General features: G+C 70.2%; 46 protein-coding genes and 1 riboswitch. Of the genes, 13 read left to right on the top strand and 33 right to left on the bottom strand.

The window, feature by feature from the left end; genetic code table 11:
- From ACXJLU_RS20430 to ACXJLU_RS20365, 14 genes are all read right to left on the bottom strand, one after another.
- Positions 1-1,276: serine/threonine-protein kinase (locus tag ACXJLU_RS20430; protein ID WP_457334103.1), on the bottom strand; the 1,276-nt coding region annotated here is incomplete at its 3' end.
- Between the two features lie 197 nt (positions 1,277-1,473).
- On the bottom strand, positions 1,474-2,658 hold the full coding sequence (locus tag ACXJLU_RS20425; protein ID WP_457334101.1) for a pyridoxal phosphate-dependent aminotransferase: 1,185 nt from the start codon (positions 2,656-2,658) through the stop codon (positions 1,474-1,476).
- A gap of 15 nt (positions 2,659-2,673) precedes the next feature.
- Positions 2,674-3,207 (bottom strand): transcription antitermination factor NusB, encoded by a 534-nt coding sequence (nusB, locus tag ACXJLU_RS20420; RefSeq protein ID WP_457334099.1) that lies wholly within the window; start codon positions 3,205-3,207, stop codon positions 2,674-2,676.
- Positions 3,204-3,668, bottom strand: a complete 465-nt coding sequence (gene ribH, locus ACXJLU_RS20415; protein WP_073465499.1) for a 6,7-dimethyl-8-ribityllumazine synthase — start codon at positions 3,666-3,668, stop codon at positions 3,204-3,206. The genes nusB and ribH overlap by 4 nt, the downstream gene beginning before the upstream one ends.
- Before the next feature lie 19 nt (positions 3,669-3,687).
- Complete coding sequence (ribBA, locus tag ACXJLU_RS20410; RefSeq protein ID WP_457334096.1) at positions 3,688-4,785, bottom strand: bifunctional 3,4-dihydroxy-2-butanone-4-phosphate synthase/GTP cyclohydrolase II; 1,098 nt, start codon at positions 4,783-4,785, stop codon at positions 3,688-3,690.
- A gap of 28 nt (positions 4,786-4,813) precedes the next feature.
- Positions 4,814-5,443, bottom strand: a complete 630-nt coding sequence (locus ACXJLU_RS20405) for a riboflavin synthase (RefSeq protein WP_457334095.1) — start codon at positions 5,441-5,443, stop codon at positions 4,814-4,816.
- Between the two features lie 17 nt (positions 5,444-5,460).
- On the bottom strand, positions 5,461-6,603 hold the full coding sequence (ribD, locus tag ACXJLU_RS20400) for a bifunctional diaminohydroxyphosphoribosylaminopyrimidine deaminase/5-amino-6-(5-phosphoribosylamino)uracil reductase RibD (protein ID WP_457334093.1): 1,143 nt from the start codon (positions 6,601-6,603) through the stop codon (positions 5,461-5,463).
- An 8-nt stretch (positions 6,604-6,611) separates the two neighbouring features.
- A complete protein-coding gene (locus ACXJLU_RS20395) occupies positions 6,612-7,694 on the bottom strand; it encodes a hypothetical protein (protein ID WP_457334091.1) in 1,083 nt (360 codons plus the stop codon).
- A complete protein-coding gene (locus ACXJLU_RS20390; protein ID WP_457334089.1) occupies positions 7,694-8,890 on the bottom strand; it encodes a hypothetical protein in 1,197 nt (398 codons plus the stop codon). The genes ACXJLU_RS20395 and ACXJLU_RS20390 overlap by 1 nt, the downstream gene beginning before the upstream one ends.
- On the bottom strand, positions 8,887-9,555 hold the full coding sequence (locus tag ACXJLU_RS20385; protein ID WP_457334087.1) for a PulJ/GspJ family protein: 669 nt from the start codon (positions 9,553-9,555) through the stop codon (positions 8,887-8,889). The genes ACXJLU_RS20390 and ACXJLU_RS20385 overlap by 4 nt, the downstream gene beginning before the upstream one ends.
- Positions 9,556-9,564: 9 nt before the next feature.
- Positions 9,565-10,110, bottom strand: coding sequence for a GspH/FimT family pseudopilin (locus ACXJLU_RS20380; RefSeq protein WP_457334085.1), 546 nt, complete (start codon positions 10,108-10,110; stop codon positions 9,565-9,567).
- A gap of 158 nt (positions 10,111-10,268) precedes the next feature.
- Complete coding sequence (gene nrdR, locus ACXJLU_RS20375) at positions 10,269-10,712, bottom strand: transcriptional regulator NrdR (protein ID WP_047504593.1); 444 nt, start codon at positions 10,710-10,712, stop codon at positions 10,269-10,271.
- Between the two features lie 3 nt (positions 10,713-10,715).
- Entirely contained in the window at positions 10,716-11,966 is a 1,251-nt protein-coding gene (gene glyA, locus ACXJLU_RS20370) for a serine hydroxymethyltransferase (RefSeq protein WP_457334082.1), read from the bottom strand.
- Between the two features lie 64 nt (positions 11,967-12,030).
- A riboswitch (ZMP/ZTP riboswitch) is annotated at positions 12,031-12,182 on the bottom strand.
- Positions 12,183-12,206: 24 nt separating this feature from the next.
- Positions 12,207-13,121, bottom strand: a complete 915-nt coding sequence (locus ACXJLU_RS20365) for a lytic transglycosylase domain-containing protein (protein WP_083614100.1) — start codon at positions 13,119-13,121, stop codon at positions 12,207-12,209.
- Positions 13,122-13,386: 265 nt separating this feature from the next.
- On the opposite strand from ACXJLU_RS20365, the gene ACXJLU_RS20360 reads away from it, so the two are divergent.
- On the top strand, positions 13,387-14,943 hold the full coding sequence (locus tag ACXJLU_RS20360) for a UbiD family decarboxylase (RefSeq protein WP_457334080.1): 1,557 nt from the start codon (positions 13,387-13,389) through the stop codon (positions 14,941-14,943).
- A gap of 228 nt (positions 14,944-15,171) precedes the next feature.
- Here the strand turns inward: ACXJLU_RS20360 and ACXJLU_RS20355 are convergent, their stop codons facing one another.
- Positions 15,172-15,981 (bottom strand): YdcF family protein, encoded by an 810-nt coding sequence (locus tag ACXJLU_RS20355; RefSeq protein ID WP_457334078.1) that lies wholly within the window; start codon positions 15,979-15,981, stop codon positions 15,172-15,174.
- A gap of 215 nt (positions 15,982-16,196) precedes the next feature.
- Here ACXJLU_RS20355 and msrA point away from each other — a divergent pair, with 215 nt between their 5' ends.
- Together msrA and ACXJLU_RS20345 are read left to right on the top strand one after the other, a co-directional pair.
- Complete coding sequence (msrA, locus tag ACXJLU_RS20350; RefSeq protein ID WP_073465510.1) at positions 16,197-16,745, top strand: peptide-methionine (S)-S-oxide reductase MsrA; 549 nt, start codon at positions 16,197-16,199, stop codon at positions 16,743-16,745.
- A 37-nt stretch (positions 16,746-16,782) separates the two neighbouring features.
- Positions 16,783-19,806: a hybrid sensor histidine kinase/response regulator gene (locus tag ACXJLU_RS20345; protein WP_457334076.1), complete on the top strand. Its 3,024-nt coding sequence runs from the start codon at positions 16,783-16,785 to the stop codon at positions 19,804-19,806.
- Here the strand turns inward: ACXJLU_RS20345 and pdxH are convergent, their stop codons facing one another.
- Positions 19,807-20,442: a pyridoxamine 5'-phosphate oxidase gene (pdxH, locus tag ACXJLU_RS20340; RefSeq protein WP_457334074.1), complete on the bottom strand. Its 636-nt coding sequence runs from the start codon at positions 20,440-20,442 to the stop codon at positions 19,807-19,809. It abuts the gene before it with no gap.
- Between the two features lie 146 nt (positions 20,443-20,588).
- Here pdxH and ACXJLU_RS20335 point away from each other — a divergent pair, with 146 nt between their 5' ends.
- Entirely contained in the window at positions 20,589-21,251 is a 663-nt protein-coding gene (locus ACXJLU_RS20335; RefSeq protein WP_235002307.1) for a nucleotidyltransferase family protein, read from the top strand.
- Here the strand turns inward: ACXJLU_RS20335 and ACXJLU_RS20330 are convergent.
- On the bottom strand, positions 21,248-21,859 hold the full coding sequence (locus ACXJLU_RS20330; RefSeq protein WP_073465514.1) for a gamma-glutamylcyclotransferase: 612 nt from the start codon (positions 21,857-21,859) through the stop codon (positions 21,248-21,250). The genes ACXJLU_RS20335 and ACXJLU_RS20330 overlap by 4 nt on opposite strands.
- Positions 21,860-21,902: 43 nt before the next feature.
- Between ACXJLU_RS20330 and ACXJLU_RS20325 the strand changes: the two genes are divergently transcribed.
- The 5 genes from ACXJLU_RS20325 (at position 21,903) to eda (ending at position 27,649) form a co-directional block, all read left to right on the top strand.
- Positions 21,903-22,367: an OmpA family protein gene (locus ACXJLU_RS20325; RefSeq protein WP_457334072.1), complete on the top strand. Its 465-nt coding sequence runs from the start codon at positions 21,903-21,905 to the stop codon at positions 22,365-22,367.
- 129 nt (positions 22,368-22,496) lie between these two features.
- A complete protein-coding gene (locus ACXJLU_RS20320; protein ID WP_457334070.1) occupies positions 22,497-23,033 on the top strand; it encodes a pyridoxamine 5'-phosphate oxidase family protein in 537 nt (178 codons plus the stop codon).
- 4 nt (positions 23,034-23,037) lie between these two features.
- Positions 23,038-25,068: an AsmA family protein gene (locus tag ACXJLU_RS20315; protein ID WP_457334068.1), complete on the top strand. Its 2,031-nt coding sequence runs from the start codon at positions 23,038-23,040 to the stop codon at positions 25,066-25,068.
- 108 nt (positions 25,069-25,176) lie between these two features.
- Positions 25,177-26,994, top strand: coding sequence for a phosphogluconate dehydratase (gene edd / locus ACXJLU_RS20310; RefSeq protein ID WP_457334066.1), 1,818 nt, complete (start codon positions 25,177-25,179; stop codon positions 26,992-26,994).
- Between the two features lie 31 nt (positions 26,995-27,025).
- Entirely contained in the window at positions 27,026-27,649 is a 624-nt protein-coding gene (gene eda, locus ACXJLU_RS20305) for a bifunctional 4-hydroxy-2-oxoglutarate aldolase/2-dehydro-3-deoxy-phosphogluconate aldolase (RefSeq protein WP_457334064.1), read from the top strand.
- On the opposite strand, the gene ACXJLU_RS20300 is transcribed toward eda, so the two are convergent.
- The 4 genes from ACXJLU_RS20300 to ACXJLU_RS20285 all read right to left on the bottom strand — a co-directional run bounded on the left by ACXJLU_RS20300 (position 27,650) and on the right by ACXJLU_RS20285 (position 31,698).
- On the bottom strand, positions 27,650-29,362 hold the full coding sequence (locus ACXJLU_RS20300; protein WP_457334062.1) for an alkaline phosphatase D family protein: 1,713 nt from the start codon (positions 29,360-29,362) through the stop codon (positions 27,650-27,652).
- Positions 29,363-29,432: 70 nt separating this feature from the next.
- Positions 29,433-30,728: an MFS transporter gene (locus ACXJLU_RS20295; protein ID WP_457334060.1), complete on the bottom strand. Its 1,296-nt coding sequence runs from the start codon at positions 30,726-30,728 to the stop codon at positions 29,433-29,435.
- 23 nt (positions 30,729-30,751) lie between these two features.
- On the bottom strand, positions 30,752-31,141 hold the full coding sequence (gloA, locus tag ACXJLU_RS20290; RefSeq protein WP_457334058.1) for a lactoylglutathione lyase: 390 nt from the start codon (positions 31,139-31,141) through the stop codon (positions 30,752-30,754).
- Positions 31,142-31,155: 14 nt separating this feature from the next.
- Positions 31,156-31,698: a PaaI family thioesterase gene (locus ACXJLU_RS20285; RefSeq protein ID WP_457334056.1), complete on the bottom strand. Its 543-nt coding sequence runs from the start codon at positions 31,696-31,698 to the stop codon at positions 31,156-31,158.
- Between the two features lie 78 nt (positions 31,699-31,776).
- Here ACXJLU_RS20285 and ACXJLU_RS20280 point away from each other — a divergent pair, with 78 nt between their 5' ends.
- Positions 31,777-32,250, top strand: coding sequence for a MarR family winged helix-turn-helix transcriptional regulator (locus ACXJLU_RS20280; RefSeq protein ID WP_457334054.1), 474 nt, complete (start codon positions 31,777-31,779; stop codon positions 32,248-32,250).
- Between the two features lie 21 nt (positions 32,251-32,271).
- On the opposite strand, the gene ACXJLU_RS20275 is transcribed toward ACXJLU_RS20280, so the two are convergent.
- From ACXJLU_RS20275 to ACXJLU_RS20255, 5 genes are read right to left on the bottom strand one after another with little or no spacing between them, the layout of a single operon-like run.
- Positions 32,272-32,772 (bottom strand): GFA family protein, encoded by a 501-nt coding sequence (locus ACXJLU_RS20275; RefSeq protein WP_457334052.1) that lies wholly within the window; start codon positions 32,770-32,772, stop codon positions 32,272-32,274.
- A complete protein-coding gene (locus ACXJLU_RS20270) occupies positions 32,769-33,554 on the bottom strand; it encodes an SDR family NAD(P)-dependent oxidoreductase (RefSeq protein WP_457334050.1) in 786 nt (261 codons plus the stop codon). Before ACXJLU_RS20270 ends, ACXJLU_RS20275 begins: the two co-directional genes overlap by 4 nt.
- Positions 33,555-33,579: 25 nt before the next feature.
- A complete protein-coding gene (locus ACXJLU_RS20265; RefSeq protein ID WP_457334048.1) occupies positions 33,580-35,094 on the bottom strand; it encodes a hypothetical protein in 1,515 nt (504 codons plus the stop codon).
- A 6-nt stretch (positions 35,095-35,100) separates the two neighbouring features.
- On the bottom strand, positions 35,101-36,801 hold the full coding sequence (locus ACXJLU_RS20260; protein WP_457334046.1) for an Hsp70 family protein: 1,701 nt from the start codon (positions 36,799-36,801) through the stop codon (positions 35,101-35,103).
- A 46-nt stretch (positions 36,802-36,847) separates the two neighbouring features.
- Complete coding sequence (locus ACXJLU_RS20255) at positions 36,848-37,807, bottom strand: MBL fold metallo-hydrolase (RefSeq protein WP_457334044.1); 960 nt, start codon at positions 37,805-37,807, stop codon at positions 36,848-36,850.
- A gap of 100 nt (positions 37,808-37,907) precedes the next feature.
- Here ACXJLU_RS20255 and ACXJLU_RS20250 point away from each other — a divergent pair, with 100 nt between their 5' ends.
- A complete protein-coding gene (locus ACXJLU_RS20250) occupies positions 37,908-38,417 on the top strand; it encodes a DUF4142 domain-containing protein (protein WP_457334042.1) in 510 nt (169 codons plus the stop codon).
- A gap of 1 nt (position 38,418) precedes the next feature.
- Here the strand turns inward: ACXJLU_RS20250 and ACXJLU_RS20245 are convergent, their stop codons facing one another.
- Positions 38,419-38,988, bottom strand: a complete 570-nt coding sequence (locus ACXJLU_RS20245; RefSeq protein ID WP_457334040.1) for a YceI family protein — start codon at positions 38,986-38,988, stop codon at positions 38,419-38,421.
- Positions 38,989-39,207: 219 nt separating this feature from the next.
- Between ACXJLU_RS20245 and ACXJLU_RS20240 the strand changes: the two genes are divergently transcribed.
- Positions 39,208-39,552 (top strand): 1-deoxy-D-xylulose-5-phosphate synthase, encoded by a 345-nt coding sequence (locus ACXJLU_RS20240; RefSeq protein ID WP_457334038.1) that lies wholly within the window; start codon positions 39,208-39,210, stop codon positions 39,550-39,552.
- Between the two features lie 39 nt (positions 39,553-39,591).
- Here the strand turns inward: ACXJLU_RS20240 and ACXJLU_RS20235 are convergent, their stop codons facing one another.
- Positions 39,592-39,852 (bottom strand): phage integrase N-terminal SAM-like domain-containing protein, encoded by a 261-nt coding sequence (locus tag ACXJLU_RS20235; protein ID WP_457334036.1) that lies wholly within the window; start codon positions 39,850-39,852, stop codon positions 39,592-39,594.
- A gap of 110 nt (positions 39,853-39,962) precedes the next feature.
- Between ACXJLU_RS20235 and ACXJLU_RS20230 the strand changes: the two genes are divergently transcribed.
- Positions 39,963-40,388: a DUF4124 domain-containing protein gene (locus ACXJLU_RS20230; RefSeq protein ID WP_457334034.1), complete on the top strand. Its 426-nt coding sequence runs from the start codon at positions 39,963-39,965 to the stop codon at positions 40,386-40,388.
- 177 nt (positions 40,389-40,565) lie between these two features.
- Here ACXJLU_RS20230 and ACXJLU_RS20225 read toward each other — a convergent pair whose 3' ends face one another.
- From ACXJLU_RS20225 to ACXJLU_RS20205, 5 genes are all read right to left on the bottom strand, one after another.
- Complete coding sequence (locus ACXJLU_RS20225) at positions 40,566-41,531, bottom strand: Bug family tripartite tricarboxylate transporter substrate binding protein (protein ID WP_457334032.1); 966 nt, start codon at positions 41,529-41,531, stop codon at positions 40,566-40,568.
- Between the two features lie 28 nt (positions 41,532-41,559).
- Complete coding sequence (locus ACXJLU_RS20220) at positions 41,560-42,537, bottom strand: hydroxymethylglutaryl-CoA lyase (RefSeq protein WP_457334030.1); 978 nt, start codon at positions 42,535-42,537, stop codon at positions 41,560-41,562.
- Positions 42,534-43,742, bottom strand: a complete 1,209-nt coding sequence (locus tag ACXJLU_RS20215; RefSeq protein ID WP_457334028.1) for a CaiB/BaiF CoA transferase family protein — start codon at positions 43,740-43,742, stop codon at positions 42,534-42,536. The genes ACXJLU_RS20220 and ACXJLU_RS20215 overlap by 4 nt, the downstream gene beginning before the upstream one ends.
- Before the next feature lie 84 nt (positions 43,743-43,826).
- Positions 43,827-44,720 (bottom strand): LysR substrate-binding domain-containing protein, encoded by an 894-nt coding sequence (locus ACXJLU_RS20210; RefSeq protein WP_457334026.1) that lies wholly within the window; start codon positions 44,718-44,720, stop codon positions 43,827-43,829.
- On the bottom strand, positions 44,717-45,092 hold a 376-nt coding region (locus ACXJLU_RS20205), incomplete at its 5' end, for a response regulator (RefSeq protein WP_457334024.1). The genes ACXJLU_RS20210 and ACXJLU_RS20205, both read right to left, overlap by 4 nt.

Below are 45,092 nucleotides of genomic sequence, written 5' to 3'. Positions count from 1 at the left end.
ATGCGCCGGCCGACGGGGTCGCCATCACGTTGGAGGCGGCAGGATCGGCGGCGCTCGCGGCGCCAGCGGCGGGCTGCGAGGCGGCCACCGGTTCGGGGGCAGGGGCCGGCACCGGCGCGGCAGCGACGACCACCGCCGAGGCGGGCGCGGATGACGAGGCGGTGAGCTCGCTCGAGCGTGGCGACATCAGCGTCCACCACGCGGCGGCCGCGATGCCGACGCCGGCCGCGGCCACCAGGCCCCAGGCCAACCGGTGGCGTCCGGCGGGGTGCTCGGCGGACTCGTCGGCACCATCGCCGTCCTGCGGATGCTCTTCGAGCCAATGGCGCAGCTCGCGCGACAGCGCGCGGGCCGAGCGGTAGCGGTCGTCGGGGTTCTTCTCCATCGCCCGCGCGGCGATCTCGGACAAGGCCTTCGGGATGCTGCTGTTCACCTGGTGCACGGTCGGCGGGTTGTACTCGGCGACGGCGCGGGTGATCTCGGCCAGCGAGCTGCCGCGGAACGGCCGCACGTCGGCCAGCAGTTCGTAGAGCACGACGCCGAGCGAGAACACGTCGCAGCGCCGGTCGACCGGCTGCTGGCGCACCTGCTCGGGCGACATGTAGTAGGGCGAGCCGCCGACGATGTCTTCGCCGTTCGAATCGTGCTGGTGCGCGATGCGGGCGATGCCGAAGTCGAGCACGCGCGGTTGCGTGCGCCCGACCATGAAGATGTTGGCCGGCTTGATGTCGCGGTGCACGACGCCCTTCGAGTGGGCATAGGCCAGCGCGTCGGCGACGCGGCGCACGATCAGCGCGGCCTGGTGCGGCGTCGGCCGCCAGCCTTCGAGGCGCAGCTGGCGCAGGTCGCGGCCCTTCAGCAGCTCCATCGCGATGTAGGCGCCTTGCTCGCTCGCGCCGGCATCGAACACCGTGACGATGTGCGGGTGGCTCAGGCCGCCGGCAGCGCGCGCTTCGTTCAGGAACAGCGCATTGAACGAATCGCGCTGCTCGGCCGAGATCTCGAGGTTCAGGGTCTTGATCGCGATCAGCCGCGACAGCAGCGGGTCGTGCGCGGCATAGACCACGCCGAGGCCGCCTTCGCCGATGCGGTACTTGAGCGCGTACCGGCCGATGTGGCCGATGGTCGGCATCTGGTCGGCCCCGCCCATCGGCGGGTTGGTGGAGAAGGTCGCCGCCGGTTGCGCCGGCAGTCCGAGGTCGGTGTCGCCCCATTTCGGCGCACCCGGCGTCGAGCTGGCAAGGTCGGAGGAAGGATCAGGAACAGGGCCGGGCATGAGGCGGGTTGGGTTCGTGGGACGGTTGTCCACCACGGACGCAGCTTAGTGCAAGCGCATCGGGCCCTGGCAGTAAAAAACCCCGCGTTCTGTGCATTCGTAACATGCGCTTGCGAAAGTCGACGAGTTGGTGCATGGGGGTTCGTCACGAAAGTCACAAGAACGGTGACAAGAACGGAGACAGTAAAAACCGCCGGCTACGCCGGCAGCAATTGCTGCAACCGCCGCACCGCTTCCTGCAGATGCGCCATCGAACTCGCATATGACAGCCGGATGTAGCGCGCCGCCGCGTGCGGTCCGAAATCGCGGCCCGGCGTGATGGCCACCTGCGCCTCGCGCATCAGCCGGAAGCAGAAGTCCCAGCTGCTGTCGGCATGCGCCGAGCAATCGGCCCAGGCGTAGAACGCACCATCGGGCATCACCGGCACGCGCAGGCCCAGCGCTTCGAGCGCCGGCACCAGGAAGTCGCGGCGCGCGCGGAACTCGCCGCGGCGGCGTTCGAATTCGGCGATCGAGGCCGGCTCGAAGCAGGCCAGCGCCGCCTGCTGCGCGAGCGACGACGGGCAGATGTAGAGGTTCTGCGCGAGCCGCTCGACCGGCGCGACCAGCTCGGGCGGCAGCACCAGCCAGCCGAGCCGCCAGCCGGTCATGCTGAAGTATTTCGAGAAGCTGTTGATCGAGATCACGTCGTCGCCATGCGCGAGCGCGGTGCGGCCGAATGCGTCGTCGAAGCTCAGGCCGAGGTAGATCTCGTCGACCATCGTGAAGCCGCCGCGCTCGCGCACCGCCTGCACGATGCGGCCCATCTCGTCGAACGCGATCGAGGTGCCGGTCGGGTTCGACGGCGACGCGAGCAGCACGCCGCGCGTCGCCGCCGTCCAGGCCGCTTGCACGGTGGCCGCATCGGGCTGGAAGCGGTGCTCGGGCGACGCCGGCAGCAAGCGCGCGACACCATCGGCCGCCGCGACGAAATGGCGGTTGCACGGGTAGCTGGGGTCGGGCATCAGCACCTCGTCGCCACGCTCGACGAGCGCGAGGCAGGCGAGCTGCAGCGCGGCCGACGCACCGGCGGTGATCACGATGCGCTCGGGCGCGATGTCGACCTGGAAGCGCTCGGCATACCAGCGGCTCAGCCGCTCGCGCAAGGCCGGCAGGCCGGTCGCCTGCGTGTACTGCGTGCTGCCGCGTTCGAGGCAGTCGCGCGCGGCCTGCTGCACCAGCGGCGGCGCGGTGAAATCGGGCTCGCCGATGTTCAGGAAGATCATCGGCCGGCCGCCCTGCGCCGGATCGCAGGCTGCCGTGTGCGACAGCTCGACCGCCGCCTTCGCACACTCCATCACGTAGAAGGGTTCGATGTGGTCGAGGCGGCTGGCGAGCTTCATCGCGCGATCAATGCGTCAGCGCCGCTGGGCCCGGAACGCCGCCACCTCGACCGGGCGCAGATCGAGCGCCGCCTTGTCGAGCACGCCGTTCACGTACTTGTGGCCGTCGGTGCCGCCGAAGCTCTTGGCCAGCTCGACCGCTTCGTTGATCGCGACCTTGTACGGGATGTCGATGCAGTGCTTCAGCTCGTAGGCGCCGATCATCAGCACGCCGTGCTCGATCGGCGACAGCTCGGTGGTCTTGCGGTCGACGTGGCGCGAGAGCACCGCGTCGAGGTCGGCGGCCTCGGTGATGCAGCCGTGCAGCAGCGCATCGAAGTGCGCCGCGTCGGCCTTGTCGAAGCCTTCCTGCTCGCGCATGTGGGCATCGACCACGCCGGCGTCGGCGCCGGACAGCAGCCACTCGTACAGGCCTTGCAGCGCGGCCTCGCGCGAACGGCGGCGCGACGACTTGGGCTGCGGCTTGCCGCTCTTCGGGCCGCCCTTGCCCGCGGGCTTGGGGGCGGACGATGCGGCCGGGGCGGGGTTCTTGGGATCGGTATCGCTCACGAGAGGTCTTCCAGCAGGTTGGCCATCTCGACGGCGACGCGCGCGGCGTCACGGCCTTTCTCTTCGACGCGGGCCCAGGCCTGGGCCTCGTCCTCGACGGTCAGGATGGCATTGGCGATCGGGATCTCGTGGTCGAGCGCGACGCGCGTGACGCCGGCGCCGCTCTCGTTGGACACGAGTTCGAAGTGGTAGGTCTCGCCGCGCACGATGCAGCCGAGCGCGACCAGCGCGTCGTAGCGGTCGCTCGCGGCCATCGCGTTGAGGGCCAACGGCACCTCCAGCGCGCCCGGCACCGTCACGTGCTTGATGTGCTTGGCGGCGACGCCCAGCGCCGCCAGTTCGCCGATGCAGGCGTCGGCCAGCGCCTGCGTCAGCTTGTCGTTGAAGCGGGCCTGCACGATGCCGATGCGCAGGTCGGTGCCGTCCAGGTCGGCCGCCTGGCCCTTGTCTGCTGCTTGCATGTCAATCCAGTCGGTGCGTTCAGTGTTCGGGGGCGACGAAGCCGGTGACCTCGAGGCCGTAGCCGGTCATGCTCGGCATGCGGCGCGGGCTGCCCAGCAGCTTCATCTTCGTGACGCCCAGCTCGCGCAGGATCTGGGCGCCGATGCCGTAGGTGCGCAGGTCCATCTGGGCGCGGGCGCGCGCCGGGGCCGCGGGGGTTTCTTGCCAGTGCGACAGCAGCGACTGCACGTCTTCGCCGCAGTTCAGCAGCACCGCGACGCCGCGCTGGCTGGCCTGCAGCGTCGCGAGCGCCTTGTGCAGCGGCCACGAGTGGCTGCAGGCGCCGGTGTCGAGCAGGTCCATCACCGACAGCGGCTCGTGCACGCGCACCAGCACTTCATCGGCGGCGTCGACCGTGCCGTGGCTCAGCGCCAGGTGCACGCCGCCGGTGCGGTCGCGGAACGCGGTGCAGTCGAACTCGCCCTGCGCGGTGGTCAGCGTGCGCCGGCCGATGCGCTCGATCAGGCTTTCATTGCGGCTGCGGTAGCCGATCAGGTCGGCGATGGTGCCGATCTTCAGGCCGTGTTCCTTCGCGAAGACCTCCAGGTCCGGCAGCCGGGCCATCGTGCCGTCGTCCTTCATGATCTCGCAGATCACCGAGGTGGGGCTCAGGCCGGCCATCGCCGCGAGGTCGCAACCGGCTTCGGTGTGGCCGGCGCGCATCAGCACGCCGCCGTCTTGCGCCTGCAACGGGAAGATGTGTCCGGGCTGCACCAGGTCGGTGGCCTGCGCGTCGCGTGCGACGGCCGCTTGCACGGTGCGGGCGCGGTCGGCGGCCGAGATGCCGGTGGAGACGCCGGTGGCGGCTTCGATCGAGACGGTGAACGCGGTGCCGTGGCGGGTGCCGTTGCGGGTGGCCATCGGTGGCAGCTGCAGGCGCTCGCAGCGCTCGCGGGGGAGGGTCAGGCAGATCAGGCCGCGGCCGAAGCGGGCCATGAAGTTGATCGCCTCGGGCGTCACATGGTCGGCGGCGAGCACCAGGTCGCCCTCGTTTTCGCGGTCTTCCTCGTCGACGAGGATGACCATGCGGCCGGCGGCGAGCTCGGCGATCAGTTCGGGTACGGGGGAGATCGGCATAGCCCGCCATTGTAGGCGGGCGACCCGGTCAAGTCCGGGCGGGAGCCGTGGCCAGCATCCGCTCGACGTAGCGGGCGATCAGGTCGATTTCCAGGTTGACGGCCGACCCGGCGGCCAGCATGCCCAGCGTCGTGTTCTCGATCGTGTGCGGGATCAGGTTGATGCTGAACTCGCAGCCGTCGGCGCGGTCATCGACGCGATTCACCGTCAGGCTGACGCCGTTGACCGCGACCGAGCCCTTGTAGGCCAGGAAGCGGCCGATATGGGCCGAGGCCAGCACCCGCAGCTCCCACGATTCGCCGACCGGTGCGAAATGCGTCACGCGGCCGATGCCGTCGACGTGGCCGCTGACCAGGTGGCCCCCGAGCCGGTCGTGCGCCCGCAGCGCTTTCTCGAGGTTGACCGGGCCGGGCTGCGACAGGCCGGCGGTCTTGTCCAGGCTCTCGGCCGAGATGTCGATCATGAAGCGGCTGGCGGCGGCGTCGAAGGCGGTGACCGTCATGCAGGCGCCGTTCAGCGAGATGCTGTCGCCGAGCTGCACGTCGTCGAGGTAGTGGTCGGGGGCCTGCAGCGTCAGTTGCAGTCCGTGGGAGGCGTCGGCGCCCAGCGGGCGGACGGAGTCGATGCGGCCGAGGCCGCTGATGATGCCGGTGAACATGGGTGCGATTCTCGCAGTCAGAAGATTTCCCGTGCCGGCGGCCGGGCGATCACCCGCAGGTCGTCGCCGACGCGGTCGACCGCATGGAAGCGCAACGCGGCGGCGTCTTCCAGCCGCTGCAGCGGGCCGAAGGCCGCCAGGCCGCGGCCGGTGCCGAGCAGCTTCGGCGCGAGGTACACCAGGTACTCGTCGACCAGGCCCTCGCGCACGAACGAGCCGTTCAGCTTGTGGCCGGCCTCGACATGCAGCTCGTTGATGCCGCGTTGCGCCAGGTCGGCCAGAACCGCCAGCAGGTCGACTTTGCCGGTCGGGCCGGGCCGCAGGATCACCTCGGCCCCGGTGGCCGCGAGCGCATCGATGCGTCCGGCCTCGGGCGCCGCGGCATACACCAGCACCTGGCCGGGGGCGTCGAGGATGCGGGCGCCGGGCGGCATGTCGAGCCGCGAATCGATCACCACGCGCAGCGGTTGCTTCGCGGTGTCGACCAGCCGCACGTCGAGCCGCGGGTTGTCGTCGAGCACGGTGCCGACACCGGTCAGCACCGCGCCGGCCCGCTTGCGCCAAGCGTGGCCGTCGGTGCGCGCGGCCTCGCCGGTGATCCACTGGCTGACGCCGTTGTCCAGCGCGGTATGGCCGTCGAGCGAGGTCGCGGCCTTCAGGCGCACCCACGGCCGCCCGCGCACCATGCGCGAGAAGAAGCCGATGTTGAGTTCGCGCGCCGCATCGCCCAGCAGGCCGGCATCGACCTGCACGCCCTGCGCCCGCAGCCGCGCCAGGCCCTGGCCGGCCACCAGCGGGTTCGGGTCGGCGACGGCCGAGACGACACGCGCGATGCCGGCGGCCAGCAGCGCGTCGCAGCACGGCGGCGTGCGGCCGTGGTGCGAGCACGGTTCCAGCGTGACGTAGGCGGTCGCGCCGCGGGTCGCGTGGCCGCGGGCGGCCGCATCGCGCAGCGCCATCACCTCGGCATGCGGGCCGCCGGCCTGCTGCGTGTGCCCGCGGCCGATCACCTGGCCGTGCGCGTCGAGGATCACGCAGCCGACGCGCGGGTTCGGCTCGGTCAGCCCGACGGCTTGCCCGGCCAGGGCCAGCGCTTCGCGCATCGCGGCGTGGTCGGCGGGCGTGAACGCCGGGGTGTTCGGAAACTCGGAAGACGACATCGGGCGGGTCAGGGCTGGTGCTGCACGGTGTTCTGCAGGGCGTCATTGTGCGTCCCCGTGGCGCCGCCGGCCGGGCAGGGCTGCTCGCCGCGGATCACCAGGTAGTTCTGCTGGGCCAGCGCGCCCTGTACTGCGGTGTAGCGCGCCGGATGCTCGTCGTTGCGGTCGATCGCCCCGCTGCCGTCGAGGTCGGCGCTGTAGCGGCACACGCGCTGGCTGCCGGCCTGCGTGCCGACGCGCCAGCCGAGCGGCTCGATCTCGACCCGGCCGGACCACCCTGCCGCCGGTGGATCGGGCACGACACAGCCGTAGCGCACGAAGCGCGCATCGGCCGCGACGACGGACTGCGTCGCGCAGCCGATGAGGCGTGGCGGCGTGCCGTCGAGCGCGAGCACGAGTTCCAGCGGCAGCAAGGCATCGCCCGCCGTCGACGGGTCGGGCGGGGCGCTCGCCGAGAAGCGCAGGTGGCCGCTCAGCACGCTGCCGTCGGCGGCGTCGCAAGCGCCCGCCGTGCCAATGCAGCGCGCGACGATCGTGCCGTCGGCGTCATCGAACACCCATGCCGGCGAGCCCGGCGCGCCGGGTTGCCAGAGGCTTTGCCCCGGGGCGATGGCGACCGACTCGAACGGAATGCCGGTCGCGCGGGCCAGCGGCCTGGCGATCGCGATGTCTTGCGGGGCGAGGCTGAGCACGGCGTCGTAGACCGGCGAGGCGCCCGGCTCGCGCGTGCCGAGCTGCAGGCGATGCGGCTCGCCGGCAGGGCCGCGCCAGTTCACCGCGACGCTGACATCGCGCACGGCCACCGCGTCGCCCGCGTCGCTCGCCTCGTCGTGCGTGAGCTTGAACGGCGGCGGAGCCGTGCTGTCCGGTGACGAGGCGGCCGGGCTGCGCAGGCGATCGAACGCCAGCCGCGCCAGCTGCAGCGCATCGAGCCGCTGTCGTGCCGCGGTGCGGGCCTGCTGCAGCGCCTGCTGCTGGTTCAGCATCGCGGCCGACAACAGCGACACGATCAGCAGCGCGACCAGCGCTTCGAGCAGGGCCGCCCCGGCGGGCGCCCGGGCGGCGCGCCGCGATCTGCGGACACGGCGCATCAGAAGTCCCGCCAACTGCCGGGCACGCGGGCGTAGGTGCCGCAGCACGCCTGCAGGCGCTCGACGACGTCGCTGTCGTGGTCGATGCGGGTCGGGCCGCTGAGCAGCAGGTCGCTTTCGGCCAGCAGCACGCCGTGGATGTCGGCACCGGCGTCGTCGCGCCACCCGGCCGCGCGCAGGTACAGCACCCCGTGGATGCGCACGACCCCGCGCAGGTGCACCGGGCCGTCGACGACCAGCAGCACCGGGCGCTCGCGTGAGCCGAGTTCGGTGGGCCCGTCCAGGTGCAGGCCGCCGTCGAGCCAGACCAGCGAAGGAGCGCCCGGGGCCGCGAGCGCTTGCGCGAGTGCCCGGTCGCAAGGCGATGCACAGGCGAGCTGCCGGGCGGCGGGTTGCGCCCGCCATGCCGCCACGTTCATCCGGAAGGCACTCGCGAAGAACTGCGCCGCGTCGAGCGAGGCGAGTGTCGCGTCGCCGGCGACGACGGTCGACAGCGGCGGCGCGCCGGGCGGGCCGACCAGCCTGGCATCGCCCGGGTCGACGTGGGCGCCGACGTGCAGCGTGAGCCCGCCGCTCGCGATGCCCCGGTGGATCACGATCGGCCCGTCGCGCAGCTGCAGCGTGCCGCGCACCGTGATCGCCGCTGCGGGCCGGACGTCGATCGCGGGAATGCGGGCCACGTCGGTCCAGGCCCGCGTGACACGCAGGCCCGTGGGCGCATCCGCACCCGGCGGCACCGTGCAGGCGGTGAGGGTGGTGAGGGCGCCACTGCAACCGATCGACTCGATCGTGGCGACGCCCGACGCCGCTGCGCTCAGCTGCAGCGCGAAGGCCGCGTCGGCTGCGGTGCCGGGCTCGACGCTTGCGCCGGGTGCCGGGCATCGGCACGACCAGGCGCCATCGCCGAGCACGCAGGACGGCATGGCGGAAGTGCCCTGGTAGCGCTCGCGGAAGGTCGAGCCGTTGGCCACCGGTTGGCAGGCGTTGTCGACGGGGTGGTCGTCGTTGAGCCGGGCCAGCCCCCACGCGAGGCCCGATTGCGCAGCTTCGGCGGCCTGCGCGGCGCGCACGCGGTTGCCGGACGCCTGCAGCTCGAGCCAGGCCACGCGCGATGCATAGGCCGCCGTCAGCGCGAGGGCGACGCCGACCACCAGCACGACGGCCAGCGCCGTGATGCCACGTTGGAGGTGTCTCATGCCGGGCACCCGCCCACCACGGCGTCATTGCGTATGCGCGCATCGATCTCGGCCTCGCGCGGCGCGCCGCTGTCGGCGGCGGTGCCGGTGATCGCCTGGGCCTGCAGCCGGATGCGCACGCGGCGCTGCAGTTGGTACGGGCAAGCACTGGCACCGGACGCGGTATCGCAGCGCCGGCTGCAGAACTCCTGCAGGTCGACGCGTCGGCTGTCGGGCACGAATTCCAGCCGCGTGACCCGCATCGACGCGGCATCGCTGAGGGCCTGCCAGTTGCCGTCGCCAAAGGCCATCTCGATGACGCCGCGGCGCAGCCGGTAGCCGAAGCGGCTGGCTGTGGCCTCCGGCCCGGCCGTCGCGGCGTAGTCGAAGCTCACGCTGTTGCCGTCCGGCGGCAGCGCGATGACCGGGTCGGGCGAGCTGGCCGCCGCTGCGGCGGCCGGCATGCCGTGGCCGGCGCGGGCGAGGTCGCGCGCGATCAGCTCGGCGATCGTCTGCAGGTCATGCGTCAGGCGCAGGTCGACCAGTTGCCGGCGGGTGTCGTGCAGCTGGACACCCAGCAGCCCGAGCGCGAGCACGACGACCGCGAGGCCGATCGCCATGCCCACCATCAGTTCGACGAGCGTGAAGCCGCGGCCGCGCTGCGGCACGCCGTGATTCGGGGTCATGGTCGGTCCTCAGCAGGCGCGGTAGCCGGGCACCGCGCCCAGCGGCGAGCAACTGCGCACGCGCCCCAGCAGGTTCACCACATGCTGGATCGCGAGGCCCGAGCCATTCGCCAGCCGCAGCGTGGCGGCCGGCGTGCTGGTGCCGTGTTGCGCGTCGAAGCTCATCGTCGCGACATTGGCCTGCAGGCTCAGCCGGTCCTGCGCCGGCAGCGCGACGTTGCGGATCGCGTGGCCATCTGCTTCGCAGGCGGCCTGGCCTTGCGGCGTGCAGCGGCACGCATCGATCGCTCCGACATAGACGACGTAACAGTTCGACGGGGTTGTCACGCCGCGAAAACCGATGCGCACGTTCTGGTTGCGGCCGATGGCTTCGCTGCGCGCGAGCCGCAGGTCGGTCGCGAGTTCGTTCGCGACCCCTTCGAGCCGCCGCGCCTCGGTCCAGCGCTGCAGGCTGGGCACCGCGATCAGCGCGAGCACGGCGCACAGCGCCACGCACACCATCAACTCGACGAGCGTGAAACCGCCGGTCGATCCCGGCCTGGCTTGCTGGAACATGGATGATCCCCCTGATGAATGGACGCGGACTTTAGGAAGTGCCGCGCCATCGGCCACTCCCCCGATGGGGGGAGAAGGGGTTGAAACCACCCTCGGACGTACCGGTACGTGAGGGGGTTTCGGGGGGATTTGCGAGGTTCGGGGTGCTGTGTACCGGTTCAGATATCCCGGATCAGCTGCCTGAATTCGTCGACATCTTCGAAGCTGCGGTAGACCGATGCGAAGCGCACGTAGGCGACCTTGTCGATGCGCTTGAGCTCGCGCATCACCAGTTCGCCGAGGCGCGTCGACGGCACTTCCTTGGAGCCGCTGTTGAGCAGCTTGTCCTGGATGCGCTCCATCGCCGCGTCGATCTGCTCGACGCTGACCGGCCGCTTGCGCAGCGCCAGCGTCATCGACGCGCGGATCTTCGAGGCGTCGAAATCGGCGCGCGTGCCGTCCTTCTTGACGACGGACGGCAGCGCGATCTCGGCACGCTCGTAGGTGGTGAAGCGCTTGTCGCAGCTCTGGCAGCGGCGGCGCCTGCGCACCACGTCGCCCTCATCGGACTCGCGCGTCTCGACGACCTGGGTTTCCTCGTGACTGCAGAAGGGGCAGCGCACGGTTCAGCGGTAGACCGGGAAGTCGCGCGTCAGCGCGGCGACCTTGGCCTTCACCGCCTCGATGACCGATTCGTCGTTCGGCTTGTCCAGCACGTCGGCGATCAGGTGGGCGGTGGCCCGGGCCTGTTCTTCCTTGAAACCGCGCGTCGTGAAGGCTGGGCTGCCGAGGCGGATGCCGCTGGTCACCATCGGCTTCTGCGGGTCGTTCGGGATGCCGTTCTTGTTGCAGGTCATGTGGGCGCGACCCAGCAGCGCCTCGGCTTCCTTGCCGGTCAGGTTCTTCGGGCGCAGGTCGACCAGCATCACGTGGCTCTCGGTGCGGCCGCTGACGATGCGCAGGCCGCGCTCGATCAGCGTCTCGGCCAGCACGACCGCGTTCTTCGCGACCTGCTGCTGGTAGACCTTGAACTCCGGCGCCAGCGCTTCCTTGAAGGCCACTGCCTTGGCGGCGATCACGTGCATCAGCGGGCCGCCCTGGATGCCGGGGAAGATCGCGCTGTTGATCTTCTTCGCGATGGCTTCGTCGTTCATCACGATGATGCCGCCGCGCGGGCCGCGCAGGCTCTTGTGGGTGGTCGAGGTGACGACGTCGGCATGCGGCACCGGGTTCGGGTAGACGCCGGCGGCGATCAGGCCGGCGTAGTGCGCCATGTCGACCATGAAGATCGCGCCGATGGCCTTGGCCACCTTCGCGAAGCGCTCGAAGTCGATGCGCAGGCTGTAGGCCGACGCGCCGGCGATGATCAGCTTCGGCTTGTGCTCGTGCGCGAGGCGCTCCATCGCGTCGTAGTCGATCTCTTCCTTGGCGTTCAGGCCGTAGCTGACGACCTTGAACCACTTGCCGCTCATGTTCAGCGACATGCCGTGCGTCAGGTGGCCGCCTTCGGCCAGGCTCATGCCCATGATGGTGTCGCCGGGCTGCAGCAGGCCGAAGAACACCGCCTGGTTGGCCTGCGAGCCGGAATTGGCTTGCACGTTGGCGTGCTGGGCGCCGAACAGCTGCTTCACGCGGTCGATCGCGAGCTGCTCGACGATGTCGACGTATTCGCAGCCACCGTAGTAGCGCTTGCCGGGATAGCCCTCGGCGTACTTGTTGGTCAGCTGGCTGCCCTGCGCGGCCATCACGGCCGGCGAGGCGTAGTTCTCCGAGGCGATCAGCTCGATGTGATCTTCCTGGCGCTGGTTCTCGCTCTGGATCGCGGCGAAGAGTTCGGGGTCCACCTGGGCAACGGTGGAGTGGGTGCGGTCGAACATGGCTGGCAGTCCTCTTCAACAGAAGACCCCGGGGCGGATCACGCGAGGCGGACTCACGTGGCCACAGGGCTGCCCAGGCGAACGGCTGAACCGGTGCCGGAAACCCGGAACCGGCTGCGCTTCCCGGTGGTTCACCACCTCAGGCCCGCGGGCTTCACGTCGACCTTCATGTCGACCGTGACGCCCGGTGCCCCATCGCCAGTTGCGCAGCCCGCGGAGTGTACCGCGGCCCTTGAAGCCTCAGCGCAGCGAGGCCACCTGCCGAGCCGCCTGGGGGGCCATCGACACCGGTGTCGGCTCGATGACGGCCGGCTCGGCCTGCAGCGGCGTGCCCGGCAGCGCGACCGGTGTCGGCACCACCAGCGGCGCGAACACCGGCACCGACTTGCCATCGGCCACCATGCGCAGGTGCTCGCGCTCGGCCAGCACCTTGCCGGCATAGCCGCCGTCGTCGTTCAGGTTGGCGGCGCCCACGTAGAAGCGCAACCCGGCCTCGACACCGCCGGCACGCGCGATGCATTCCTTCAGCACCTGGGCGCCGACCCGCAGGTTCGTCACCGGATCGAACGCCGCATGGTTGCCGCCGAAGGCTTCGTACTTGTCGTCGTGCACGCGGGTCATCACCTGCATCAGGCCCTGCGCGCCGACCGAGCTCTGGGCGAACGGGTTGAAGCTGGATTCGATCGCCATGATCGCGAGGATCAGCGTCGGGTCGAGCCCCGACTTGGCGCCGACCGACCAGGCCTCCTTGACGAGCCGGCTGACCGGCTCGGGGGCCACGCGGTAGCGGCGCGAGATCCACAGCGCGACGGCCGCCTGCTGCTTGGTCAGGTCGCGCGGGTCGGCCGCGGTGGCGCGGCTGACGGCATCGGGCTCGACCAGGTCGTTCAGCGCCAGTGCGGTGCCTTCGACGCGGGCGTCGTGGCGTGCCCGCAGCCAATCGAGCGCGCGGCCCTCGGCGGCATGGCGCAGGTCGGCGCGGCCGCCGACGAACAGCACGATCGCGACGATCACCAGCCCCAGCAGGGCCAGGCCGTTGTGGCTCACCTCGAGCAGACCGTGGCCCACGTCACGCAGAAAGACCGCGCTCGATCGAGCGGCGGTGTCGCGGGCGTCCTGAAATCCCGCGATCCATTGTTGAAGCGCTGTCGTCATGTCACTCCTTTTCAGTCCGTCTTGCGCCTCCACCGCCGCGGCACGGGGCCCGGCGGTGCGAGAGGTGACGGTGATAATCGACCGCAGATCGACTCCGGGAGACTCCGGAACCGCTCCGCGGCTTGCTCGTCGGCAGCGTGATCCCCGCAGCCACCTCCTGTGGTATGCGGGTTTACCCTGGTCAGTTCTCAGGGTGTCGCGAATTCTAGGAACTTGATTCATAACCAGTCAAGGATAAGAATGCCACTCTTCATAACTAAAAGACATGAAATACCGTGACCTGAGGGACTTCATGGCGGGCCTGGAACGCGCCGGCGAGCTCAAACGCATCGCCGAACCAGTCTCCGCGCGGCTCGAAATGACAGCGATCAGCGACTCCGTGCTGCGCGCCGGCGGCCCGGCGCTGTGGTTCGAACGCCCCGCTGGTTACAAAATTTCGGCCTTGACGAACCTGTTCGGAACGCCTCGTCGGGTGGCCCAGGGCATGGGCGCCACCGAGGTGAGCGAGCTGCGCGACGTGGGTCGGGTGCTGGCCAGCCTGAAGGAGCCGGAGCCGCCGAAGGGGCTGAAAGACACCGGCCGTTTGTTACAAATGATCAAGGCGCTGTGGGACATGAAGCCGTCCGCGGTGCGCTCGGCGCCGTGCCAGCAGGAGATCCTGCAAGGCAGCGAGGTCGATCTCGGCGAGTTGCCGGTGCAGACCTGCTGGCCCCTGGATGCGGGGCCCCTGATCACGTGGGGGCTGGTGATCACGCGCGGCCCGCAGGCTTCGCCGACGGCCCGCCGCCGCCAGAACCTGGGCATCTACCGCCAGCAGGTGATCGGCCGCAACGAGGTCATCATGCGCTGGCTGGCCCACCGCGGCGGGGCGCTCGACTTCCGCGACTTCGCGCTCGCCAACCCGGGCAAGCCGTTCCCGATCGCGGTGGCGCTCGGCGCCGATCCGGCGACCATCCTCGGCGCCGTCACGCCGGTGCCCGACAGCCTGTCCGAGTACCAGTTCGCCGGCCTGTTGCGCGGCAGCCGCACCGAGGTGGTCGACACCGCGGTCGGCGAGCCCGGCTGGATGCTGCAGGCCCCGGCCAGCGCCGAGATCGTGCTCGAAGGCCACATCCCGGTGGTGCCCGCCGGGTTCACCGGCACCAGCGAGCACGGCGTGGCGCTGAAGGAGGTCGGCGGATACCTGCATGCACTCGAAGGGCCGTTCGGCGACCACACCGGCTATTACAACGAGCAGGACTGGTTCCCGGTGTTCCGCATCGACCGGCTGACCCGCCGGCGCGATCCGATCTACCACTCCACCTACACCGGCAAGCCGCCCGACGAGCCGGCGGTGCTGGGCGTCGCGCTGAACGAGGTGTTCGTGCCGATCCTGCAGAAGCAGTTTCCGGAGATCGTCGACTTCTACCTGCCGCCCGAGGGCTGCAGTTACCGGATGGCGATCGTCAGCATCCGCAAGAGCTACCCCGGCCATGCGAAGCGGCTGATGTTCGGCATCTGGAGCTTCCTGCGCCAGTTCATGTACACGAAGTTCATCGTCGTGACCGACGACGACGTCGACATCCGCAACTGGCAGGAGGTGATCTGGGCGATCACGACCCGCATGGACCCGGTGCGCGACACGACGCTGGTCGAGAACACGCCGATCGACTACCTCGATTTCGCGTCGCCGGTCAGCGGGCTGGGCGGCAAGATGGGGCTGGATGCCACCAACAAGTGGCCGGGTGAGACCGCGCGCGAATGGGGGCGCAGCATCCGCATGGACGCCGAGGTCGAGCAGAAGGTGGCGCAGATCGTCGCCGGCGTGATGGCGGCGCGCTGACGCGCGGTGCTGTCGGTTACCAATTCGACGCAGATTCCTCGAATGCGTCCTTGAATCGCCGCCGAGCGTCGTCTAAGTTTGGTGGGCCTGCATGCAGGCAACCTCACCGGCGCAGTCCCTGCGCACCAGGAGCCCTGGACCCACTTCCTCCGGAGCCCCGAGTTGGCAACGTCAGTTGCCCGCCCCTCCCACCGCAAGGTCGGGAGGGGTTTCGACTTTTGGGGACCGTCAGGCCCGCACCAGGCTGCCCAGCAGCTCGTGCAGCGCGTTGCGCACGTTCGTGAAGCCACGCGCCGTCGGCACCCATTCGAGCGACTTGGTGTCGACCCGCACCGCCAGGCCCATCGGTGCCGGCTGGATCTTGATGCTGCCGCGCGCCGCGTCTTCGAACATCGCCACCGAGCGCGGCATGTGCCAGCCGTGCGTCACCAGCACGATCTGCGTGATGCCGGCCGGCTTCAGCAACGCGACGCTGCGGGCGGCGTTCTCGCGGGTGTCCTTCGACTGGTCCTCGACCCATTTCAGCGGATGGCCGAAATCCTGGGCCGCGATGCGAGCCGCCGTCTGCGCTTCCGGCTGGCCGTCGGGCTGCGACCAGCCGAGCCCGCCGCTGAAGGCGACCGGCAGGCCGGTCTCGCGGCCGAGCCACAGGCCGTAGCGCAGGCGCTCCAGCGAGAACGAATTGAGGTTGGCCACGCCGTATTCGGGCGCCAGCGCCTCCTGCCCGCCACCGAGCACGACGATCGCGATCGGCTGCTTCGCCTGCGCCGCGGCCTTCAGCTCGGCAACCTGCTCGCGGGTCAGCGCCGGCGGCACCTTCAGCGCGACCTGGTTCAGGAACTGCGCGGTGCCGCTGCAGGCGCTGAACCACAGCCCGAGCGTGGACAGCAGGATCACCAGCCAGCCGAGGCCGCGGCGCGGCAGGATCAGCCGGGCGCCGATCAGCACCAGCAGCAGCAGCGGCACCGGCGGCAGCACGAGCGCGCTCAGGATGGGCTTCCAGGATTCGATGCCGAGCAGGTTCAGCAGGCTGTTCATGCGCTGGTTCCGGAGGGGACGTAGACAAGGGACCGGCGCGGGCGCCAGCGTGGCGGCTGGATTGTGCCGGCGAGTCAGCGCTCACAGGCGTGAATCGTTCACGCTTGGTCCGGTCGGCCCGCCATCGTTGTCAGGACGCACACCGCTGCCCGACTGAGCCGCCTTGCCTTGCAAACTGCGCGGGCGCAATCATCTGGGCTGTCCAAGGAGATCTCATGAACACGACTTCCATCCAAACCATCACGCTGGGCGGTGGCTGCTTCTGGTGCGTCGAGGCGGTCTACGAGCGGGTGCTGGGCGTCACCGGCGTCGAGTCCGGCTACAGCAACGGCCGGGTGCGCAACCCGAGCTACGAGCAGGTGTGCAGCGGCGACACCGGCGCGGTGGAGGTGGTGCGGGTCAGCTTTGACCCGGCGCAGACCACGCTGCGCGAGGTGCTGGAGATCTTCTTCGTCGTGCACGATCCGACGACGCTGAACCGCCAGGGCAACGACGTCGGCACGCAGTACCGCTCGGGCATCTACTTCGAATCGCCGGAGCACGAGCGCGTGGCCCGCGAGGTGATCGCCGAGATGGTGGCGAGCGGTACGTACAAGAGCCCGATCGTCACCGAGGTGCTGCCGCTGGCCGACTATTCGCGCGCCGAGGACTACCACCAGCACTACTTCGCGCAGCATCCGGGGCAGGGCTATTGCGCGTTCGTCGTCGCGCCGAAGGTCGAGAAGTTCCGCAAGACCTTCGCGTCGAAAGTGCGCCCGGAGTAGGTGCGGGCAGGGTCGGGAGCCCTACACTTGCCCGCGCATGGACACCTTGTGGCTTTCTTCGCCGGCCCCGGCACTGCGGCTCTGGGCCGATGGCCGGTGGAAGGTGAACCCCGCCGCGGCGCGGTGGGCGTCCGACCACGGCATTGCTGACGCAGGCTGGCAGGCGCTGGCCCGCGAACTCGTCGCCACGCTGCGCCACCCGGACCCCAGCAGTCGCGGGCGCATCGCGTTCCCCGGCTCCTCGCTCGAACTCGACTGGACCTCGGTGTGGCTCGACAGCGGCTGGCTCGCGTGGCTGGTGCTGCCGTCCGTCGATGCGGCCCGGCTCGCGCTGATCGAGCAGTTCGGCCGCACCGGCGCCTGGGAGCGAGATCTGCGCACCGGCGAGGGCCGCTGGGACACGCACATGTTCCGGTTGTGCGGCTTCGATCCGGCGGGCGGCGTGCCCAATTTCGACCAGGCGAGCGAGCGTGTCCATCCCGACGACCGCGACCGCTTCCGCCGCGAACACGAGCGCTTCGGCGAGGCGCCGGGCCGCTACGAGACCTGGTTCCGCCTCGTGCTGCCGGACGGCCAGGTCAAGGAATTCCATTCGCTGTGCGAGGTGCACCCCGGGCCGCAAGGCCGGCCGGTGCGCATGACCGGCATCCTGCTCGACGACACCGAAGGCACGACGCGCCTGCGCGAGATCGAGGCGCTGACCGCCAAGCTGAACCGCGCGGTCACGCTGGCCTCGGTGTCGGTGTGGCGCATCGACCTGGCGACGCAGCGCATCTATTTCAACGACTGGGGCTACCAGGTGATGGGCATCCCGCGCCCGCCCGACGGCCTGACGCTCGAGTACATGCGCTCGACCACCCACCCCGACGACCGCGACGCGGTGCTGCGCGCGGCCGACGAAGCCATCGCGACGCACCGTGTCGTCGACGTCGAGGCGCGCTACCTGAACCAGGACGGCAGCTACCGCCACCTGCTGACGCGCCGCGTCGCCGAGCGCGACGCGCAGGGGCGGGCGATCGCGCTGTCCGGCGTCTCGCTCGACCGCAGCGCGCAGATCGCCGAGCGCGAGCAGGCGCAGGCCTTCGCGCGCCGCATCGACATGGTCACCAACGCCGCGGGCGTCGGCATCTGGACGGTCGACATCGAGGCGCGCCAGGGCGAATGGAACGAGCAGATGTTCCGCATCTACGGGCTGCGCCCGCAGGACGGCGTGCCGAGCGAGGAGCGCTGGGCGCAGGAGTTGGTGCACCCGGACGACCGCGCGGCGATGCAGTCGCACGACGAGATCGCCGAGCGCGGCACGCAGCAGGGGCTGCAGTCGGAGTTCCGCATCCGCCGTGCGAGCGACGGCGAGGTGCGCTGGGTGTCGGCCTGGTCGCGGCGCGAACGCGTCAACGGCCGGTTGATGGCCTTCGGCGTCAACATCGACATCACCGAACTGCACAGCACCCGCGCTCAGTTGCGGCGGGTGCAGGAGCGCACGATGCTCGCCGCCGAATCGGCGGGCATCGGCACCTGGGAGCGCGACCTGCGCACCCAGGCCTCGCAATGGGATGCGCAGATGTTCCGGTTGCGCGGCCACCGCCCGGACGGACCGCTGGGCGCCAACGAGCTGCGCGACGGCTCGCGGCACCCCGACGACGTGGCCGAGCTGCAGCGCAAGATGGACGAGGCGGCGCGCGACGGCAGCGAGCTCGAGCACGAGTTCCGCGTGATCTGGCCCGACGGTTCGGTGCGCTGGCTGGCCACGCGCGGCCATGTGCAGCGCGACGCGCAGGGCCGCCCGGAGCGGCTGCTCGGCGTGAACTGGGACATCACCGAGCGCAAGCGCGCCGAGCAGGCGCTGCAGGACAAGGCGGCGGCCGAGCAGGCCAGCCGCGCGAAGAGCGAGTTCCTGGCGCGCATGAGCCATGAGCTGCGCACGCCGCTCAATGCGGTGCTCGGCTTCGCGCAGCTGCTGTCGGCCGACATCGGCGATCCGCTCAGCCTGGCGCAGGGCGAGCGCGTGGAGCGGATCCGCTCGGCCGGCCAGCACCTGCTCGCGCTGATCGACGACGTGCTCGACCTCGCGTCGATCGAGTCGAGCAGCATGCCGCTCGCCCACGAGGCGGTGCCGCTGCAGGCCGCGCTGCAGGACGTGCTGCAGTGGACCCGGCCGCAGGCCGACGAGGCCGGCGTCAGCGTGCAGGCCGCGCCGACAGCGGCCCAGGTGCTCGGCGACCCGCGGCGCGTGCGGCAGGTGCTCGCCAACCTGATGAGCAATGCCATCAAGTACAACAGCGCGGGCGGCCACGTGTGGCTGGCCGTGGAACGCGGCGCGTGGCAGGGCGCGCCGGCCTGGACGATCAAGGTGCGCGACAACGGCCGCGGCATGTCGGCCGCGCAGCGGCGCCACCTGTTCGAGCCCTTCAACCGGCTGGGCGCGGAGCGCGACGCGATCCAGGGCACCGGCATCGGGCTGGCCATCGTGCACCACCTGGTCAAGCTGATGCACGGCGACATTGGCGTCGACAGCGAGCCGGGGCACGGCAGCGAGTTCCGCATCGTGCTGCGGGCGGCCGCCGGTGCCGCGGCGTTGTCGTCACCGCAAGCCTTGCCCGCATCGGCGCCGTCGATCCTGATCCCGATCGCGCCGACCGCACCGGCCGCGCCGCTGCGCCTGCTCTACATCGAGGACAACCCGGTCAACGTGCTGCTCGTGCAGGAGCTGCTCGCCCACCATGGCCACGTGGCGCTGGCGGTTGCGGTGGATGGGATCTCGGGCGTGCGCCTCGCGCAGCGCTCGCGGCCCGACGTGGTGCTGGTCGACATGCAACTGCCCGACATCGATGGTGCCGAGGTGCTGCGCCGGTTGCGGGCCGATCCGGCACTGGCCGGCACGGCGATCGTCGCGCTGTCGGCCAACGCGATGCCGGAAGACGTCTCGCGGGCGCGCGAGGCGGGCTTCGACGACTACTGGACCAAGCCGATCGACTTCAAGGCCTTCCTGGCCGCGCTGGACCGCCTGGCCCAGGCGCGCCTGCCCGGCGAGAACATCGGCTTCCTGCCGACGGAGAGCTGATCAGGGCGCGAGGCGCTCGCGCCGCCAGCCGCCATCGGCCTGCCGGTAGCGCAGGCGATCGTGCAGGCGCGACTTGCGGCCCTGCCAGAACTCCCAGCTGTCCGGCACGAGGCGAAAACCGCCCCAGTGCGGCGGGCGCGGCGGGTTCAGCGCGAAGCGCGCCGCGGCCTTGGCGGCGTTGGCCACCAGCACGGCGCGCGAACCGATCACCTCGCTCTGCGGCGAGGCCCAGGCGCCGAGCCGCGAATCGAGCGGGCGCGACTGGAAGTAGGCATCCGACTCGGCCTCGCTGGTGCGCTCGACCCGGCCCTCGACGCGCACCACGCGCTCGAGTTCGACCCAATGGAACTGCAGCGCGGCCCACGGGTGGCCGGCCAGCTCGCGGCCCTTGCGGCTGTCGTAGTTGGTGTACCAGACCAGGCCGCGCGCATCGAAGCCCTTGATCAGCACGACGCGCGTCGACGGGCGCTGGTCGGGCCCCACCGTCGCGAGGGTCATCGCATTCGGCTCGGGCAACTGGCCGTCGAGCGCCTGCTGGAACCACAGCCCGAACTGTTCGAGCGGGTCGCTGCGCGAGGCGGTCTCGTCGAGTTCGGCGCGTTCGTAACTTTTACGGAGGTCGGCGATGTCGGGCATGCTGGCAGTATGTCGCAGAGAAAAAATACCGCAGGGAACAAAACACCCTGCGGGGAATGCCTTAAGTGAACGCCCCACTAGGCGGCGAAAGCAAACGATTCCATTCTTGCAGCCAAGGGCTTGCGTGCGGTGATGCGCCGGCTGCCATGACCAACAAGAACGTAGGGGGTGGCCTGATGAAGGCGCGGCCGGCGATCATCGTGCTCGCCGCGGGACGGGGTTCCCGTTTCGGCGGCACGCAGCACAAGCTCACGCAGAGCCTCGGAGCGTCCAGCGTTCTCGGGACGACGCTTCGGCACGCGCTCGCGACGCACCTGCCGGTGATCGTCGTCGCCACCGAGGTGCTGGCCGAAGAGGCCGCATTCCACGTCGCGACGCGCGACATCGTGATGCTGCCGACGGTCGGATCGGGCTCGCCGGTCAACGCGCAGCGCCTCGGCATGGGTTTCTCGATTGCCTCGGGCGTGGCGGCCTGCTCCGATGCGTCGGGCTGGCTGGTGCTGCCGGGCGACATGCCGATGGTGATGCCGTCGACGCTGGTGGCGGTGGCGCAGCAACTCGAGCACCATCCGGTGAGCTATGCGCAGTACAAGGGCCGGCGCGGCCATCCGGTGGGCTTTGCGGCCGAGCTGTACACCGAGCTGGTGATGCTGACCGGCGACGAAGGCGCACGCCGCCTGGTGGCGCGCTACCCGGCGCAGGCGGTCGATGTGGATGATTCCGGCGTGCTGATGGATGTCGACAGCGAAGGCGACCTCGATCGCGTCAGGGCGGCGTACAGCCCAGCGCTGTTCGGCGACTCGCGCTAGAGCGCGTGGCGCTCGACCAGGGCCACCAGCCGCTCGATGCCGCGGTCGCGGATCCCGCACTGGCGCAGCGAGCGCGCCGTCTCCATCAGGTAGTCGAGCGTCGTGCCATAGCGCCCGCAGGCGCTGCGCAGCACGCCGAGCAGGTGCTCGTCGCTCAGTGTGCCGGTGTAGTTCGGGCTGCTGCGGCTCAGCGTGAAGCCGAGCGCGCTCACCGCGCCCTGCGGCGTGCGGCACGGCAGCCAGCGGGCATCGTAGACGCCGGTCGGCATCTCGCGCGCCCACAGCTTCGGCAATTCGTCGTCGACGCGCTCGCGCTCGATGCGGTAGACCATGCCGCGGCACGAGCCGCCGGCCACCAGCGCGAACACCAGGCCCGGGCACTCGGGCGTGCCGCGGTTGATGCGCGACCGCATCTCGAGCGCGCGGTGCCAGCCATGCACCTGGGCGGGCCGCTGCTCGGCGGCCTCGAACTCGGGGCGCCAGATCAGCGACGCGTAGCCAAAGATCCACAGGTCGCCGCGGCCGCCCCAGCTCGCATGCACCTCGGCCAGCAGTTTGGCGGGGTCGCGCACGGGCGCCACGCCGGTTTCGATCACGGAGTCGAGCATGACCGACACTCTAGAATGAATTTTCTTCCGCCGGGAGCATGCGATGAGTGACCAAGACGACGACGTGCAGAAGGTCGCACTGGGGGCGGTGGCCTTCGTGGTGGCGCTGGTGCTGGCCGGGGTCATCGGCCTGGCGGCGTCGCGCGTGCTGCATGCGCCGAAGGCCAGCGGCACGGCCGTTGCCACCACCGCCGACACGTCCGCGGCCGAGCGCATCTACTTCGAGGTCGGCCAGGACAGCCTGCCCGCCGATGCCACCGACGTGCTGAACCGCGTGGCCGAAGCGGCCCGCTCGAACGGCGGCACCGTGCTGATCTCCGGCTTCCACGATGCGAGCGGCGATGCGGCCGCGAACGCCGAGCTGGCGAAGCGCCGCGCGCTGCGCGTGCAGCATGCGCTCGAAGCAAACGGCGTCACCGCCGACCACCTGCAGCTCAGCAAGCCGGCGGTGACCACCGGCGACGGCGATCCGAAGGCGGCACGGCGCGTCGAGTTGCGCCTGCAATAGAACCCCCGTGGAACCCATCGCGATACCGAGGTAGGACATCGCGCACATCCCGTGGCGGCCCTCGCCGATAGAGCGTGCGGATGCTGCGGCCTAAGCTCGGACGAATTCCGTTCAAGCAGGGGCCGCACGATGAAGATCCACCCGCAACGCCACGAGAACCTGAAGAAGATCGTCGACCTGGTCGAGGGCATCGACATCGCGATGCTGACCACCCAGGCCCCCGACGGCCGGTTGCTCGGCCGCCCGATGGCCGCGCTCGAGGTCGATGCCGACGGCAGCTTCTGGTTCTTCACCAGCGAGCGCTCGGCCAAGGTGCACCAGCTCGATCGCGTCAACCTGGCCTTCACCGATGAAGGCGACGCGACCTACGTGTCGATCAGCGGCCACGCCGCGATCGTGAACGACCGTCCCCGCATCGACGAGCTCTGGACGGCTGCCGCGAAGCCGTGGTTCCCGCAAGGCAAGGACGACCCCGACCTGGTGCTGCTGCGTGTCGATACCGACATCGCCGAGTACTGGGACGCCAACAGCAGCAGGATGATCCGCCTGCTCGCGATGGCCGCCTCGGCCGTCAGCGGCCGGCCGATCGGCCTCGGCGAGCACGAGGTCGTCAACAACCCGTCGCGCCCGCCGGTCTCGCACCAGCGCTCGCTCATCGGCGACTGATCCCGTGTCGCGGCGTCGTGCATGGTCGTGGAGCCTGCTCGGCCTGGCCGGCGCCGTGCTGGTGGCGTTCGCCGCCTGCGAGGCGCTGGGCTGGCCGTTCCTCGTCGGCCCGGCGCAGCGGATGCTGGCCGACACGCTGAAGCGCGACGTGCGCCTCGCCGACGGCGCGGACCAGGGCCGCGTCCACCTGCTCGGCGGGTTGCGTGTCGACATCCCGTTGCTGGAGATCGGCAGCGCCGCGTGGAGCAAGGATCCGTACTTCCTGCGTGCCGAGAACGCCCAGCTGCGTGTCGCCTACGCGGCGCTGTGGCGCGCACACCGTGGCGACGCGCTCGACATCAAGCGCCTGCACGCCGACCGGCTGATCGTGCATGCCGAGCGCCGGGCCGACGGCAGCGCGTCATGGCAGTTCGGCGAGCCGAAGGCCCAGCAGGAAAAGGGCACGCGGCTGCCGCGCGTGCGCTCGCTGTCGGTGACCAACGGCGAGCTGACGGTCGTCGATGCGCCGTTGAAGGCCGACATCCACGCGGATGTGCGCCTGGCCGACCAGGACACGTCGGCACCGCTGCCCGCCGGTGCCGCCTCAGCGCCGCTGACCGGCCTCGTCGTGCGCGCGACCGGCACCTATGGCGGCTTCTCGCTCGAAGGCGGTCTGCGGTCGATCGGCGTGATGCCGCTGCTGGCCAGCGATGACGACGCACCGCCGGTGCCGGTGACGCTGAGCCTGGATGCCGGCGGCCGCGCTGCGCTGCGCTTCCGCGGCACCGTGACCGACGTGATGAAGCTGGGCGGCATGACGGGGAAGGTGCGCGTGAGCGGCGCCTCGCTGTCGGCGATCGGCGACCCGTTGGGCGTCACGCTGCCGACCACCGGGCCGTTCGAGATCGAAGGCCGCGTCGCCAAGCATGGCGACGTGTGGAACGTGCTGGTCGACGACGCGACGGTCGGCAACAGCCGGCTGAATGCCGCGCTGACCTACGACATGCGCCCGAAGGTTCCGCGGCTGTCGGGCAAGGTCGCCGGGCCGCGGCTGCTGCTGGCCGACCTGCTGCCCAGCATCGGCGTCGGGCCCGCACCGGCGCCCGCCGTCGCGCCCGGGCAGAAGCCGCCGAAAAAGCCCGGCGATCGGGTGCTGCCGAACCGCGCGTTCGATCTTCCGTCGCTCAGCGCGATGGATGCGAACGTTCTGCTGGCCTTCGACCGGGCCGAGCTGGGCCGGATCTTCGCGTTGCCACTGGAACCGCTGCGCGCCCACCTGACGCTGGCTGACGGCAAGCTCGCGATCACCGACCTGGTGGCCAGCACGGCGGACGGGAGCCTGGCCGGCGCGGTGTCGCTGGATGGCAAGCCGAAGCTCGCGCTGTGGGACAGCGACCTGCGCTGGAGCGGCGTGCGCCTGGAGCGCTGGCTGAACCAGGGCCGGCCGGCCGACAAGCCGCCCTACGTGACGGGCCGCCTGATCGGCCAGGCCAGGCTGAAGGGCGAGGGCCGCTCGACCGCCGAGATCCTCGGCAGCCTGGACGGCACGGTCGTCACGCGCATCGTCGAAGGCAAGGTGTCGCACCTGGCCGTCGAGGGCGCTGGCCTCGACCTGGCGCAGGCGCTCGGCGTGATGGCCAAGGGCGATGAGTTGTTGACGATCGACTGTGCGCTGGTCGACCTGCAAGCGAAGAAGGGCGTGCTGCGGCCGCGCGCGATGGTGGTCGACACCAAGGATTCGACGATCTGGGCCGACGGCACCCTGTCACTCGCCGAAGAGAACATGGACCTGCGCGCGGTCGTCACGCCGAAGGACTTCAGTCCGCTCACGCTGCGCACGCCACTGCGCGTGCAAGGCACGTTCAGCGATCCGAAGATCTCGCTCGAGAAGGCGCCGCTCGCACGCAAGGTCGGCGCCAGCGTGCTGCTCGGCCTGCTGAATCCGCTGGCCGCGCTGATCCCGCTGGTCGACGTGGGCGAGCGGCAGCCTTCGGGCGAGGGCTGCAACGCCCTGCTCGAACGGGCGAAGCAGCACGCCCCGCCGGCGGGGGGGTGAGGCCCAGGCCCCATCGACGCGCAGGGGATGCGCTGTTGATTTGACGATGTAACTTGGTTACGCGATACTCGAAAGCCTGGTTACGACCCCGGCCGCGAGGTGCCGCCCATGAAACAAGCCCTGCAGGAAGTCACCCACCGCATCCGCGAACGCAGCACCCCGACGCGCACCGCCTACCTGGCCCGGATCGACAAGCTGGCGATGCGCCAGCGCGGTTCCGACCGCATGGGCTGTGCCAACGTCGCGCATGCCTTTGCCGCACTGCCGGCCAACGACAAGTTCAAGGTGGTGGCGCAACGCTCGCCGCACCTCGGCGTCGTCACCTCGTACAACGACATGCTGTCGGCGCACCAGCCGTACGAGCGCTTCCCCGACATCATCCGCGACGAGGCCCAGCGCCGCGGCGCGACGGTGCAGGTGGCCGGCGGCGTGCCGGCGATGTGCGACGGCGTGACGCAGGGCCTGCCCGGCATGGAGCTCAGCCTGTTCTCGCGCGACACCATCGCGATGGGCACTGCGGTCGCGCTGACGCACGACGTGTTCGATGCCGCGCTGCTGCTCGGCGTGTGCGACAAGATCGTGCCCGGGCTGCTGATCGGCGCGCTGCATTTCGGGCACCTGCCGTGCGTGTTCGTGCCGGCCGGGCCGATGGGCACCGGGCTGTCGAACACCGAGAAATCGAAGGTGCGCGAGAAGTACGCGCAAGGCCTGGTCGGCCGCGACCAGCTGCTCGAGGCCGAATCGGCCGCGTACCACGGCGCCGGCACCTGCACCTTCTACGGCACCGCCAACAGCAACCAGATGCTGCTCGAGGCGATGGGGCTGCACGTGCCCGGCGCCGCGTTCGTGCACCCGCATGCGCAGTTGCGCGAGGCGCTGACGCGCGAGGCGGTGCGCGCCGCGCTCGCGATCACGCAGGGGGGAGGGCGTTTCACGCCGATCGGCCGGCTGGTCGACGAGCGGGTGATCGTCAACGCGATGGTCGCGCTGCTGGCCACCGGCGGCTCGACCAACCACCTGATCCACTGGGTCGCGGTGGCGCGCGCCGCCGGCATCCTGATCGACTGGACCGATTTCTCCGAGCTGTCGCATGCCACGCCGCTGCTGGCGCGCGTCTACCCGAACGGCAGTGCCGACGTGAACCAGTTCCAGTCGGCCGGTGGGCCGGGCTTCGTGATCCGCGAGTTGCTCGATGCGGGCTACATGCATGCCGATGTCGCCGCGGTGGCCGAAGGCGGCATCGCGGCCTACGGCACGCTGCCGCACGGTGATGGCGAACGGCTGACCTGGTCGCCGCTGCCGGCGCAGAGCAACGACGACAGCGTGGTGCGCACCGCGGCCGCGCCGTTCAGCCCGTCGGGCGGCCTGAAGCTGCTGACCGGCAACCTCGGCCGGGCGGTGATCAAGATCTCGGCGGTGCCGGAAGACCGGCACGTCGTCGAGGCGCCGGCGCTGGTCTTCAACGCACAGGAAGAGCTGCTGGCCGCCTTCAAGGCCGGCGAACTGGAGCGCGATTTCATCGCCGTCGTGCGCTTCCAGGGGCCGCGCGCGAACGGCATGCCCGAGCTGCACAAGCTGACGCCGCCGCTGGCGGTGGCGCAGGGCAAGGGCTTCAAGGTGGCGCTGGTGACCGACGGCCGCATGAGCGGCGCGTCGGGCAAGGTGCCGGCGGCGATTCACGTGAGCCCCGAGGTGCTTGGCGGCGGCCCGCTCGGCAAGGTGCGCAACGGCGACATCATCCGGCTCGACGCGGTCGCCGGCACCTTGCAGGCGCTGGTGCCCGACGCAGAATGGGCGGCCCGCGAGGTCGCGCAGATCGACGCGCAGCAGCAGGAGAACAACACCCACGACCTCGGCCGCGACCTGTTCGGCGGCATGCGCCGCAACGTGCTGAGCGCCGAGCAGGGCGCGGTCACCTGGCTCTGAACCCTTCAAACCTTCGACGAGAGAACCCCGCATGAACACGCTCGAACTGGCCGGCCATGGCCCGGTGATCCCGGTGATCGTCATCAACCAGCTGGCCGACGCGGTGCCGATGGCCCGTGCGCTGGTGGAGGGTGGCGTCAAGGTGCTCGAAGTGACGCTGCGCACGCCGGTGGCGCTGCAGTGCATGGAGGCGATCGCGAGAGAGGTACCCGAGGCCATCCTCGGCGCCGGCACCGTGCGCAGCGTGGCCGATGCGAAGGCGGCGCTGAACGCCGGCTGCCAGTTTGCGGTGAGCCCGGGCTACACCAGCGAGATCGGCCGCGCGTGCCGCGAGATGGGCCTGCCGCTGCTGCCCGGCACGGCAACCGGCAGCGAGGTGATGCAGGCCAACGCCGACGGCTACTTCTTCCTGAAGTTCTTCCCGGCGATGCAGGCCGGCGGCATCCCGATGCTGAAGGCGCTGGCCGGGCCGTTCACCGACGTGGTGTTCTGCCCGACCGGCGGGATCACGCTGGAGACGGCGCCGCAGTTCCTGGCCTTGCCCAACGTCAAGGTGTGCGGCGGGTCTTGGCTGACGCCGGCGGATGCGGTGAAGGCGGGTGACTGGGCACGCATCACGCAGCTGGCGAAGGAAGCCAGCGCGCTGCGCGCCTGATCAGACCTCGACCAGCTTGCGGTTGGCAGCCCCTGGCAGCGTGCGCAGGCTGCGCCCGGTGCTCGCCGCGTACTCGCGCTTCAGGATCGTGTCGACGAACACCCAGTCGGCACGCGCCTCGCTCGCCGTCACGTTCAGCACCATGTAGCCGCGCAGGCTGGTCTGCGCATACTGCAGCGGCCCGATCAGCTGCGTCAGCGCGGCCGCGAACGCGGTCGGCTCCTCGGTCGTGAAGATGGTCTCGAAGCCGGGCGACGTCACCGACGAGGTCGCGAACTCCACGCCGACCGCATTCCCCGACAAATCCTTCAGGTCGCTGGCCCACGCGTTGTGCGTATCGCCGGCCAGCGAGATCAGGTTCTTGTCGTACGCACGCGCCGTGCCGAGCACGGTTTCACGCGCGGCCGCATAGCCGTCCCAGGCGTCGAGGTTGTACGGGATCGCCGGCTGCGCGAGGATCGCCTGCTCGGTCGGTGTCAGCGTTCCCGGCGCGGTGGCCGCCTTCGTCGCGATCGCGCCATACGCGGCCACGCTGATCTGCTGCGTGACGATCGGCGCCGGCACGTTCATGCGCGCCATCAGCACCTGCTGGCCGAGCACCTGCCAGGTGGCCGTGGACGCCTGCAGCTTCGACTGCAGCCAGGCCGTCTGCGTGGCCCCCATCAGCTGGCGCGTCGGGTTGCCGACCGCGTCGGTGAAGCCCTTCGCATCGAAGCCCGACGCAGTGATGTAGTTCGCATAGCTCAGCTGCTGGTCGCGACCGACCTGGCGCGTGTCCAGCATGTGCAACGACAGCAGCGAGCCGAAATCGAACGAGCGGTAGATCTGGTCCGGCTTGCTCGCGTCCGGCAGGCGGATCGGGATCCACTCCAGGTAGGCCTGGATGGCGGCCGCGCGGCGCGCGCTGAAGCTGCCTTCGGTCGCGGGCGTGTGGTTCTCGGCCCCGCCGGTCCAGGTGTCGTTGGCGACCTCGTGGTCGTCCCACACCGCGATCATCGGCGTCGCGGCATGCAGCGCCTGCAGGTCGACATCGCCGCGGTACTGCGCATAGCGGTGGCGGTAGTCGGCGAGCGTCAGCGTCTCGTTGGCCGGATCGGAGACGCGGCCGAGCGCGGCAGCGGTGTCCGACGCATAGCCGGCCGCGTCGTACTCGTAGATGTAGTCGCCCAGGTGCAGCGCGGCGTCGAAGTCGTTGCGCTTGGCGGCCTCGGCGTACACGTTGAAGTAGCCGGCCGGGTAGTTCGAGCACGAGAACACCGCGAGCCGTACCTGCGACACGCTGCCCACCGGCAAGGTCTTGGTGCGGCCGGTGGCCGAGCGCTTGCTGCCGATGCCGAAGCGGTAGTGGTAGACGGTGTTGGCGGCCAGACCAGAGACGTCGACCTTGGCGGTGTAGTCCTGCGCCGCGCTGGTGCTGACGCTGCCCGATTTGACGATGCTCGCGAACTGGCTGTCGCTGGCGAGTTCCCAGTTCAGCTGCAGCGTCGACTCGGTGGCCGGCGTCGCGCGCGTCCACAGGATCACGCGGTCGCTCAGCGGGTCGCCGCTCGCGACACCATGCTTGAACTCGACGCCCGCGCCGGCGTCAGCGCCAGCCTCGGAAGGACCGTCATCGCTGCCGCCGCAACCCGCAAGGCCCAATCCACCGCCGACGGCAACGGTGCCGAGGGCGACATCGCGGATGAACTGGCGGCGTGAGGTGTCGATGGTCATGAACGGCTTCCCAAGTGGTGGTGCAAAGCCCGCCACTGTGGAAAGCGTTCATGACAAGGGCATGAAGCTTCTACGCTGTCTTCAAGGCAGCTGCTGCGGTCGCCTGCCGCCGGATCAACAGCACCGACACCGCCGCCACCAGGCAGGCCGCACCCGCCGCGAACAAGGCCGGGTTGTACGTCAGCAGCAGCGTGCGCGTCAGTCCCGCGCCATAGGCCGCCACCGCCGCGCCCAACTGGTGCGATGCGAACACCCAGCCGAAGATCATGCCGGCGCGCTCCTTGCCGAACTCCTGCGCGGCGAGCTTCACGGTGGGCGGCACGGTCGCGATCCAGTCCAGCCCGTAGAACATCGCGAAAGTCGCGAGGCCGTACAGCGTGAACGTGGAATACGGCAGCCAGAACAGCGACAGCCCGCGCAGCCCGTAGTACCAGAAGAGCAGCTTGCGGTTGTCGTAGCGGTCGGACAGGTAGCCCGACAGCGTGGTGCCGACCAGGTCGAACGCGCCCATCATCGACAGCACCGACGCCGCCGGCACGGCCGACAGCCCGTTGTCGCTGCACAGCGAGATGAAGTGCGTCTGCAGCAGGCCGTTGGTGCTGAGCCCGCAGATGAAGAAGCTGGCCGCGAGGATCCAGAACGTGCGGTTGCGCGAGGCCTCGCGCAGCACCTTGAACGGCCCGAGGAAGTTCAGCGGCGCGGCGGCCGGCACCGGCGGCACCGCGGTACCTTCGGGTTCGCCGAGCGACAGCAGCCCCAGCTCGCTCGGGTGGTTGCGCATGAAGAAGGTGACCAGTGCCGCCACGATCACGCAGGCGATGAAGATCGGGATCACCGCATAGCGCCAGCCGTGGTGCTCGATGATCCAGGCCGCGAGCGGTAGGAAGATCAGCTGCCCGGTGGCGGTGCTCGCGGCGAACATGCCGACCACCAGCCCGCGGTTGGCGGTGAACCAGCGGTTCGCGACCATCGCGCCCAGCACCAGCGCGGTGAGGCCGGTGCCGCAGCCCAGCATCAGCCCCCACAGCAGGAACAGCTGCCACAGCTGCGTGATGCCGGTGGCCAGGACCATCGCGACCGCGATGAGGCTGGCGGCCGCCACCATGATGCGCGGCAGCCCGAAGCGAGCGATGAAGATCGCGGCGAACGGCCCGAGCAGGCCGAACAGTGCGAAGCGCACGGCGAAGACGGACGACAGCTGGTCGGTGGTCCAGCCGAACTCCTTCGACAGCGGCTGCATCATCGCGCCCGGCAGGCCGAGCGCGGCCGAGGTGGTCAGCATCGCGAAGAAGGTGACGGCAGCGATCACCCACGCGTAGTGGATGCCGCGGCGGCCGAGCGAGGTGGAAATGCGGTGGGAGAGCATGGCGGGTGTCCTCGGCGCAGGGCTCAGTCGAAGCGGCGTTCGATCAGTTCGACCTTGTAGCCGTCCGGATCGGTGATGAAGGCGATGACGGTGCTGCCGCCCTTGACCGGCCCGGCCTCGCGCGTGACGTTGCCGCCGCCGGCGCGGATGCGGTCGCAGGCCGCGGCGGCATCGGGCACCGCGATCGCGATGTGGCCGTAGGCGGTGCCAAGGTCATACGAGCTGACGCCGTGGTTGTAGGTCAGCTCCAGCTCGGCATGCTCCGGGTTCGGGCCGTAGCCGAGGAAGGCGAGCGAGTAGTGCTGCGACGGGTTCTCGGACTGGCGCAGCAGCGTCATGCCCATGATGTTGGTGTAGAAGTCGATCGAGCGCTGCAGGTCGCCGACGCGCAGCATGGTGTGGAGGAGTCGCATGGGAAGGTGTCCGTTCAGGAGGCGTCGAAGATGAAGCAGGTGGTGGAAGCGTGGGCGTACAGCTTGCCGTCGGGGCCGACCAGGCGCCCTTCGGCGGTGGCCATGCGGCCGCCGACGTGGATCACGCTGCCGATGGCGCGCAACACCGGCACGCGCTGGGTGACGGCGCGCACATAGTTGATCTTGAGTTCGGCGGTGGTGTAGGCCTTGCCGGCGGCGAGCGTGGTGTGCACCGCGCAGCCGACGCACGAGTCGAGCAGCGTCGCGATCCAGCCGCCGTGCACCGTGCCGAGCGGGTTGTAGTGGCGCAGCAGCGGCGTGCCCTGGAACACCGCGCGGCCGGGCGACATCTCGATCGGCAGGAAGTCCATCGTCTCGCCGATCGGCGGCGGGGGCAGGTGGCCGTCGAAGATGGCCTGGAAGAACTGCAGGCCGCTCAGCCCGGCGACCTGGTCGGGGCGGGCCACCCCCGGCGGCAGCAGGCGGGCACGGTGCGCGGCGGCCTCGGCCTCCCACTGGGCCAGCACGGCGGCGGCATCGACGACGGGTGTGTCCATGATCGGTCGCCCGGCAGGGCTTAAAGTTGCAATTGCAATGATTGTAGCTACAATTGTTTGATCATGCCAAGCGCCACGATGAAGACTGATCCGAAAGCCGAACCGAAAGCGACAGGTCCCCACGGCTGCACCAGCCTGAAGGTGCGCCAGCTGTCACGCCGTGTCAGCCAGCACTTCGACCGCATCGTCGCCGATGCCGACCTGAAGACGACGCAGTACTCGCTGCTGTCGCAGCTGGTGTCGCTCGGGCCGGTGAAGCCCGGCGTGCTGGCGGCCCACATGGAGATGGACGCGTCGACGCTGACGCGCAACCTGCAGCCGCTGGTGGCGCAGGGCTGGGTCACGGTCGGGCCGGGCGAAGACGGCCGCAGCCGCGTCGTCGAGGCCACCGCCACCGGCCGCGTCAAGCGCGACGAGGCGCGGCGCGAGTGGAAGCGGGCGCAGGTGGCGTTCAACGAGCGGCTGGGCGACGAGCGCGTGGTGCGGTTGCACGCGCTGATCGAGGAATGCCTCGCGGCGATGAACGAGACCGAGGCCGGCTCAGCGTCCTGATGTGTTCGGGGCCGCGAGGCCTCAGCGCGCCTCGCGCGCGACCTCCGCGCCCGGCTGCACGTCGTCGCCGTAGGCCGCCTTCCAGCGCTCGGTCAGCTTCAGGTGCTCATCCAGCCGCGTCCCCGGCAGCCCGTCATCGACCTCCCAGTTCGCCACCTTCGACTCGATCGCGAAATGATCCTTCGGCGTGATCGCCGACGGGTCGTCCAGGCTGCCGACCGAGAGGTCCATGTGCTGCGATCCCTCGTACGCGAAGCTCAGCGGCGTGYCGCAGTTGCCGCAGAAGCCGCGCAGCGCGAACTTCGACGAGGCATAGGTCTTCGGCGGCTCGGTCAGCCACTCGACCTGGTCGCGCCGCAGGTTCAGGAACGGCACGCGCGTGTTGCCGAAGGCCAGCTGGCACATGCGGCAGTGGCAGTAGTAGCCCTCGCGCTGGTCGGGCGCGGCGCGGTAGCGGATGCGCCCGCACAGGCAGCCGCCTTCCAGAGCGGCGCTTGCAGTGTCCCCGGCCGCGGCGCTCATGTCGCCACCGTGTAGTTCAGCGTGAGCCGCCCGCCGTCCACGTAGACGATCTCGCCGGTCATGTAGCTGGCCGCGCTGCTCAGCAGGAAGGCGGTCACGTCGGCGATCTCGCCCGGCTCGCCGAGCCGCTTCATCGGCGTGCGGCTCATGATGCGGGCGCGCGCCTCCTCGCTGCCCAGCACCGCGTTCTTCGCGAGCTCGGTCGCGATCGTGCCGGGCGCCACCGCGTTGACGCGGATGCCGTGGTCGGCCAGCGACAGCGCCATCACGCGCGTCAGCTGGTTGATGCCGCCCTTGCTCGCGTTGTAGCTCGCGATGCTCGGGATCGCCATCACGCTGTTCACCGAGCTCATGTTGACGATCGCGCCGCCGCCGGTCTTCACCATCTCGCGCGCAACCGCTTGGCCGACCAGGAACGAGCCCTTCAGGTTGATGTCGATCACCGCGTCCCAGTCGGCCTCGGTGATCTCGAGGAAATCGGCCGCCTTGAAGATGCCGGCGTTGTTGACCAGCCCGTYGATGCGGCCGAAGGCGGCCAGCGTGCCGGCCACCGCGGCGTCGACCTCGGCCTTCTTCGAGACGTCGCAGTGCAGGTAGTGCGCGCGCTGGCCTTCGGCGCCCAGCGCATCGGCCACCGCCTGGCCGCGGCTGTCGTCGACATCCCACAGCGCCACCGCGGCACCGTCGCGCGAGAGCCGCTGCGCGCAGGCGGCGCCGATGCCTTGCGACGCGCCGGTGATCACGATGACCTGCCCATGCAGGTTGAACTGGACCGGTTTCATGGAGGCTCCCCAAAAGGGAGCGAGTTTAGAACCGGGCCGCCAGCCAGCGCGCGAAGCGCAGCGATTGCCGCTGGATCCAGGTCAACCCGAGCACGGTGGCCACCGCGACCGGCAGCGCCAGGGTCGGCGCCATCGGGTGCCCGACGAGCGCGGGCGTGAGCGCGAGCAGCAGCGCGGCCAGCACCAGCCGCGTGCCCGAGCGTTCGGCCACCCAGGCGAAGCAGGTCGGCAGCAGCACCGTCACCAGCAGCAGGCCGGCGGCCCGACCCTGGGTGTCGGCGCGCAGGCGTTCGTCGGGAACCCAGCGGCGCTGCAGGTGGATCTGCACGCCGGCCATGACCCAGGCGAACGCGAGGGCCCAGGCCGGGAAGCTCTGCAGTTGCAGCGAGAACGCGATGTAGCCGCCCAGCGTGGCCGCCAGCAGCACCTGCTCCGGTTCCTGCGGCGCGCTCAGCAGCAGGCCCGTGATCAGCAGCAGGATCGCCACCACCGTGACCGATGGCCAGGCGGCCTGCCAGAGCAGCGAGGCCAGCGCGGCCGCCAGGATCAGGGCCACGCCCAGCCAGGGTGCCAGGCGCTGCCAGTGCGGCACCCAGGAAACAGGCAGCAGATTGCGGCGGCGTCGCAAGCCGTAGAGCAGGCCGAAAATCAGCAGCAGCGGGACGACGGTGCCCACGGCGACCACCAGTGCTCGCCAGGTGCCGACCGCGGCCTTGTCCGCGTCGAGCGTGACGATCGCGCCGAGCGCGTAGATGGCCGCCGCCACCGCCAACGTGCGCAACCACTGCGCGCCCTTCAGCACCCGCGCGAGTTGCCCGAGCAGGTCGGCGTCGAAGCCGATGCGCGCCATCAAGGCCGTCCCGGCCGCTGCGATCTGGCGCTGCAGCGGCAGCCCCATCAGCGTGGCCAGCAGCAGCGCGCGCAGCCAGCGGCCGCGCTCCAGCAGGGCGTGCAGGCCGACGAGGTTCGCATGCGTGTGCAGCAACTGCCCATCGGTCAGCGGCCGCTTCAGCCCGGCCAGCGCCGCCTGCACCGCCTGCGCCCGCCCGGGTCCGATCAGGCGCTCGGTGCGGAAATCGTCCAGCCAGTTGAAGTGCGCCTGCAGCATTCCCAGCAGGGCGGACGGCAGCAGCGGCGTGCGCAGCACCAGGTCGGCGAAGCGCGCCGAGGCCTCGGCCTCCTGGCCCAATGGCAGGTCGTTCAGATGCCGACGCAGCACCGGCACCAGGGCCTCGAGCGCGGCCGGGCCGAGCGGCACGGCACGGGCGACGAGTTCGCACAGCGCTTCGGGCGACGGCGATTCGACGACCGGCTCTTCGGTCGCCACCTCGACCGGCTCCGCGGGTTCCGGCGCGGCCGCCCGCACCGCCTGCCGATGCCGCGCCCATGCGACCATCCGGTCATAGGCCTCGCGCAGCGCCTGGTAAGCCTGCGCGTCGTCGTCCGGCCGCGTCAGCTTCAGCTTCGCGGCGTAGCTGCGCTTGATCAGCGTCAGCTCGTCGGTGGGCTCCGCGAGCCCGAGCACCTGCCAGTCGTGCATCGCCGGTCAGAAGCGGAAGCCGCTGTCGATGCTGTCCAGCGCCTCGCGAAACTCCTGGCGCGCGCTGCGCACCGTGCGCGCGTCCTGCGTGTTCAGCGCCGCCTCGAACCGGCCCATCCAGGCCTGCAGCGCGGTGCGCTCCTCGCCGAGCCGGTCTTCGTACAGGCGCTTGGCGCGCTCCAGCAGGTAGCGGTTCTCTTCCTCGTCGCGCGGGTGGCGCTTCAGCAGCGCGAGCCGTTCGAGCGCCGACGCGATGGCCGCGGCGTCCATCTGCGTCGAGGTGTTGTGGATCAGCGTGTTGGTGATGCGGCCGCTGGTGGTCTCGCGCGCATCGACGTCCAGCAGGCCGTTCGCGTCGTAGGTGAAGCGCACTTCCAGCGTCGCCTCGCCGGCCGGGCGCGGCGGCATCTCGACGTCCAGCACGCCCAGCGCCAGGTTCTCCGAGCCCAGCGGCGATTCGCCCTGGCGGATATCGATGCGGATGCTCTTCTGGTTGTCGACCACCGTCGAGTAGACGCCGATGCGCGACACCGGCACCGGCGTGTTGCGCTCGATGATCGGCGAGAAGCGGTCGGCCACCAGCGCGTCGCCGACCTGCTGCGACGCGACGATGCCGAGCGAATACGGCATCACGTCGGTCAGCACCACCTCGGCCAGTGCGGCATCGCGTGCCTTCAGCCCGGCCTGCACCGCGGCGCCCTGCGCGATCGCGAGGTCGGGGTCGATGGTGCGCAGCGGCAGGCGCTGGAACAGCCGCGTCGTCAGCTGGCGGATCATCGGCATGCGCGTCGCGCCGCCGACCAGCACCACCTCGTCGAGCGACGCGACATCGATCTTCGCGTCGTACAGCGCGCGCTCGATCGGGCGGCGCAGGCGCTGCAGCAGCTCGGCGCTCGCGGCCTCGAAATCGGCCCGGGTGATCGTGCATTCGATGCGCCGGCCCTGGTGCACCAGCGCCATCGCGGCGCGGTCGGCATCGCTCAGGTCGCGCTTGGCCTGCTCGGCGGCGCGCCACCAGGCGCCGCCCTGCAGCAGCGCTTCGCGCTCGGCCGGCGCCAGGCCGTCGCAGCGTTCGACGAACAGCCGGCCCAGTGCCTGCACGAAGTCCTCGCCGCCCAGTCGGGTGTCGCCGGCGCTCGCGCGCACCTCGACGACGCCCTCGAAGTACTCCAGCACCGAGACGTCGAAGGTGCCGCCGCCCAGGTCGAAGATCAGGAAGCTGCTGTGGTCGCTGCGCTCCTGCAGGCCGTAGGCGAGGCCCGCGGCGGTCGGCTCGTTCAGCAGCCGCTCCACCGTCAGCCCGGCCAGCTCGCCGGCGGTGCGGGTGGCGCGCCGCTGCGCCTCGTTGAAATAGGCCGGCACGGTGATCACCGCCTCGGTCACCGGCTCGCCGAGCAGCGCCTCGGCATCGGCCTTCAGCGATTGCAGCACCAGCGCCGACAGCTCCTCGGGCCGGAAATCGCGCGTGCCGAGCCGCAGCGTGCGGTCGGTGCCCATCCAGCGCTTGAAGCCCTGCGCGGTGCGGCCGGGGTGGGTGCTGGCGCGCTCGCGTGCGGTCAGGCCGACCAGCGTGCGGCCCTCGTCGTCGAGGCTGACCACCGACGGGGTCGAGAAGTCGCCGTGCACGTTGCGGACCAGCTGCGGCTGCCCATTCTGGAAGAAGCCGATCAGGCTGTTGGTCGTGCCGAGGTCGATGCCGACGATCATGGTGCGCAGCGCGGGTCGACCCGCAAATCAGGAGGCGCCGAGGATATCAGCGCGCGCGGTCGAGCCAGATGCCGATGCCTTGCGCGTTCAGCTCGAGGTCCATCGCGAGCAGCGCCATCGCGTCGTCGCGAGGGATGGTGCTGCCGAGGCTTTGCAGCCGAGCCCAGTACAGGTCCGCGAGCCCGGCCATCAGCGCCGGGTGGCGTTCCGGTGCCGGCAGCGGGCGCAAGCGCTCGCCGAGCGCGACGATCTCGTCGACCTGCGCCAGCATCATCTCGCCGAGCCGCGGCACGCCTTCGACGCAGCCGTAATGCGTGAGGTACAGCCGCTCAGGGTCGAAGCCGAGCATGCGCTGCACCGATTGCTTCAGCGCCTCGGGCTCGAACTGCACCGGCGTGGTGGTCGGCAGCAGCCACGGGCCGTGCGCGGTGTCGAACTCGCGGTAGCTCAGCCCGAAGGTGTCGCCGGTGAAGAAGCCGCGGCTGCGTTCGTCCCAGATGCAGTGGTGGTGGCGGGCATGGCCGGGCGTGTCGATCAAGGTCAAGGGCCGGCCGGCGAGCTCGACGACCATGCCGTCGTGGCTCTCGACGACGCGCCCGGCCGGCACCGGCACCACCTCGCCGTAGGCCCGCGTCACCTCCTGTGCGCCGTACACCGCGCGGGCGCCGTTCAGCAACGCGAGCGGCTCGATCATGTGGCGCGCGCCGCGCGGGTGGGCCAGCAGCTTCGCGTCGGGCAGCGCTTGCATCAGCGCGCCGGCGCCGCCGGCATGGTCGAGGTGCACGTGGGTGACGATCACCCACTCGACATCGCCGCGCTGCAGCCCGGCTGCCTCGACCGCCGCCAGCAGCCGCGGCAGCGAGTGCGTGGTGCCGGTGTCGATGAAGGCGCCGCGGCCGTTCTCGACCACCAGGTAGCAGGCATCGAAGGCCGGGCGGTAGAAGCCGGTGTCGATGACGTGGATGCCGTGCGCAAGCCGGTGCACGAAGGGCAGGGTGTCGACCATGGCCGCCATTCTCCTACGGCGAACTCGGACGAGGCCGACAGCCAGTGCGCGCCGCTGCTTCCAGACTGCGCATCTGTCCGTCCCTCACGAGGAATCCACCATGAGACTTCCCCTCCGATTCGCCACCTTGCTGATCGCCGGTGCGGCCTGCGGTCTGGCCGCCACCGCTGCGCACGCCCGTTCGGACGCGTCGTTCATGAAGGAGGCCGCGCAGGCCGGCAACGCCGAGATCGAGGCCAGCAAGCTGGCACAGACCAAGGCGCAGCGCACCGACGTGAAAACCTTCGCGCAGACGATGATCGATGACCACGGCAAGGTCGGTGAGGAGCTGAAGGCGCTGGCCGCCGCCAAGAAGGTCGAGCTGCCGACTGGCCCGTCGATCACGCAGAAGACCGAGCTGAAGCTGATCGATGCGGGCGCCGACGCGAAGTTCGACGAGCGCTACGTGAAGGCCTTCGGCGTGAAGGCGCACGAGGACGCGGTCAAGCTGTTCGAGCAGGCCGCGAAGGAGGCCAAGGATGCCGACGTGAAGGCCTTCGCGCAGAAGACATTGCCCGGGCTGCAGCACCATCTGGAAATGGCTCGCGCCTTGCAGCCCGCCAAGCCCTGAGCTACTGGACGGCGATCGCTTCGACCTGGATGCGCAGCGTCACGTCCATGTTGAAGTGCCAGTCCTTGCCGGCGTCGATGCCGAACTGATCGCGCTGGATCGTCGTGATCGCATCGGCGCCGCACATCTCGCGCTTGAGCATCGGGTGGGGGACGCACTTGAGCCAGTTCAGCTTCAGCGTGACCGGCTTGGTGACGCCATGCAGCGTCAGCTCGCCGGCCACTTCGGTCGGCACGCCGTCGACCACCTTGTCGAACTTGCCCTTGTAGACGGCCTTGGGGAATTTCTTGGCGTCGAACAGTTCCTTGCCCTGGGCCACCTTGTTCAGCGCGTCCTGGCCGAAATCGGCGCTGGCCGGCAGCACGGTGATCTCCAGGTCGCCGCTGCCGGCGGCCTTGTCGTAGCGCACCGTGCCGCTGCTCTTGTTGAACTTGCCGCGCCACACCGAGATACCCATGTGGTCGGCCTCGAAGCTCGGGAAGGTGTGGTCGGGATCGATCTTGTAGGTGACCGGGGCGGCATGGGCGGTAGCGGCGATCAGCAAACCGGTGAGGGGCATGGCAAGGCGCATGGAAGTTCTCCTGAAGCTGGGTTGAGGTGAACGGTACCGCGATTTTCGGTACCTTCAGCCTCACGACGAGCCAGCCGTGCGCCAATCGACATGAGGACTTGTCAACATTGCGGCAGGCCGTCCGGCCGTGTCGGCTGATCGTCGCCGTTCGGCCACGAGCGGGCGTTTACAACCGACGGCGTTTCGGCGGGCGATCCAATGGGTTAGGCTCTGGCAATCATGAAATCTCGCATCATGTACATCGAATCGAAGTCCGGAGGGTTGACCGGACCCGCGCGCATCGGGCGCGTCACGTTCTCGAAAACGGGCGCGACGATCTACTACCAAGGGAGAGCGTTTCAGAGCCTGAGAGGTCGTGGTTTCAAGTCGAACTATTTCGACGTCGAGACGGGAGAGCCGTACTGGATATCAGGCCCGCACAAAGATGGCCAAGACAGCCTCTACGCGACACATGTCGTGCCGGCAGTCGATGACGATGTCCTCGAAGAATACTGGCGCGATATTCGTGGCCTGCGCGTTCCTCGGAAACATCTGCGGCAAGCGTCGTCAATCGATGTCGTGTGACGCTGAACGGCCAGAAGGGGAAGCTCGCCAGCGTCCGCTTCAGAGCACCCCGATAGATGGCAGTGCGCCCAGCGGACTTCGCACAGCCTGTCGATGACTGGATACCGCCAAGCCACGATCCGCGGCCAGGTGAGTTAAGAATTCTTCGACCTCCGGCCCGCCCATCTTGACCGGATGCTGCATGCCATGGAAGCGGATGAAGGCGCGGCACCAGTGCACACAGGCCTGTTCGGTGCCCAGGCTGTAGTGCATCATCCTGATCCGTTCGCGGACCCGGTCGAGCAGCCGTGTCGCCTTCAACGGCGGCAGGTCTTTGACGGGGGCCAGGCGAAGAGGAGTGCACCGCCTGTCGGCCTACAACACATTAGGCGCTGCGAGTGCATTCAATGCCGATTGAGAAGATCTACGCCATGAAAACGCCGTTCGGTTTACTGCTGTTGACTACGATTTGGTTTCCTTGCCATGCAATAGATATCTACAAATGGACTGACGCAAAAGGCCAAGTCCACTACGGCGACGCCGTCCCGGAGGGAAAGGCAAGCTCCGCTAAAGGTATCTCAGTGAAAGGTGGCCCCGTGTCGGAGGCGGACAGGAAGGCTGCGACAGAGCGCCTTGCCAAGTACAGAGAAGATCTGGCGCGGGCCAGCCCCGAAGCTGCAGCCGCGCCGGCCGCGACAACGCCAAAGCCAAGGAAAACGCCTTGCGAAGAGGCTTGGGATGCCTACAACGAAAGCTATGCCTGCTTTGATCCGTACCGTATGGGCAAGGGAACAATCCGGTTGGAGGCCTTCCAAGGCTGCAAGGAGGTCAACCGGCCGCCCGAGGCATGCAGATAGCAACGCCTGACCATTCCATCAAGAGGACGTCACCCGGCAAGCCGGGCGTCGCCTCTCATCTCAAACGTTGAACGGCCGCTTTCCGGAGCCTTGCTCAGCCTGAGCCAACTTCCGCCAGGGGTCGTGAAGCGACCTTCATGCCATGACTCGAAATCCGACGCCCGGCCAAGCTGTCACTCAATCGCCTTCGATGTGCGCGCTCTTCACCACCTCGCCCCAACGCGCCAGCTCGTTGCGGGCCAAATCGCGGAGCGCCGCCGGCGCCAGGTAGTCGGCCGTCGCGCCCTGTTCCGCTGCCTTCTGCTTGAACGCCGGCGTCGCCATCACCTGCGCGATGGTGCGCGTCAGCTTGTCGACCACCGCGGCCGGCGTGCGGGCCGGTGCATACACCGCGAACCACGAGGTCGCGTCCAGGCCGGGCATGCCGGCTTCGGCGGCGGTCGGCACGTCGGGCAGCGAAGGCAACCGGTGCGGGCCGGTGACGGCCAGCGCGCGCAGCTTGCCCGACTGCACGAACGAGATGAACGGCGGCGGCGTGCCGAAGCTCAGGTCGACCTGCGATCCGAGCAGGTCTTGCAGCGCCGGCCCGGTCCCCTTGTACGGCACGTGGGTCATCTGCACGCCGGCCTGCTGCGCGAGCATCGCGCCGGTCACGTGCTGCAGCGAGCCGTTGCCCGATGACGCGAAGCTCAGCTTGCCGGGGTTCTGCTTCGCGTACGCGACCAGCTCGGCCAGCGTCTTCACCGGCAGCCCGGCGCGCACCACCACCAGCTGCGGCGCGCTCAGCACGTTGGCGACCGGCTGCAGGTCGCGCTGTTCCCACTGCGACTGCTTCATCAGGTGCGGCGTGATCACGTGGTAGCCCGAGTACTGCATCAGCAGCGTGTAGCCGTCGGGCTCGGCGCGCTTGACGGCCACCGCGGCAATGCCGCCACTCGCGCCGCCGCGGTTGTCGACGATCACCGTCTGGCCGAGCGCCTTGCCCAGCGGCTCGGCCAGCATGCGCGCTGCCAGGTCGGTGGTTCCGCCGGGGGCGGTCGGGACGATCAGCGTGATCGGCTTGGAGGGGTAGGGGTCGGCAGCCAGTGCAGGGAGAGTGAGCGCGGCCAGCGAGAAGGCCAGTGCGTGCAGTGTGTGGTTCATGGGATGTCTCCTGTGTTCGTGATGAGGTTCAGCCGCGGGCCAGCGCGCGTGCACGCGTGGCCTCGAAGTCGGCGGGCAGGGGATGCAGGTCGAGGCGCCGGCCGGCCTTGACGACCTGGCCGGGCAGTTCGTGGCCGATCAGCGCCGGCAAGCGGGACGCGGCCGCCAGCAGCGCCTGCAGGTCGACCCCGGTGTCGTAGCCCATCAGCGCCAGCGCATGCACCATGTCTTCGCTGCAGACGTTGCCGCTCGCGCCCGGCGCATACGGGCAGCCGCCCAGGCCGCCGAGCGACGCGTCGAAGTAATCGGCGCCGGCGTCGATCGCGGCCAGCAGGTTCGCGAGGCCCAGCCCGCGCGTGTCGTGGAAGTGCACCGTCAGCGCGGTGGCCGGCCAGCGGGCGCGGAAGTCGCGCACCAGCGCCACCACCTGCGGCGGATACGCCATGCCGGTGGTGTCGCACAGCGTCACGCCCTGCGCGCCGAGTTCGTCGACGAAGCGCTCGCACCAGACCAGCACCGTGGCCGGCGCCACCTCGCCTTCCATCGGGCAGCCGAAGCAGCACGACAGCGAGACGTTGACCGCCACGCCGGCCTCGCGCGCCAGCGCCGCCACCTGCGACAGCGCGGCGAACGACTGCTCGCGCGTCATCCGCAGGTTGGCGAGGTTGTGGCTTTCGCTGGCGGACATCACCAGGTTCAGCTCGTCGCTGCGGGCGTCGATCGCGCGCTGCGCGCCGCGCGCGTTGGGCACCAACGCGCTGTAGACGACGCCGGGCCGCCTGCGGATCTCGCGCATCACGACCTCGGCATCGCGCAGTGCCGGGATGGCCTGCGCCGACACGAAGGCGGTGACCTCGATCTTGACCGCGCCGGCCTGCGACAGCGCATCGACGAGGTCGATCTTGTCGGCGGTCGGCACGAAGGCCGCTTCGTTCTGCAGGCCGTCGCGCATGCCGACCTCGCACAGGCGCACGCGGCGGCCGTCGCCATTCCAGATGCTGCTCATGCCACCACCCCCCGCTCGCGCAGCGCGGCAATCTCGCCATCGCGCAGCCCCAGTTCGTGCAGCACCGCGTCGGTGTCGTCGCCCAGGTTCGGCGCCGAGCTGCGAACGCTGCCCGGTGTCGACATCAGCTTCGGCACGATGCCCGGTACCTCCAGCGTGTCGCCGGCGCGCGTGGTCTGCGACAAGAGCATCTCGCGCGCCCGGTAGTGCGGGTCTTCGGCGATGTCCTGCGCGGTGTAGACCTTGCCGCACGGCACGCGTGCGTCGGCCAGCGTGGTCAGCACGTCGGCGACGTCGCGCGCCGAGGTCCAGGCCTCGATGGCGGCGTCGAGTTCGGCGGCGCGCGCCACGCGCCCGGCGTTACCGGCCAGCGCTGGGTCGGTTCCCAGGTCCGCGCGGCCGATCGCCTGCATCAGCCTCTTGAAGATGCTGTCGCCGTTGCCCGCGATCAGCACCACGCCGTCGCGGCAGCGGTAGGCGTTCGACGGTGCGATGCCGGGCAGTGCGCTGCCGGCCGGCCCGCGCACCGCGCCGAACGCGCTGTACTCCGGCAGCAGGCTCTCCATCACGTTGAAGACGGCCTCGTTCAAGGCCACGTCGATCACCTGGCCGCGCCCGCCATGCGCCTGGCGGTGGTACAGCGCGGTCAGCACACCGATGCAGCCGTGCAGCGCGGCCAGCGTGTCGCCGAGCGAGATGCCGCAGCGCACCGGCACGCGGCCGGGCTCGCCGGTCAGGTGGCGCAGGCCGCCCATCGCCTCGCCGATCGCGCCGAAGCCGGGCAGGTCGCGGTACGGCCCGGTCTGGCCGTAGCCGGAGATGCGCAGCATCACGAGGCTCGGGTTCAGCGCCGACAGCGCCTCGTAGCCGAGCCCCCAGCCTTCGAGCGTGCCGGGGCGGAAGTTCTCGATCAGCACGTCGGCCTGCGCGATCAGTCGGCGCGCGATGTCCTGGCCTTCGGCGTCGCGCAGGTCGAGCGCGATCGAGCGCTTGTTGCGCGACTGCACCTGCCACCAGACGGAGGTGCCGTCCTTCAGCAGGCGCCAGTTGCGCAGCGGGTCGCCGCTGCCGGGCGGTTCGATCTTGATCACGTCGGCGCCGAACTCGCCGAGCGTCTTGCCGGCGAACGGGCCGGCGATCAGCTGGCCCATCTCGACGACGCGCACGCCGTGCAGCGCGCCGGGGGCGGGGGAGGGTGTGTTCATCGGGCCATTGTCGAAACCAGCCCCGGGCCGTGGAAGCGCAAAGGCACGCAGCGAGCTTTCGCGAACCGCGAAAGCGGATGGGGGTCAACCCGGATCGAGGTGGTCGATCAGCAGGCGCACGTGCCGCGGCACCGCCGCCGCATCGCGCACGCCGAGCAGCAGCTTGCGGCGCGTCCAGTCGTCGGTGAGCGCGACCTGCCGCAGGTCCATCGAGCGCAGGTGCGGCAGGATCGCATCGCGCGGCAGCACGCCGATGCCCAGGCCCGCGGCCACCATGCGGCACATCGCGTCGAAACTGCGCACGCGGATGCGCAAGCGCAGCTGGCGGCCCAGCGCCTGCGCCTCGGTGTGCAGCCGGCGCGCCAGCGAGGTGCCTTCCGACAGGCTCACGAAATCGCAGTCCAGCAGCTCCTCGAAGCGCAGGCTGCGCCGGCGCGCCAGCGCATGGCCGCGCGGCAGCACCAGCACCAGCCGGTCCTCGCGGTAGCCCATCGTGTGCAGCCCGTGCGTCGGCGTGCGGTCGGCGAAGATGCCCAGGTCGGCCCGGCCGTCGAGCACCGCCTGCACCACCGCGCTGCTGTCTTCTTCTTCCAGCTCGATGCGGATGCCCGGGTTGTGCGCGATGAAGGCGGCAATGTCGGGCGGCAGGAACTGCGTGATCGCCGAGGTGTTGGCCCACAGCCGCACCACGCCGACCAGCCCCGCGGCATGGTCCGACAGGTCGGCCGCCAGCCGGTCGACATCGCTCAGGATGCGCTGCGCATGCAGCTGCAGCGCGTGGCCGGCCGCTGTCAGCGTGACGCCGCGCGAATGGCGCTCCAGCAGCTGCGTGCCGACGGCTCCCTCCAGGTCGGTGATGCGCTTGCTGGCCGCGCCCACCGCCAGGTGCGCCAGCGCCGCGCCCTGGCTGATGCTGCCGCTGCGCGCGACCAGGCTGAACAGCTGCAGCGAGACGAGGTCAAGGCGATGCAGGTTCATGCGAGCAGCGCCTCCAGGCTCTTGCGCGTGAACGGCTTCGGCAGGAAGGCGGCCGCGGCCGGCCAGTCGCTGCGCTGCGCATGCACTTCCGGCGGCAGGCCCGAGATCAGCACGATGCGCTGCTGCGGCCAGTCGCGCGCGATGCGGTGCCACAGCGCGATGCCGTCGCCGCCCGCGCCGAGCATCACGTCGGAGACCAGCAGGTCGAACGGGCCGTGCGCCGCCATGCAGGCCAGTGCGTCCTGCTCCGACGCCACTTCGGTCACGGTGGCGCCCAGGTCGTCGAGCAGCGCGGCGGCCGTGGCGCGCACGCTGTCGTCGTCCTCCACCAGCAGCACGCGGGCCGCGCTGCCGCCCGCACGGATCGGCCTC

The sequence above is a fragment of the Rhizobacter sp. P5_C2 genome (assembly GCF_054049715.1).
The sequence above is the reverse complement of the archived record's forward strand: the minus strand, read 5'-3'. Positions and strand labels throughout refer to the sequence as shown.

Bases quoted from the DNA above. Each gene is read 5' to 3' on its own strand.
- ACXJLU_RS20335 (WP_235002307.1), top strand. From the start codon at position 20,589: ATGACCAACAAGAACGTAGGGGGTGGCCTGATGAAGGCGCGGCCGGCG.
- ACXJLU_RS20395 (WP_457334091.1), bottom strand. From the start codon at position 7,694: ATGCGCCGTGTCCGCAGATCGCGGCGCGCCGCCCGGGCGCCCGCCGGG.
- ACXJLU_RS20380 (WP_457334085.1), bottom strand. From the start codon at position 10,110: ATGTTCCAGCAAGCCAGGCCGGGATCGACCGGCGGTTTCACGCTCGTC.
- ACXJLU_RS20255 (WP_457334044.1), bottom strand. From the start codon at position 37,807: ATGGTCGACACCCTGCCCTTCGTGCACCGGCTTGCGCACGGCATCCAC.
- ACXJLU_RS20230 (WP_457334034.1), top strand. From the start codon at position 39,963: ATGAAAACGCCGTTCGGTTTACTGCTGTTGACTACGATTTGGTTTCCT.
- msrA (WP_073465510.1), top strand. From the start codon at position 16,197: ATGAACACGACTTCCATCCAAACCATCACGCTGGGCGGTGGCTGCTTC.
- ACXJLU_RS20320 (WP_457334070.1), top strand. From the start codon at position 22,497: ATGAAGATCCACCCGCAACGCCACGAGAACCTGAAGAAGATCGTCGAC.
- ACXJLU_RS20325 (WP_457334072.1), top strand. From the start codon at position 21,903: ATGAGTGACCAAGACGACGACGTGCAGAAGGTCGCACTGGGGGCGGTG.
- ACXJLU_RS20220 (WP_457334030.1), bottom strand. From the start codon at position 42,537: ATGAGCAGCATCTGGAATGGCGACGGCCGCCGCGTGCGCCTGTGCGAG.
- ACXJLU_RS20265 (WP_457334048.1), bottom strand. From the start codon at position 35,094: ATGCACGACTGGCAGGTGCTCGGGCTCGCGGAGCCCACCGACGAGCTG.
- ACXJLU_RS20215 (WP_457334028.1), bottom strand. From the start codon at position 43,742: ATGAACACACCCTCCCCCGCCCCCGGCGCGCTGCACGGCGTGCGCGTC.
- ACXJLU_RS20225 (WP_457334032.1), bottom strand. From the start codon at position 41,531: ATGAACCACACACTGCACGCACTGGCCTTCTCGCTGGCCGCGCTCACT.
- glyA (WP_457334082.1), bottom strand. From the start codon at position 11,966: ATGTTCGACCGCACCCACTCCACCGTTGCCCAGGTGGACCCCGAACTC.
- ACXJLU_RS20250 (WP_457334042.1), top strand. From the start codon at position 37,908: ATGAGACTTCCCCTCCGATTCGCCACCTTGCTGATCGCCGGTGCGGCC.
- ACXJLU_RS20390 (WP_457334089.1), bottom strand. From the start codon at position 8,890: ATGAGACACCTCCAACGTGGCATCACGGCGCTGGCCGTCGTGCTGGTG.
- ACXJLU_RS20405 (WP_457334095.1), bottom strand. From the start codon at position 5,443: ATGTTCACCGGCATCATCAGCGGCCTCGGCCGCATCGACTCCGTCCGC.
- ribH (WP_073465499.1), bottom strand. From the start codon at position 3,668: ATGCAAGCAGCAGACAAGGGCCAGGCGGCCGACCTGGACGGCACCGAC.
- ACXJLU_RS20295 (WP_457334060.1), bottom strand. From the start codon at position 30,728: ATGCTCTCCCACCGCATTTCCACCTCGCTCGGCCGCCGCGGCATCCAC.
- ACXJLU_RS20285 (WP_457334056.1), bottom strand. From the start codon at position 31,698: ATGGACACACCCGTCGTCGATGCCGCCGCCGTGCTGGCCCAGTGGGAG.
- ACXJLU_RS20245 (WP_457334040.1), bottom strand. From the start codon at position 38,988: ATGCGCCTTGCCATGCCCCTCACCGGTTTGCTGATCGCCGCTACCGCC.
- ACXJLU_RS20260 (WP_457334046.1), bottom strand. From the start codon at position 36,801: ATGATCGTCGGCATCGACCTCGGCACGACCAACAGCCTGATCGGCTTC.
- eda (WP_457334064.1), top strand. From the start codon at position 27,026: ATGAACACGCTCGAACTGGCCGGCCATGGCCCGGTGATCCCGGTGATC.
- ACXJLU_RS20425 (WP_457334101.1), bottom strand. From the start codon at position 2,658: ATGAAGCTCGCCAGCCGCCTCGACCACATCGAACCCTTCTACGTGATG.
- ACXJLU_RS20300 (WP_457334062.1), bottom strand. From the start codon at position 29,362: ATGACCATCGACACCTCACGCCGCCAGTTCATCCGCGATGTCGCCCTC.
- ACXJLU_RS20330 (WP_073465514.1), bottom strand. From the start codon at position 21,859: ATGCTCGACTCCGTGATCGAAACCGGCGTGGCGCCCGTGCGCGACCCC.
- gloA (WP_457334058.1), bottom strand. From the start codon at position 31,141: ATGCGACTCCTCCACACCATGCTGCGCGTCGGCGACCTGCAGCGCTCG.
- ribD (WP_457334093.1), bottom strand. From the start codon at position 6,603: ATGTCGTCTTCCGAGTTTCCGAACACCCCGGCGTTCACGCCCGCCGAC.
- ACXJLU_RS20240 (WP_457334038.1), top strand. From the start codon at position 39,208: ATGAAATCTCGCATCATGTACATCGAATCGAAGTCCGGAGGGTTGACC.
- edd (WP_457334066.1), top strand. From the start codon at position 25,177: ATGAAACAAGCCCTGCAGGAAGTCACCCACCGCATCCGCGAACGCAGC.
- ACXJLU_RS20345 (WP_457334076.1), top strand. From the start codon at position 16,783: ATGGACACCTTGTGGCTTTCTTCGCCGGCCCCGGCACTGCGGCTCTGG.
- pdxH (WP_457334074.1), bottom strand. From the start codon at position 20,442: ATGCCCGACATCGCCGACCTCCGTAAAAGTTACGAACGCGCCGAACTC.
- ACXJLU_RS20355 (WP_457334078.1), bottom strand. From the start codon at position 15,981: ATGAACAGCCTGCTGAACCTGCTCGGCATCGAATCCTGGAAGCCCATC.
- ACXJLU_RS20385 (WP_457334087.1), bottom strand. From the start codon at position 9,555: ATGACCCCGAATCACGGCGTGCCGCAGCGCGGCCGCGGCTTCACGCTC.
- ribBA (WP_457334096.1), bottom strand. From the start codon at position 4,785: ATGCCGATCTCCCCCGTACCCGAACTGATCGCCGAGCTCGCCGCCGGC.
- ACXJLU_RS20210 (WP_457334026.1), bottom strand. From the start codon at position 44,720: ATGAACCTGCATCGCCTTGACCTCGTCTCGCTGCAGCTGTTCAGCCTG.
- ACXJLU_RS20365 (WP_083614100.1), bottom strand. From the start codon at position 13,121: ATGACGACAGCGCTTCAACAATGGATCGCGGGATTTCAGGACGCCCGC.
- ACXJLU_RS20280 (WP_457334054.1), top strand. From the start codon at position 31,777: ATGAAGACTGATCCGAAAGCCGAACCGAAAGCGACAGGTCCCCACGGC.
- ACXJLU_RS20360 (WP_457334080.1), top strand. From the start codon at position 13,387: ATGAAATACCGTGACCTGAGGGACTTCATGGCGGGCCTGGAACGCGCC.